Source organism: Clostridium formicaceticum (assembly GCF_001854185.1).
Classification (GTDB): Bacteria; Bacillota; Clostridia; order Peptostreptococcales; family Natronincolaceae; genus Andreesenella; species Andreesenella formicacetica.
Map to the genome: position 1 here is coordinate 4,148,946 of NZ_CP017603.1, position 57,671 is coordinate 4,206,616.

Genomic DNA, 57,671 nt, shown 5'->3' on the forward strand with positions numbered 1-57,671 from the left:
GCTTATGAGTATTTGTGTCATTGGTACTGTGATCAATATGATTTGGAAACCGGCATTTATCAATACCCAAACCTTCACTAAAAATCTATTTAGTGTTTCACCTTTATGGATTGGATTGAGAATTCTAGGGTTAGTTTTTACCATTGCTTCTCTTTTTCAGCTGGGCCCTGAGTGGATATGGTCTGAAGATACAGGTGGATTGCTACTATATGATTTGCTACCCATCCTATTCTCTGTATTTTTATTTGCAGGTATGTTTTTACCATTATTATTGGATTTTGGCTTGCTGGAGTTTGTAGGTACCTTATTAAGTAAGGTTATGCGTCCTATCTTTACATTGCCGGGACGTTCCTCAATTGATTGTATTGCTTCTTGGTTAGGTGATGGCACCATAGGCGTCCTTCTAACAAGTAAGCAATATGAAGAAGGCTATTATACAAAACGAGAAGCTGCTGTGATAGGGACTACCTTTTCTGCTGTTTCCATCACCTTCAGCCTTGTTGTAATATCCCAAGTTAATCTTGGACATCTTTTTGTGCCATTTTATCTAACAGTAACACTTGCTGGAATTGTAGCTGCTATCATTGTTCCTAGGATTCCACCTTTATCTAATAAAGCCAATAGTTACTTTGAGGTTAGTGGTTGTAATCATGTTGAAGAAATTCCTAGTAACTATACCCCCCTTCAATGGGGCTTAGAACAAGCTATGGTAAGGGCTAGTAAAAATACATCTTCTTCACAATTCTTTAAAAGTGGTATTGAAAATGTACTAGATATGTGGTTGGGTGTTACCCCTATTGTTATGGCTATGGGAACGCTAGCTTTAATTATTGCTGAGTTCACTTCTATTTTTCAATGGTTGGGAATACCTTTTGTCCCACTTTTAAAGCTATTACAGGTTCCTGAAGCCAGTTTTGCTTCTCAGACGTTGGTGGTAGGATTTGCAGATATGTTTCTTCCTTCAGTTATTGGCAGTAGAATCGAAAGTGAATTAACTCGATTTGTTATTGCATGTGTCTCAGTGACACAATTAATCTATATGTCTGAGGTAGGTGGACTTTTATTAGGTTCTAAAATCCCTGTAAGCTTTAAGGAATTAGTGATTATCTTTATTGAGCGTACGCTAATTACGCTGCCAATTATTGTGTTAGTAGCCCATATTCTATTTTAATTTACCCATAGTATTTATGCCATTGATTCCAATAACATCAGAAATATCTTTGTATTGTTTACTGCCAAGTTTTAAAAATCTTAATAAAATATAAAAGCAAAAACGTGCTATATCTTGTCTTTTAAGAGGATATAGTACGTTTATTTTATAGCATAATTATTTCAATACAACAGTTTTAAAATCCTTTGCGTATGTTATAGGTGTGCCTTCTCTTATAAAATAATCATTAGATTCTTGCCAAGTATGATGCTTTTCGTTTCTTCTGATAACAGCGAAGTTATACCGAGACCCTGAATAAACTTTATAACCTAATTCCAAGCAACCTTTAATAAAAAAGTAGTCCTCCCCTCTATTTTCTTTCTGAAATTTCACCTGTTCCCATACCTCCTTTTTAAATACCAAAGTAGCTCCAGCAACCTTGTCTGCATAATCATCTTCAATGAAATCCATATATACTAACTTTTTTTCATCCTCTAAATAAACAAAATAAGCATTTTTGCCGACAATAGCAATATCTTTTTCTCTATCAAATCTCTTCATGGCATCCTTTAAATAATTGGGGCCGTAAAAATCATCATCATCAAACTTAGCAATATAGTCATACTTGGATTTTTCAGTAGCAAAATTCAAACAATCTCCCAACGTAGCTCCCTCTTCTATCTGATATATCGACACATTGTTATAGTTTTCGGCTCTTTCATACCATAAATCAATATTCATATCATCTTTATTTAGCACCACAATTAATTCTTTTTTATTGTATCTCTGCCTATTATAATTTTCAAAGACGTTGTCAATAAAATAATCTCTAATTGTACAGGTTACAACTGAAACCAAACCAACACCTCCTTAACCAATGTTTTTGAAAATATTATTTCGTTCTTGTGATAATTGATGCTCAAATAGTTCAGTTAACTGTCTAAACTTATCTATCTTCTTCATAGACTGAATATCTGAGAAAATTCCCGCTTTCTCATGTTTATTTATACCTGAAGCTTCAAATAAGAATTTATGTCTTATGTCATATCTTAATAAGATAGCTACAGTTTCTAATATCTTAAGAAATCCTTTTTTGAAGTTTTCAAATTCATTAGGATATTTTTCTTCTAAATACTTGTATTCTAATAGTACGCTGTTCATCGATTGTAAATCCATGATTCGTGCCAATTCTAAACCTAGTACCAGTACATCTACATCAGGATGTTTTTTGACGAATAAATAATAATTTACAACAGCTTCATTCCACTTATCTCTTGAAATTGGATGTTCTTGATGATACGTAGTAACTGACTTATTTGTTATAAATTTAGCTCCATTTTTATACAATCTATAACCCAATTCCCAATCTTCATAGCCATATCCAATAAATTCATTGTCAAAACCTCCGACTGCTTCAATAAATTCTTTTTTTACTGAAACATTACCAGTCAAAAATGCCATCCAAGGAAAATAAAAACCTTTAAGCTGATCTCCATAGATTGCCAATACCTCATTGGCAAAGTCATAGTTTTTCGCCACCAATAACTTATATCTTTTCTCTTGTATCTCTGTTTTGTTAAAGAGTATAAAAGGACTACTTTCCTGTAAAGATTTATTCTTCGTGATTTTTCTATAGTAGTTGCATTTTATATATAACTCTTCGTCTACTTTGGCTAGTTTTCTTAAAGTAGCTGCTTGCATCGCATCAAATTTAGGAAAAAAACAAGTATAAACATTTTTCGAATGAAATGCACCTGTTACTACAAGCTTATCATTTCCTTCATGATGTTTGTCATGATTCATTACAAAATCTTCTTCAACAATCATTTCTGCATCTAAGAAAATAATTATTTTCCCTCTAGCCATTTCTATTCCTTTATTTCTTATCTTTGCTCTACCTAAATTCTTCTTGCAGTATATATAGCAAAATGGGAATGATGGTTTGTATTTTTCTACTATTAAATAGCTTTCATCCGTCGATGCATCATCTAAGAAGATCACTTCCATTTTAGTAGTATCATAAGCCTGTTTCTCCAAAGAATAAAGAGAAAATAAATTTAAAGGATATCGATTATGAGAAGGTATAATAATGCTTACTTCTATGTTTGTGTTATTTGTATTCCAAGCATTATTAAAGATTTTCTCATATCCACTATCCACTGAGGAAATCTTATTCTCCTTTTTATTATCGATTGTAGATGTATATTCTTTTCCCATGTTAATCTACTTCCCCCTTTCTAATGCCTGTTTATTGCTTACGCAGTACATTATATAAAGTACAATTTATTTAGTTCCATATTTTCAAACTTTTCTATTGTATCGCTTTTTGGGCATAAAAAATCACCTCCAAATTTATCTCGTCAGATATTTGGAGGTTTCTCAACCACGCAAGCCGTTGCCTTAATTTTTATCCTGACCTGCTTTTATCTACGCTTAAGTATACAATAACCATTAAAAGATTATTTATCAATTTCTTATCCCTACAACAAACTTACTATTTTAATTAGTAGTTTACTAAGCTAAATAACTATGACGCCTTAGCACATACAAGTGTATTAATATTTTGCAATATTGAAGTATCAGACATATTACTAATACTATTATAAAATAGTAGTATACCTTCATTGCTACTACCAAATTAGTAAAAAAGCTTAATAGAATAATAGCATTTAAGAGTATTGCGATAAATTGACAAAACAAAAACCGTTTATTCGTGTTTCTTAAACTTCTAATTAGACATATTAAATAAGCAAAAAAACATATTGCTAGTAGTATTTTATAGAAATTCATAAGTGAAGGCGTAAACCACGTAGCTTCAAAAACATGGTTTTTAAAGACTAGATATCTCACAACACCCATCTTTTTTTTTGATAGCTTCTCCACGATTAATACCACCCCAACCAAAATGATTTGAGTAAATGTTAATAGGTGGACTATAATCCTCCATTTCTTGTTTTTCACCATTTTCATTCTCCTGGTTATTCATTAGAAAGAGACAATACAAAGGAATTATCTCTTTCTAGTAAAATAATTATTTTTTACTTGGTTCTCCTATTTCGATTGAATTTTCAGTGTCAGCATCAGCACTCCACTCATTCCAACCACCATCATACAATGAAATATTCTGTAACCCCATAACATCTGCATAGAATAATACTTCAGCAGCTCTCCATCCAGTACCACAGAAGAAGGATAGTTTTTGTTCTGGACTAATATTCCACTCCTGCCACATTTTTAAGATCTCTGTTGCACTTCTCATTGTGCCATCAATATTTCTATACGCCTCCATATCACGTCCCCAAAGGCTGCCTGCAGGACGACCTTTGCCTGAAATATAAGAATAGCCTGAAGTTTCACCGATATGTTCATCCCAACTTCTAATATCAACTAGAACACTATTTTCTTTATCTAATAAAATTTCTTTAGCATCAGGTAAGTCCACAATATAGTTTGCGTTAACTGGTGCTTTAACCCCGAAGGAAGTAACAGGTGATTTTTCATTGGATTTTATTTCAACTTCGTAGCCTGCGTCTACCCAAGCATTGTAACCACCATTTATAACGCTAATATCTTCTACCCCCATGTACTTTAGAATAACTGCTACTCTAAATGCTGCCATAGAGTCTCCCCCATAAAGAATAACAGTTGTATCTGATGTGATCCCGTTGTTAAGGGCAAACTTTTCTAGCTCTTCTACAGATTTACGATTCCAAACAGGCCCTTCCTCCACTTCATCAGTGTTAATATGAACTGATCCTGGAATATGTCCGCTATTATACTCTTCAGACACTTCTCCCCAGCTAACTTCAAATATTTTATAGGGTGCCCCGTTATTGTTATTTTTTATCAAATCATTAACCCATGATGCTGGTACAAGCATATGATAGTTTTCATAGCTTTCCATGGGTAAACTATCGTCGGCTGCCCACTCCTTTACATCATAAATATAAAGATTTTCAAAGCCTTTTTTAGCTAGATAATCTGCTACCGTTTGTGCATCCTTTCCATTAGCATCATATAAAACAATATTTTTCTCTGCTATAATACCTTTCTCAGCTAAGACTTTTTCGAGCTTTGTTTCTCTATCTTTATCCTCCACCTTTAACCAGTTAGCAGCAAAATCAGTTGCACCTTGAATATGTCCACCTCTTTTTACCCCATCTAACTTCCATCCATTAAAGGCATCATTAATTCTTGTATCTACTATTATCCAATCTTCCTTTAAAAGATTTGTTTTCAATTCTTCGGTACTAATCCTTTTAATTTCTTGGCTTTCCCCTTCAATTTCTTGCGCTATTTCAGGTTCTGTACTTGTGTTTTTGCCACAGGCAGTAAGAATAAGTAAACTAAAGAGTAAAATTAAAATAAATGCTAAATTTTTGCTTTTCATGTTTAGGCCTCCTTGATATGTTATACAGCTTATATAATTATAGCTATGGGTCTTATACAAGTCCAATAGAAATCTTCAATATGCTGTGAAATGATTATTAAATTTATTAATCTAATATCTTTATTAAGTTTTACTTATCACTTATACAATAGCAAATTTTCAAATCATATCATACTTCTTTTATGTATAAAATGTAGATTTTTATTAGGAAATATTAATCCAATAGTCTGGCCTACTGAAAGAACCTCTTGGGCAGAATCTTCTACCAATAAACATGAATCTCCTGTTTTTGCCCTATAGATAATTTCTCTACCAGTTATTTTATAGGACATAATTTTAAAGTTATCTCCCTCGCATATTTTAATTTGCTCTGGTCTTAAAAACAGTTTAGCCTTACCATCTTCTTCAGCCACCCCTTTAAATTCTCCTAATCTACTATAAAAGATATTTCCTTGGATTCTTCCAGGTATAAAGTTACATAGACCCATAAATTTTGCCACCTTATTACTATTTGGTTTATAGTATATGTTTTTAGGAGTATCTATTTGAGCAATGTTACCATCTAACAATATACCTATTTCATGGGATAGGGCTAAACTTTCATTTCTATCATGGGTTACAAATATAATTGTTAAATTAAGCTTTTCTTGAATCTCTTTAATTAACGCTCCCATTTCTTCTCTAAGTTTTGAATCTAGGCTGGAAAAGGGTTCATCCATAAGGAGTATCCTGGGCTCCGGTGCTAGCGCTCTGGCTATGGCAACTCGTTGCTGTTGTCCACCTGAAATCATTGGAGGAAGCCTTTTCTCCAGGCCCTCAATCTGAAGAAGCTTTATAAGTTCAGTTGTTCTTTTTCTAATTCTTTTTGAATCCCATTTTTTTACCTGCAATCCAAAAGCGATGTTTTCTTCCACTGTCATATGGGGAAATAAAAGGGGGGACTGAAATATATAACCTATATTTCTATTTTCAGTTGGATAATTGGATATATCTATTCCGTCTATGAATACGCGTCCTTTATCCTGGCCTACTAAACCAGAAATTATTTTCAATATTGTGGACTTCCCTGCCCCAGAATAACCTAAAATGGAAAGAAACTTACCTTCCTCTACTTGTAAATTTAGATGATCCAGCACTTTTTCTGAGCCATATGTTTTTGTAATGTTTTCCATCACGATCTTCATATTATCACTTTCCTATCCAAAAATTAGTCTATATTGTTTAGTATTTACCTCTTATAATGCTGTTGTCTATTCAAATAAATAGCTATTAATCTTTAACTTTTTCTTAGATACATACTCTGCTACATAGAATATCAACAAGTTGCTTCCTATGAAAATTACTGCTAAAACAGCACCATTACCCACATCAAAGTTATTAATATATGGATACATTAAAATGGCTAAAGTAATCACTCTTCCTCCCCCTATTAAAAAGGTCGAAAAATATTCTGTAAATGAGATTAAGAAACCAATAGAAAAGGATAAAAATATCCCTGGAGCTATTAAGGGAATGATAATTTTGCTATACAAACATAATGGCTTACATCCCAGCACCTTCGCAGCATCCTCTAGTTCAATATTAATTCCTTTAAAAAATGCTATGAATATGCTTATGGCATAGGGTACTGAAATTATCATATGCGCCAATATAATACCTTTATAGCTATTCATCAATCTAAGTCTAATCATAACTGTATGAACCCCTAGAAATAGTGCTATTGCAGGAATAAAAAGGGGAATTGCATAAAGAATTTTGAGAAGTTTTTTCCCTTTAAAATCATGTCTCACCAGTGCTCTTGCAGTCATAACGCCTACAATAGTTGATAAAATTCCGTTGCATATTGCTAAAATTAAGCTATTCAAAATACTTGATATAAATAAAGGATTGTGAAACAAAGCAGTTTTCCAAAACATAGTTGTAAAATGCTGTGGAAGAAGTAATGGAAATCTGTAGTAAGAAAACAATGAAAACAATATTATTAGCACTATTGGTATAATGATAGTTAAAGCTGCTAACAAAAGAAATATTTTCTTCATCGACTTATCCTCCGTAGAAAATGTTTTAGGCCAAACCCATATATACCTACCATACAACCACCAAAAAAAAACAAAATAACATTTAAAGCCATAGTCTGAGGTATAAGTGCAAGATCAGGGTTTATAAACATACTATATAGTCTTGCAGAAATAGGTATAGGGGATATGCTGCTTAACAAGTAATTCACTTCAAAAGAACCCAAGGCATAGGCAAAGATGATACATCCGGTCCAGACGATAGTATTTGCGCAAAGGGGTATATAGATCCTTCTCAATAAAGTAATATTCCTAGAACCCAATGTTCTTCCTACATCTTTATAGATGTTACTAATTCTAGACAAAATATTTATAACAAAGAGTGCAACGAAGGGCGTACCTTTAAAGACAAAAACCCATATGATGCCTATAGCCCTTCTATCAAAAATAAGCTCTGGAAAGCTATGGGGTGCTGTTATCATACCCATGCTATATAATATCCTTGCATAAAAGCCAGTTTGATTCAGTAGCAGCATAGCAATAAAAACAACATATAGGTAAGGAATGATCAAACCTAGCTGCAGGGTTTTTTTTACCAGTTTTTGAATATACTCACCCTGGCAAGTTACAAAGAAGTATGCTATAGCTACACCTAAAACTGAAGTAATTAACGAAGCCGTTAGTGAAATATAAGTAGAATATAAAAGACTTTCAATAAGCTTTTTTTGTGAAAAAACAGAAGTATAGCTATTTATGTTAAATCCCTGAAGTCCAAGAATTGGCACATGTCCAAGACTTTCAATTATAATACTAAATAACCCTCCTCCTATAAAAACACCATATAGAAGAAGGATTGGTAGTATAAGTAAATAAGGTATTATTTTTTTAAAGGTCATTACTACCCTCCTACCTCTTCAGTCCAAAGCTCCTTTATCCAATCTATATATTTCGACTGCACTTCTGGTAATCTTCTATTGGCTAGAAACTCCATACTAATAAAAGCAGGATCTGATTCTACAGTTTCCAAATCACTTAACATTATAGTTTCCAGTTTATTGGTGGAAAAGGCAGGCATATCTCCCCAAACCTCCGGCTTTAACTTCTCTATTTGAGCTTCTGGACTTTGAAGGAAATCTATTACTAAAAGAGCTGCCGCCTTATTGGGACTATTAAAGGGTACAGCTAAATAATGAGAGTTTCCAATGGTTCCTGTATCAAAAACGTAGGTCTGAACTGTTTCGGGATAAACCCCCGCTTTAACTAAACCAGCAGTTTTTCCAATTTCAAAGCCCATAGTCATATAAATCTCACCATTTTTGAATAATTCATCCTGTTGAGCTTGAGATACTGGAAATGCTCTCCCCTCCCTCCAAAGGTAAGGATTCATCTCCTTAAAGTAGTCTATGACCGGCTTCGAAAGCTCTTTGAATTTTTCTTGATTCATATCCTTGAGAAAAGCATCATTATTTCCAACAAGTTCATAATAAGCCGTTCTTATAAATGCCGCTCCTACAAAATCGTCAGGAAGCTTAGGATAGGTAAACTTACCTGGATTTTCCTTTACCCATTCCATTAGCTCTTGAAAGGATTTAGGTGGTTCTTGAACATATTTAGAGTCATAGGTAAAAACAAGCTGTGCCCTTCCCCAGATGGCTTCATATCCTTCGATAGGAATTCCCGTGTCATAATTTAAGTCAGATGCCTGCAAATCATAATATTGATTTAAATTTGGCAATAAATCTGTAAAGGGTCCCCAAAGCAGACCACCATTTTTAGCTGTCCTAAAGTTTTCAGCATTAATCCATACTAAATCTGCACTGCCTGGGTTTAATGCCGCCTTCTTTTCATTTAACAGCTTATTCATAAATTCAGATGCATTCATGGGTATCCTTTTTAAGGTAATACCATATTTTTCTTTAACACTTTTACTAACATATCCATCCATATATTTATTTACACTATCATTGCCACCCCACATGAGGATAGCCACTTCTTTATTTTTCCCATAGTTCAATAGGTCTTCCCATGTGGTTAGTTCTGGATTATCAGTTTGATTTCCCTCACTGCTGCAGCCTGATAAAATTAGCACTATTGTCAGCATAAATATTATCTTCTTAAGTAGGTTCATTTTTACTTCTCCCCCTTTAGCTAGCTTGTTAACATATTGCCATTCTTTGTTGTTAATCAAATAACTTACAATGGTTTAAAACTCTTTTAAAGCGAATAATTCCAGTAATGAAAATAATAACATTGAAGATCATAAGAATTGGGAAAATATAGTAACTAAACAGACCCATTAAAGTAAATATAATAAAGGTTTCTGTTCTTTCTGCAATGCCCACGTCATAGTGAATACTTTTTACTCCCTTATTTTGAAATAAAGTTGCTGCAACGATAAAGGTGGTAAAGTTAAAGATAACTGCTATATAAAAAAGCAAATAAGCATAATTACCTTCGGGAAATTTATATGCAAAGGCCAGTATGTAAAAAGCCTCCACCATTCTATCTAGAATCAAATCCATATAGGCGCCAGCCTTTGTAGATTTTCTTGTTAACCTTGCTACTGTACCATCTAATACATCTAATAGACCCGATAGCCAAAGAAGCGCTATGCTTAAGAGCATCCATCCTTGTATCACAACAATACTTGCTACTACCCCTAATACAAAAGCACCCCAGGTGATGGCTTGGGGTGTTATATTATGAGTAACTAATTTCTTGCCCATTTTGTCAAATAAAGGTTGAAATTTGCTGCGCCATTTACTATCTATCATTTTTTGCTCCTTATGATAAGTTTTCTTCTCTTTTGCTGGAAGCATTATATGGTTTTTTCTATCTTCTTTAAAGGAAACTTTTTCTTTAATATAACTGATGCGATTAATAGAAACACCAATAAGCCTATGGAAAAATAAAACTCCTCCGATGCAATATTTGTTGCTTTATCACCAATGTTAGTAAATACCAGTACTCCTGGTATTATACCAAAAAAAGTTGCCCATAAAAAGTCTTTATACTTCACATTAGACAAGCCTGCACTATAACTTATAACATCATAGGGAAATAGTGGAATTAGTCTAAGGAGCAAAACAATCCAGAAGCCTTTCACCTCTATACTTTTGCTCAGATCTCCCAAATCCTTATTCGCCAATTTTTTCATAAAACACTTTCCTAGAAACCTTGAAATGCAAAAGGACAGCGTTCCACCACATAGAGCTCCTATCATTGTATAGATCGATCCCTTAAGTAATCCAAAACACATTCCTCCAGCTATAGCCAGTATGGAATCCGGGAATAATGTCAAAGGAACAAAAGTAAACAAGATTATATATATTATTGGTGCTAGTACTTCAAAAGAATAGACATATTCTTTAATTTGCTGAGGTGTATAATCCTTAAATAAAAAAATCCTATTTAAGAAATAAATCGCTATTAAAACTATTATAATTATTAATCCATGTATCATCCTTTTATTTTTTCTAGTTTCCATAGTCTTATTGTCCTCACGTCTTTATTTTCTCCACTTTAACTTTAGCAATATACCTATTAGACCATTTTTTATAAGTATTGATGTTTTTTTGAAAAAATTTCTTTGTAAAATACATATCATCATTAAAAAGAAAATCTAATAAATGCACTGACTTTTTGCCACCCTGCTTCATTGATTCTACACATTCTTGACAATAGCTTAATATATACGCTTCATCAGTTTGATTAACTCTTTTTTTCATTTGTTTTAAAGCAAGTTCCTTATTGGTTACACCTATCATACCTCCTGAACCGCAACATAGGGTGCTTTCCCTTGAAAATTCCATTTCTTTTATGTTAAGATCCAGCTTTTGTGTAATCTTTCTAACAGAATCGTGAATTTCACTGTTTTTTCTTGTTGGACAGGGGTCGTGGATTGCAAAGACTGCATCAATGCTACATCCTTTTCCAACTTTATCATCAGGTATTCCAACTTCAGCGATCATCTCCCATAGAGATATTACTTTTTGATTTGGGCTATTTTCACTAATCGTATGATAGCAATTTTGGCAAGCTACAATTACCTCTTCTATAAAAGAGGTATTAAATGTTTTTTGTACAGTAGAATAATATTTTTTGAAGGTATTCATATCTCCCATAGAATAGGTAGGCTTTCCACAACAATTCACCATAATTCCAACATTAGGCACTTTTTTTCTTAGGTAATTATAGGTTCTCATTACTAGCTTTGGGCTATAGGCGGTTAAACTACATCCAGGAAAAAAAACTCTTCTTGCTTGATTATCCTGTAATCCCATAATTTTAGTAGTAAATAGTTTGGAAAAACTGCTCTTTTGATGAAATTTCACTGCTTTATTATTTATAGACTGAGGTATACCATCATTCATTTCAACAATACTCATTCTTAGTTTTAAAAAAACTTTATTTAAATTTACCTCCTCAGGACATACCTGTGTACAGTATCCACATGATGCACAAGAGAAGGGTATAATAGGATCTACCATGCTATCTTCATCGATTTTTGATAGTAACTGCTTTGGTGAAATACAGTATTGTTCCAGCATTGGACAATTTTTCATGCAAATTCTACAGCCCGTACACTTATCCTTTTCTGCCTTTAGTGCTTTTTTTGTTTCCTTATCAAATTTCACATTCATTTGTATTACTCCTTTAAACTGCATAAAAAGGATTCTACCATTCTGACAGCAGTCCCTAGGTTTATTTTCTACTACCTTGATTTTTTCTGTTTTTTCTCTCTCTCAGTCCATATTTGTTTAAATAAGAAAATCATGATACTTAGTGAGAACAAAATCAATAGACCAAATACAAACATTTTAGTTCCCCCTACTAGCATACCCCCTACATAGGAATAAACTATAGTGGCAGGTAATTGTCCTAATCCCGTTGCCAAGAAAAAAGACCAAAAGCTCATTGATGTTAAGCCGGATACATAACTTACAATATCAAAGGATATAAAGGGCAACAGCCTTGCTATAAGTACTGCATGCTTTCCGTACTTGTCAAAAAAAATATCAATATTATTTAGTGCAAATTTACTGGTAAGCTTCTCTACTGTTGTTCTTCCATAGAATCTAGCTATAAAAAAACAAATGGTAGCCCCAGCCATGGCACTGAACCAGGAGAGCATAGCTCCCTTTACCCAGCCAAATATGGCTGCATTGGCAAAGGTTATTAAAAAAGCTGGAAGAGGTGCAACAACAGATTGAAATATCATTAAAAGAAACGATATAATAGGAGCCCAAATTCCAAAGGAAAGAATATATCTCTTTATTGCTTCTACATCCATCGTACTAAAGATGAATATCACTCTTCTAATCGTCCTATTCACGGGAGGGATAAATAGATACATACATACCAGTAGCAAGATTATACCTACTTTTACCCATGTAGATTTTTTTATATTCTTCATAAAATTATCAGCCTTTCTTCCATGATGAAGAAATTTATTGCACATTATATATTAACATATATAATAAACTTAAAAAAATTGTATTTATCTATAGTTGCTTTAATCATTATAGATAATATAAATTAACTAATCAGTCCAAAAAATACAACAATTATGAATAGCATTACAAAAAACTGATTTTTATTCTCTCAACTCTATACCCAATTTCCTTATTTCCTTTTTTATAACATTCTCTAATCAAGTCTTCTTCTGAGAGGTCCATTTCCATATAGCTATCGAAAGTTATCTGTTTTCCATTACCATAGTATTTTTTCAAAAGTCTTTCTTCCATTTCTTCTTGAGAGGCTAATGTATAGTCATCTAATATGTGGTTTACAGTAAACCCATGTTCTCTCAATGCCCTCCCCAACAAAATGCATCTATGACAACTTATTGGATCTTGTTTTGCTCCCATTAAGGCGATTCTGTAGCCTTTGCTACAACCAACTTTTAAACGTTCTATCCCTTTTAAGAAATCCTTGTCACCTATTACTTTTTCAAAATCCGCATAGCCTTCTTCTGTATATAAGCTTTTATCTTCTCTTTGGGCTGCAAATTCTTTACCCATATAAATATATACATATCCTTTGCTGGTTAGTGTCTGGGAAATCGTCTCCTTATTGTATTGAATGTTATATTTAGAATAGGGAGTCCCTCGAATATCTACTACACAGTTTATCTTATAGAAGTTTAGCATATCTAGTAACCTATCTATCGAATAATTTGAATGTCCTACCGTAAATATATCCATAGTTTTCTCTCACCTTTTCTATTTATTGTTCTACCTTTACTTTAGCATAATTTTAGCATATAAGCTGAATTTGTTTTTGTTTGCTTTTCTCAACGCTTACTCATACTTGTATTATTGATGGATGTAATACTTAGTTTAAGTATTTATTCCTTTTTTTCCGTACAACTACCGCAATAGTTATTCCACTAACAAGAAGTGCTATTGCACCTACCACTATAGGGGCAAAATATCCAAAGGTATTCTGCAAGCTTCCTCCAGCCTTATCCAGTAATGTAATTTTCTCCTTCCCATAGAGGGTAAAGGATAAGTCATCCTCTGGTAAACCTGCCAAGGTTGCTGTGTAAACCTTGTGTTCTTCCTTTGTCCATTCAATATTGCTTCTTACTATATAAGGCGCTTCTTCAGGAGCAATAATTTTAATATTTAAGTTTTTAAAATCACTCCAGTTTTTAGCGGCATTGAAGATATAATCAAAGGAGTATAGGGGCTCTACAGTTTCAGTTTTATCCATTGTTCCGGATGTTCTGTAACTTACACTTATTTCTTTTACGCTATTCTGAGGAAACGCAACCGTGTAAACCAGCGTTAATATTCGCTCATAATTCTCCTGTGCCATGAGATCATATTCAGAGCTATAGCCCCTATTTTGTGTGAAGTGTTCATCAAGAGATTTTGCATACAAATTATATAATTGAGTATCTGAGATCATGCTATCACTTTGCCCATTGGTATTGTTTTTTATATACGCCATCAAATAGGATCTCACATCTACCTTTTTTGTAGAGATTTGGTAAGTGAATAAATCAGTTTCTTCTTTAAGTTCTCCATCTGTATAGGCGTTTATTTTTAGATCAATATCTTCACCTAAAACATAAACCTCTAAAACCTCAGGTTTATAGCACCAAGCAGCAATTTTTGTTTTTTTACCATCACGTTCATAACGATTAAATCCATTTGTAAGCACTTTGGTTTTTTCATAATCAAAGTTAAAATCAACCGCAAAGTTTATTCTTTGATCAGTACTTGGTTTTATGTCAATGGTATAGAGCTTGCCTTTTTCATTTTCTGTAAAATGTTTCCCTCTATAAAGACTTTCTGTGATGGTACTTACAATGCTGGCAAAATCAAAGCTCGCCTTTCTATCCTGTTGGAAAGGACTTTTGTAGCTGTTTACCACATCGCCAATATATATAGTATAAGGCAGCACAGTATCATCAGCAGTTATGACGATATCCTCTGATAAAAGCCTGTCAATTCTTCCTACAAAAGGGAATGCCATTTGTACTGCTTGTAGTTCATTCGTTGGATTAAACATTTCATAGGTTGCAGTAACCTTTCCATTAATCGTATGGGAAGCGTTATAACTATCAGAAAAATCAAAAACGAGATTTTCATTTTCTACCCTGATTGGAGAGCTGTTTTCAATAACCATTATAGCTGAAGATGGATATCCCTGCCAAAACACAGGTCCAGAATTAGCAAAAATCATAGTAGAAAAACAAAACATAACAATAGCAAATGTAATACTTTTGAAAAGCATCTTCATAAAATCACCCCTTGTCTTTTAGACGTTACTCTACAAAAAATAGTTACAATCTTCCAGTAGCTTATAATCAGACCTTATTCATATAGACTTAGATAGCATAAATTTACTTTTATCACGCCAAAAGTCAGACTGATGGAGGGATATAAGTTATTGGCACCGAGAAGTGGTTTATACAATGCGTCCTCCCTTACCAACGTCACGAAAACAACATATAGTGGCAGAATTTAACAAGCCCACAGCGAATTTTGATTATCGAGGTATCGTCTAGCTTAAAGCACGTAAAAACCCCTTAAATAGATATCCATTTAAGGGGTAAAATATTTACTAATTATACTTTTTCATTAAATAATAGTAATATTTTCTGCTTGAGGTCCTTTTGGTCCCTGAACTACGTTATAAGAAACCTTTTGACCTTCTTCAAGAGATCTGTAACCACTTGAATTTATTTGAGAAAAATGTGCAAAAACATCTTTTCCATCTTCTCCTGTAATAAATCCAAACCCTTTTTCTGCGTTAAACCATTTTACCGTACCATTCATATAATGTATACCTCCGAAATTTTATTCTTAAATTCATCGTAATAATCCACTAATAAAATCTCGATATAAGCATACTTAAATATCTATTAAGTACTCATTGAAATATATTGGTGTTCCATTATTTACTATTCATTTAAGTTTCTATTAAGAGTAACATAGTTTCTTATATAAAGCAAGTTATTTATTTTATAAGATGCCCGCTTCTACAAGTGGGCGATCAAGCACTACATCATGGAAGTAAATTCGACTATAATCAGTGGACATAAAAACTTCCCCTGAATTAAGTCTCATTTTATAATATCCCCAAAATAGATAAAGCTAAGGGAAGCCAGATGGTTACTACCATAATCATACATATTTGTATTAAGCCTGTGGATTTCGACATTTCACTTATTTTATAATACCCCGTCATATAGGTTAAAAGGGGCACAGTATCCAGCGGAAGTAAATAGCAGTTGGCCACGCATAACCCCAATGTCATAATCATCAAAACTGGACTGATATTAGCGGCTCCTGCTAAGTCAATGAGAGGAGCCACTAACATAGATATTAATGCAGGTGCTACAGGGACAAAAATCAGCATAGAAAATACTACCATAGCTACAATAAAAACCAGCCCATATACAGGAAGATAAATAGCATCAGGCAGTACTGTAGCTGCAATCCAATTGCTCACCCCATTAGCAACCAGAGCATTCCCAACTGATATGATTGTACCAACTAAAAAGAAGGCTGACCAACTGACATTATCTAAAAATTCCTGCCATGTTAATATAGAAATCCTCGGCATAAAAAGAAACGTGAAGCCAATTATCGCTACTAATGTTATATTAAAGGCCGGTATCCAAGAACTTAGAACCCACAATACAAACATGATACTCACTAAAGTCAGTACATATCTTTCACTGAAGCTTAGTTTAGATGGTACATGCAGTGTTTCTATATATTTACGAATATCTTCTGGGGATAATTCCACTGGCGGATACACCCTTATAATAATAAACCAGGCTAAAGGGAGCATGATGACCACTATAGGTATCCCACAAACCATCCATTGCACAAAAGTGATTCTGATGCCAGTTAATTGCTCCAGTAGGTTTATGCTCATTAAGTTTAATGATGACCCAGCAGGTGTGATCATGCCACCGATCATACTTGCAACGGGTAATCCAATCATAAATGATTTTCCTGTATGCTTTTTTTCTGATTCATCCGTATAAATATTTAAAAACTGAAGAATAACAGTAATAAATACCGCTGTAGTTGCTACATTAGACACAATAGATGATATCAGAGCAGCACAAATCATAATGGACAACAAAATCTTTTTGACATCTTTCCCAAAAGAAGACATGATTTTCACCAGCAAACGTTTCGATAATGGAACTTTTGTTATGGCTGCAGAAATACCAAAGGATACTAAGACGAAGAAAACAATAGGATTCGTATAGCCACTTAGTGCTTGAGGAATACCAGCTACAGCCTTAAAGAGAGCTAATAGTCCAATACCAAGTATACAGGTTACACCTATAGGTATGGGTTCTGTTATTAATAATATCAGTACAGCAACGAGAATCCCTAAGGTATTTCTCCCTGCTTCAGTTAATACATTACCAATTGGAATAAAATTCATGCCAGCTAAAATAGTAATTGCTAACAGTAAACCAATCACTTGTATTTTTTTCATATAAGTCCCTCCATTAATATAATAGAAGGCGCATATATACATATAGTATTTATTGCGCCTTCATAATTATGTTAGTATACAAGTTTTAATTATTTACGAGCAGCAATTTCTTCTTGCATCTGCTTTAAGTTTTCTGGTGTAATTTTGTATAATACCAGTATAATAATTAATCCTATGCCAATAAATATAGAAGGAACTAATGCAATACCATTTTTAATTCCTCGTATCAACTCAGGTGTAGCTGCCATATCTGCAACATAACCAGCAGAAGCTAATACAGCTGTTATAACAATACTTCTTACAAAAATTGCTACTTTTATAGGAAAACTGATTAAAGACATGATAAATCCACGGGCATTTTTTCCAGTCTTCCATTCACCATAGTCTACAGTAGCAGAATACATTGCTACCCCTAAAGCATCCGGCATACCATAACCTAAATAGGCTACAAACATAACGATCATGAATGATAAGTAATTCATTGGCAATGCCCAAACAGCCATTAACCCGATGATAAATAAAGCTAGAGATAAAATGTATGTGTTTCTTTCACCGAATTTTTTAGCTAGAGGTGCTGTAAGCATAGCGCCAAAGAAACAAACTACATTTAGTCCTGTCATAAATATGGTTATTATTGCTACATTATTAACAACATATTTAAAGTAGTAGAATGCTAAACCAAAAATAACGAATCTTCCTAAGTATCTTCCTAACTCAGCCAGCATAAGTCCGATCAATGGTGGATTGATAACAATTTGCTTTAACATTTCACCAGTAGACATTTTATCTTCTTTTTTAGCTGATTCTGCAGTCGTTCCAGAATGTGCATAATCTTTTGTTATAGCATACAAGCACCAGTTAGAAAGAATCATAACAGCTCCTGTAAATACTACTGTAAGCGTAAAGCCAACAGCTGGATTACCCATATATGCACCTATAGCAGTAGCCATTTTAAAACCAATTAGTGAGAATCCGATAGCTCCTAGTGAATTAAACATGCCTCGGTTTGATGCCATAGATATTCTTTCTTCTCTTATCGTCGTCATAGAATTATTCATGGCAATATGTGCGCCATAATAAATATTCCAAATCAAATGACTGACAATAAAACCTATACAGATGATAATAGCGTTAATATTTGCTGGGCCTATCTTTATAAATTGGAAAACGAAAAACAATGCAGCCAAGGGAGGACCTACTAATAACCATGATCGATACTTACCACCAAATTTAAAATTGCTCTTTTCTAGGATAACGCCTGCAGTAGGTACCCAAACAATATCGAAGATACTTGTAATCATTAAGATTGTTCCAACTAAAGCTACAGGAATCTTTGCAAAGTCTGTTAAAAATGCAGCAAAATAAAAAACTTCCATGTTTACAAACAATTGAAAACCAAAAGATGGTAATCCATATAAATTGATGATGGATTTTTTTAAAGATGTGCTTGAAGACTTACTTATATTTTCCATAATATCCCCCTTTAAATATTTATTTATAACATATCATGTTATAGCCTTAAATTGTAACAATAATCTGAAATTAATTCTCGTACCATACTTTGAGCCTATTATAGCAGTTTGCTAAAGTTAGTATTATACAACCCAACTTCGGCATATTTTCACTCCTTCAGCTGCATTGGCAGTGTATGCATCTCCTCCAATATACGCACAAGCTTCTTTTGTTACAGGATTACCACCTAAAATAACTTTTATATCATCCCTTAAGCCCGCTTCTTTTAAGCCATCAACAGTATCCTTCATAGCCTCTAAGGCTACTGTCAAAACACCACTCATACCAACAATATCTGGCTGCACTTCCCTTACTTTATTTACAAAAGCACTTACTGGTTGATCTATACCTATATCATATACTTCAAATCCAGCAGCATCTACCATACTCTTAAAAATGTTTTTGCCAATATCATGCAAATCCCCTTGAACAGTACCTATAACAATTTTTCCTTTTTTGATTGAAGAAGAGTTTCCTAAAAATGGCTTTACTATAGCGATAACTTTAGCAAGCAATTCTCCAGAAAAAATTAAATCTCCCACAAAATAATCACCTTTTTCAAAACAATCTCCTACTATGATCATTCCTGCCTGACATGCTTTGATGACTTTCTGCACTTCTTCATAGGATGGATTCGTGTTTATAAATTTATGGAGTATTTCTATTACTTTTTTTTCTTCTAATTCTCCTACTGCTTTCGTTAATTGATCCCATTTAGACATATTCACGATTTCCTCCTTATCATTTCATAAGCATTTAATATAGGCATTTTATTATTAAATACTTAAGTTTTTTATAAATAGCTAAGCTATATCTTAGAAAATCATAGAAACTCAATTGAAGAAATTTGGGATCTAACACTTCTATGGGATTTATTCAATAGCTCAGCGTCACTTATCTCCTATTAGAGAAATGGAAGTCTTAGCAACGTTTGGCTATTGAATAAAGCAACCATACACTTTCTCAGAGAAACAAATCCTATAGGAAAAGTGAAAATATAAATTTGTACATAAGCTCTTCGTAATTTTGTATCTTGTCAGCCTTTAAACCTTCATCACTGACAATAGGATTCTCTGCCTTATACTCTTCCCAAGTTTGATAATATTCTGACTTTATTTGCATATTTTTCCCTCCCTCCTTAATAGGTTGCGTGATCTCTAATATATTCGGTTACTGCAATCAAGTTATCTATATTAACATCATCCATACTTAAAGCAGACTTATCAAATTCAAACATATATCCACCGCCAGGTGCCAAAATATCTATTAACTCCTTAGCTTTGTCAATACATTGCTCTTTCGTAGCAGTTTTAAGCAATGTTAGTGGATAGAGTCCAGATATGATATGTTTTCCTCCGAGTTTTTCCTTAATGATTTTAGGATCACCATATTCAAATCTCATTCTAATTCTGCCAGGAAGATCCGCAAGATAATCAATATATCTCATCCAGTCGTGTTCTACAAACAGGTCTATGCCTTGACCAGCTTCAACCATAGCCTCAATAACCTTTCTAAAGGTTGGCCAATAGAACTTTTCAAACTGTTTCTGATTTAGATAAGGTGCCATATGTAATGGTATAAAAGCTTTCTTTAAAATAGATGGGTTTGGATTCATGTGCACTAATAACTTAATCATGTGCGGGGTAATGGCTTCACAAGCTGCTATCACTTTTTCAGGCATTCTTCTCACATCCATATTGATTCCTGAGAAGGAACGTAAAAAGTCAGCTAAAAAGTCAAAAGGAGCCTCTCCAAAACCATGAGTAATGATTGTAGCGTAACCATACTTTTCAACAATTTTTCCTACTGTAGCACCATAAAAAGCGCCTTCATCGTTATATGCTTTAAATGCTTTTCCTAAAACAAGAGCTCTTTGCCCTGGGGATACGTCCAATGCCTTATATAACCTTGGCAATAGTTTATCCACCATCATTTTGTAAGGATCTTGAATAAATTCATCATATTCCGATGTTTCTAAGCATGCGATCTCAGGATGCTGCATTTGTCCTGAACTAGACATAATAATGGCTTTAGATCCCAACATCTGATAATGCATAGGGTTTCGAAGTGTCATTGCCACAGGCACTAAATCTCCATAAAGTCTTGAACAGACTTTATCATATACGTCATAAACAACACTATTATCCCACTGTGCTTGTTTTAAATCGTAACCTGCAAGTTGTATCGCTGCTTCCCAACCTATATTGTACATAATAGGTACTCTTTTAGGTATCCTGCCTTCATATAAATCTGTAAATAGCTGTTGTCTGTCCTTTTGGAGTTGCTTGATATCTGTCATGTATTTTCCCCCTTCTTAATTAATTGTAATGGATAACATAAAGTAAATCGTTTGCACTTATCATGAAAACTATTTCCTGAAGTCCTTAAATATTATACGCGTATAATTTTATACCTATATAATATTACATTTTTTTCAATATTGCAATATTTTTTATTGTAAATAGTAAAAATATGTTATACTTTTTTAAGGAAAGGAGTTTTTTTAATGGCACAGTATAGAAAAGGAATGGATACTAAACATAAAATTTTATTTGTTTCAAAAAAGTTATTTGTAGAAAATGGGTACATCGATACTTCCTGTAAAAGAATTTGCGAAGAAGCTGATGTAAATTTAGGACTAATTCATTATCATTATAAGAGCAAGAAAAATATTGCTTCTATTATTTATACTTATTTTCTTATTGAAGTGAAGGATTTCGTGAAGAGAATAATGAGTGAAAAATTTCATAATTATGAATTAAAATATGCAACAGCTGTTGAAAATTGGATTTTTATTAATTTACTTTTAAGTGATGAACGCTATAAAAGATTCTATTATGAACTATGTAAAGAAAACTTTTTAATAGATGAGAATACAAAGATTATTGAATTTTTTTATAAGTTGCATGTCAATACTTATAATTTAAATATCACTACAAATGAGGTAAAATTGATTCGTGTTGCAAATGCAGCACTTACTATGGGGTTAGTGGCAAAATATGTGGAAAATTATTTTGATATGACACTGGATCAACTATGTGAATATAAAATACGAAATATGTATCGTTTTATGAAATTAAAAGAGGATCAAATTGATGATATCGTTAACGTTTCATACGATACCTATAAAAAAATTAATGTTAAATTGACAGATTACTTTAAATTAACTGAGGAAGTTTAAAAGTGAAAAACCTTAGTATTCCTTTCAGAGGTATACTAGTTTACCATAATATAGCCTGTAGTTATCAAAATTGATATCTACAGGCTATATTAACAAAAAACACATGATTAAAGCTATTTTATAGGATATAGACATTATTGATGGGTTCATTTATACAGATATACAACCCCTTGGTCCTATTTTCTCCTCACATCTGTCTTAGGGTTTTTCCTACTTATTGATGTTTTTTTGCTATGTATAATTTCTTCAACGGCTGTAATCTTTCCGTTCAATATACCGACAGGTGTGACATCTATATTTAAAACCTTCATCATTTTATACATGATGAACTTTTCCCGATCTCTCACAATATTGTAGACTACACCCTCTTTACCCATCCTACCCGTACGACCAGCCCTATGGAGGTAGTCAATTGGATTTAGAGGTAAATCCATATTGAATATATGAGATACATTTCTGAAATCCATTCCCCTAGTAAATATATCTGTTGTAACTAATACCTTAAGCTCACCCTTGTTAAAAGTAGTTAAGATATGTTGACGATCTTGATTTTTCGTCCTTGTTTGTATGCCTCCAACAGATAATCCAAGGGATTTTAATTCCCTTACAAATCTATCCACGTTTTCATTTCTATTGATAAAAACCAAAGATTTAGCTGGTTTTAATACTTGCATAAGCTCTGCCAAAGTCCCCGTTTTTTTTAATGCCTTACTTACTATATATAAATGCTTAATTTTTGATGGGACAGGCTTAGCATTGTCTAAAGATATATATTGGGGCTTTTTCATTAAAGATTGAAGAATACTTAAGGCATCCTTTGAAAGGGTGGCAGAAAAGCTTACCAACTGTCTATCCTTTAACGTAGTATCAATCACTGCATGTACCTTTTCTTGTAGTCCTCGCTCCAGCATTTGATCAACCTCATCTAAGGCGATCATCTTTACACCATGCATTTTTATCTTTTTTAATCCGATAATATGTACTAGCTTTCCAGGAGTGGCTATAATAAGCTGAGGCTTGCTTTTTAATTTGTCCAGCTGTCGATTAATATCCATTCCCTCAACCAACGGCATTGCAGTAATATTTGTATTTTTAACAACATGCTCTGCTTCTCTATGAATTTGAAGGCTAAGCTCTCTACTCGGAGCCAAGACAAGCATTTGAAGCTCTTTCTTCTTAGGGTCGATTTTTTCTATCATTGGTATTAAATAAGCCAGGGTTTTTCCTGTGCCTGTTTTGGCCTTACCTATCACGTCCTTACCCTCTAAAATATGGGGAATAGAATCGGCTTGTATCTCGGTAGGATTCTCAATCCCCTCTGTTTCAAGATTTTCTAATATAAATTGTTTAAGATTAAATTCTTCAAATTTTTTATTCACAATTAAAATTCTCCTTTTAATAGGTCCGCTAAACCATTACTTTTTTGTATTATCTCTTAGCTGAAGCTTGAAGCTCTGTAGGATCAAAGTTGGCAGATTCTTATATACTGTTCAAATTCTTTGACCTACTTATATATATTACCACAAATTATCTTAAATAAGCCTATTGCTATATAATAATCTCAATAATTGGTTAATAATAGCATAAGGCTCCTTTTAAGCTCTCTTTAATTTTAATCTTTGCACGATGAAATGTGACTATTGCCCAGCTTTCTGTTTTTCCAAAAAGTTCAGAGATTTGTAAAAATGATGATTCTCCAAATACTCTTAAAGAGAGAACCTCTTTATATGGCTCATCTAAAAAATGTATAAAAGGGCATCGAAAGTATATTTGGCAATACAAAAGAAAAGAGGGGACCCCTCCCCTCCATCTACACTCTAAGTACCTTTCCTAATAATACAATAACTTTTTTATCTTCTTTCTTTGTTTGTTTTGTTTCCTTATGCATTATTTATTTTCAATCGGAATATAAATCTCACTAATAGAGTTTTCATTATACGGTCCCAAATGCTCATCACCATAATACTCAAAATTAAAATGCCCTGGTAACTTATAGTCAGTTGCTGGTAACCACTCTTCATATATATATCGATAAGTATGTCCAACTTGATTGGCTAATCCTTTATGTCTAAACTTAAAGTAGGTTTGGGCTGGAATGGTCTTAGCTGTCAATTGAATTGGGATTAATTCAAGTTTATCAACTGCCACTGCTACATAAAAATATATGTTGTCATTATCTTGATCTGGAAACCAAAATTGTAACTGATAAAATTCTAAGGGTTTTTTCACATTTGGAATAACGGAAAGATTTTGTGTTAACAGTGACCACTGTTCCGTCAGATCATTTCCTATTGATAAATCATAGTAAAATGGGATTCCCACCAACTTTATTTCGTCCAAGGACACAACTTCTGGTTCTTTATCTAAGGCATGCTCAAATTTTTTCAATTCATTATCAGTTATCGGCTGAAGTAACAATTGTCTATTAATAGTACCCTTTCTACGAATTTCTGAGGGATTTTTATTAATAATTTTGTAAAAAGCTCTTGTATAAGCTTCTGAACTTCCAAAACCGAATTCAAGAGCTAAATCAATAATTCGTATATCCGTTTCAATAAGTTCCGCAATCGACTCAGTAATTTTTCTAGCCAATATATATGATTTTGGTGAGTAACCCGTGATAGATTTGAACAACCTACAATAGTAATAGAAAGAAAACCCTAGTTCTTTAGATATGTCTATAACAGATATTTTTGATCTGAGGTTATTTTCAATTATTTGGATAGATAATAAAATAAGCTCTCTATTATTCATACTAGGTTTCCTCTTAGAAATTAAAATAATTACTCCAATCAAAATTAGCTGAATCTTCAATACAACTTGGTAAGCCTGCACACCACTCTGGTAATTTTGTCTCTCTTACTACATCAGAACATGGGTAATATGGCTTGATATCAAGGACTGGTGTTCCATCCTCTGCATCTATATACGAAGTATATATGATTCCGCGGTTATAATCAATACCTTTAACATCAATAACGCTTATACAAATTGGATTGGGCCTAAATGATGATCTGGTTGCAAATATTCCTATGGTATCTGGTCCTGCCTTATATGGTTTTTCTGTGGCCATAATTTTACGCATATCTGGATTATCCATCTGATTTGCCCACCAAAGGACAATCAAATGCCCAAATCCATCCATTGCTGTTAGTGCTTCTTTGTAGGCTTCATCAATATCAATTTTGAAACCATGAGTATTATTAATTTTACCTATTAATTTTAATTCCATCATAACTGCCTCCTTATAATTAATAAATTAGTACAGTTATATTATAGAATATTACTAAAAAGTACTCTTGATTAAATTTGTTTAAAACAAACCATAGATTGATATTATTTGCTTAATTGATAAAACAGCAGATCTTGAATAAAATAAAAGGTTTGTTTTGATAGAAAGATGATACTCATAAGAATAACTCTGCAAACCTAGATGGGTTGAAAAAGCAAGTCAATTATTATGCATTGGAGGACTAGTAATTTTTTAATCTTTAGGTTCTTTGGCAAAAAACTTTTCATAAATTTATTTAAAAACAAAGTTCAGAATAATAGTAAAATGAATAATGCATTAAATGCTATAGAAAAGGTATTTACCTATCTTTAGTATTTTTTATTAACAGATACTATTCAACTAAATCATAAATTTAAATAGGAGACTTCTTGCTTAGAAAAGCTAAAACCCTTGTTCTGTCCTATCGATGATTTCATCTTGAAGTACCTTACTTAAATTATGGAAGTGATCACTATATCCAGCAACTCTTACAATAAGATCTTTATATTCGCTTGGATTGTTTTGTGCATTTATTAGGGTTTGCCTATCTATTACGTTAAATTGAATATGGTGACCATCCATATTAAAATACGCCTTAACAAGAGAAGCCATATTTTCTATTCCTTCATCACCTGCAACGACAGATGGCGTAAATTTCTGATTTAAAAGGGTTCCTCCTGTTCTTAAATGATCCATCTTTGTTGCTGATTTTATTACTGCCGTAGGGCCATATTGATCTGCCCCTTTTTCAGGAGAAATTCCTTCAGAAAGAGGTTTTCCTCGAAGTCTTCCGTTTGGGCTAGCTTCCATTACTTCACCAAAATAAACATGGCATGTTGTAGGAAGCATATCTATTTTATATTTCCCACCTTTCATATTGCCTCTTCCATTTAATTCATGATAAAAAGCATTAAATACCTCCAGCATGATGCCATCAGCATAATCATCGTCGTTTCCATATTTAGGAGTTTTATTTAGCACAATATTATGAATGGCTGCATATCCTTCAAAATTATCATTCATGGCTTTTATAAGTTCATTCATAGTAAACTTTTTCTTATCAAATACATTATATTTTATAGAGGATAAGCTATCAGTTACAGTAGCTATTCCAACGCCTTGAATATAATTTGTATTGTACCTTGCCCCTCCAGCATTATAATCCATTCCCTTCAGTATACAATCATCGGTTACAACTGATAAAAAAGGAACTGGCATATGCTTTGCGTATATATTTTCAATAACATTGTTTCCTTTGACCTTTATATCGATAAAATATTTTAACTGCTTTTTGAATGCTTTAAATAGTGCTTCATAGGTAGTAAAATCCGACGCTTCTCCAGTGGTAAGTCCAAGCTGCTTTCCAGATATTCTATCAAAGCCGTTATATAATGTCAGCTCTAGTATTTTGGGAATATTGAAGTATCCAGTTAATATATAGGCTTCTTTTCCAAATGCTCCTGTTTCAACGCAGCCACTGGCACCTCCTTGTCTTGCGTCTTCAATGGTTTTTCCTGCTCCAAGAAGTTCTTGAATAATTGCATCAGTATTATAAAATGCAGGCTGTCCCCAGCCTTTTCTTGAAATTTCGCAGGCTTTCTTCAAAAAATGGTGAGGTGTTTTTTTGCTGATCTGAACATTTGAACTTGGTTGTAAAATTTTCAGTTCATCCATAACCTCTAAAATTAAGTAACTTATATCATTCACACCATCTGCGCCATCTTCTGTCACGCCCCCAGTATTTATATTAGCAAAATCAGTATAAGTTCCACTTTCTTTTAAGGTTATTCCAACTTTAGGCGGAGCTGGTTGATTGTTGAATTTAATCCAAAAACATTCCAAAAGCTCCTTTGCCTTTTCTTCAGTTAGATTTCCTTCTGCAACTTCCTTTTTATAAAAGGGATAAAGATGTTGGTCAAGTCTTCCTGGACTATAAGCATCCCATGTATTAATCTCCGTAGTAACTCCTACGTGAACAAACCAATACATTTGAAGTGCCTGATAAAAAGTCCTAGGGGCATTGGCTGGAACAACGTCACAATTTTCAGCTATTAATAAAAGTTCTTTTTGTCTTCTTTCATCCTTTTCAATCCTTGAAAGTTTTCTTGCATAGTCAGCGTATCTTTTTCCATAAATTATTATCGCATCACAACATATATCCATAGCCTCAAGCTGGGCTTTTTTATCAAATGCTCTTGCATCATTATGGAAATCCAGCTTTTCTAATGCTCTTTTTATGTCTTCTTTAAAATCCAAAAATCCTTTTTTATATATTTTTCCATCGGCAACCGTATGTCCAGGCCCCCGTTGTTCCATAAATTCTGTAAAAATACCACTTTCATAACAATCTCGCCACTCAGACGTCATATGATCAAAGATCTTTTTTCTAATAGACCTTTTCTCCCAATAGGGAATTATTTTTTCAGCCTGAATCTGCTTAACTTCATTGCTTACCTTAAAGAATATTTTTTCTCTTGCATCCATTATTTTAAAATCTTCTAGCGTATGACAACAAATTTCTGGATAAGTAGGGGCACCTTGAGGATTTTCCCCCTTTTCTCCAACGATTAATTCATCTTCATTAATACATAAAGTCCTATTTTCCATAAAGTGTTTAAAGGCAAGAGCTCTAAGTACAGGGGTTTCAACGCTTCCCTCATATTTTTCATAAGCTTCACTTATTAACACAGCTCTTTCAATAGAAATATGCGGCTGAGTATTTACGCTGTTCTTTTTAAGTCTTCTTATTCTTTCATTCATTCCTCTTTCCATAAAATCATCCCCCTATTTTAACTTTAAAGTTGTTTTTTTCAAATAACCTTTTTATTTCTTGAAGCCTTTCATCGCTAGGTTTTTTCATTAAATCATATTCATATTTCATATTTAGCCTTTTATATTTATCACTGCCAATTTCATGATATGGCAATAAATTTATATGTATTATATTAAGGTTTTTAATAAAATCCACTATAGCATTTACATTTTCATTGTCTGTATTTACACCTTCTATTAGTGGAAGCCTTAAATGAATCTTTGCACCTTTTTCAGAAAGTTTTTTTAGATTTTCAAGAATCATCTCATTAGGTACACCTGTATATTTTTCATGTTTTTGCGAATTCATTAACTTTAGATCATATAAAAATACATCTACATACTCTAATACTTTTTCAAAATGATGAAAGCTTATATACCCACATGTATCAATAGCAACAAAAATTCCTTTGGCCTTGCACTGTCTTGCAATTTCATGAACAAAATCTATTTGGTGCATAACTTCTCCTCCCGAAAGCGTTAGTCCACCACCTGACTGTTCATAAAAAATTTTATCCTTTTCAATTTCCTTCATAAGTTCACTTGTTGTATATTCTTGTCCCACTATTTCACGTGCATTGTTTATACAAAACTCTACACAGTTTTCACAAAAATTACACTTTTTAAACTCTACATTAATTTTTTCTGCTTCTATATGAATAGCACCATTACTGCATCTCCTTTTACACTCTCCACATAAATTGCATTTTTCTTTATTGTACATCATCTGCTTATAATAGGATTGACTTTCTGGATTATGACACCACATGCATTTTAAAGGGCAACCTTTAAAAAATACTGTTGTTCTTATCCCTGGACCATCATGAACAGAATATTTTTGTATGTTTGTAATTAAGGCTCTATTCACCGCCATCCCCCTTAGTCTTAAAATCAATAATTAGACGTACTATAACACGCCTTTAAATTTAAATTTTAATATATCCTTATATTATATCGTACTCCTGCCTAAGCAGCACTTGTGTTTTTACAAGTTTGCTATAATTTATTACATTCTATCATCTACAACCATATTAATACCAATTTATTCATAACCTAAAAACACGTTATATACCCGCTTCCAAAAACATGAGTAAAGTAGTGTCCTTATTTAAGAAAACATATAGACAATAACCCAATAACACCACTAAATAGCATACACGTCCCTGATCTGCTCTCATCCTCATGACAAAACTAAAAAACTCTACGGAGCGTTTATTGAAAATTTCCCTATCAACAGTTATATTTGATATATAGATAGGAGGAAATAACTATGGATTGTAGTAAAATAGGAGCATTGATTATAAGTTTACGTAAAGAAAAGAACATGACCCAGAAAGACATTGCTGAGAAGTTGAATATAAGCGACAAGACCATTTCCAAATGGGAGCGTGGTATAGGCTGCCCTGATGTGGCATTACTCGGTGACCTTTCCAAAATATTAGGTGTTAACATCGAAAAGATTTTATTAGGTGATTTAGAAGAAAAAGATACGGATGGTGGTAATATGAAACGAATTAAATTCTACGTATGCAAAAACTGTAGTAATGTTATAACCAGTACAAGTGAGGCTGAAATCTCCTGTTGTGGCAGAAAGTTAGTACCTTTGATTGCAAAGCCCGAAGATGAATCTCATAAAGTAAATGTCACCGATATAGAAAATGACTACTATATTGAAATGTATCATGAAATGAGTAAAACTCATTACATTTCATTTGTTGCATTTGTCTCTTTTGACAAGGTACTACTTATAAAACTATATCCTGAACAAAATGCTGAATTACGAATTCCCAAAATTCAACGAGGAAAGCTCTACACTTATTGCAGCCAGCATGGCTTATGGGTGAAAGGAGTATGATTATGGATGATAAATTCAATCCGCGTCATGCTTATTATGCCTTAACCACTGATCATAGTTTACTTCAAAGTCAGGATACTGCTCTAATAAACTAACTATCTCCTTCATAAATCGAAAATAATGTTTGTGCTGCATCAACATACCACTTTAAACAAATATTTAGCTTCAGATGTAACAGTAAATTGCCGCTTACGTTCAGAATAACAAAAACAACGAATGTAGTTTCTAAACTTCATAAAAGTAAAGTAATTAATTAGGTTAAAAATCAAATAAAAGAACCAGTTCAAACTGGTTCTTTTACTCGATTCTCTTTTCGATATTACCCTATAGACTGCTTTATAGTAGCTTATAGAGCTTACAAGTTATTGCCTTATGTCAAGCTTGTGCCATTCTATTGGCGCATAGTTATTTATGCCAATTTCAAAGCCTTCTATTTTATTCGTATTTACCATGAAGGAAGTTATTGAATAGTAAATTGGAATTGTAAGGGCTTCTTCGCTGATATATTTAAGTACTGCATCGTAATTTTTTTGTCTTTCTGCTTCATCGATGGTATTTAAAGTTGTTATTATATTGTTATATAGACTTTCATCATACCATTATCCCTACAGATGAAAGTTCAGATTGAACAAACTCTGCCAGTGACTTCCGTTCAGGAAACTCTGCTGTTGTCAGCACAAAGTTAAACTCAAGATTTTTTCCATTTTTTTCTGGAATGCCATCCCCGTTTGTGTCAATATATCCCGCAGCCTCAAGTAATTTTTGGGCTTTTTCCTTATCGTTTGAAAATCCATAATTGTTTTCAATCGTCGTATAAGGAACACCGTTTTGATATAAACCATTGGCTTCTAGTCCTATGTTATCAAAAATATCTTCTGCAATGCTTTTTTTGTTGATAGCGTAGTTCATGGCTAAACGAACATTTTTATCTTGAAATGCTTCTACCTCTTGATTGAATGCAATAAAGTGGGAACACATTGTTCCTACTAGCGAAATCTCGAAGTTACCAGAGTTTTTTAACTCTAAAAGACTCTCCATCGGAATTTTTCCAATAAGGTCACCTCCAAGTATATCTATCTCTCCACTTTGAAGAGCTAAAGCCCTAGCTTGTCCATCTGGTATTACCTTAAATTTGAGTCTATCTATTTTAGGTTTTTCACCCCAGTAGTATGGGTTGGGAACAAAGGTAAATTCTTGATCTTTTTCATAGGATTCTAGCATCCATTGGCCTGTACCTACTGGTTTTGTAAATGTACCCATTGGATTTCCTGGATCTTCAGTGATTGAAGAAGGGCTTAAGAATCTCACAGGTCTTGGATAGGTCAACTCTGTCAAAATAGGATAAGCTCCATTTTCAAATACAATTTTCACCGTATAGTTATCAACAGCTTCCATGCTTTCTACGTTAACCGATGTCAGACTTGCATGTCGGGGATTCTTGACCCATCTTTTTAGATTGAAGATTACAGCTTCTGCATTAAAGTCTGTTCCATCTGAGAACTTTACCCCTTCTCCCAGCATATTAAAGGCAAATACCGCAAGCATAATGGCAAGGCCAGGCCAAACCAACATTAAAGGCTGTGAGGTTAAATACTGTCTACTATCACTCAGCATAACACCCCAATCTGCCGTTAACGGTTGTGAACCTAGTCCGATAAAGGAAAAACCAGCAACGTGCATAATAACAGCAGCAATCCGAAGTGTAGCAAGTACAATAATTGGAGAAATCACATTTAAGATTATGTGTTTTAGAATTATAGAAACTCTACTGCTTCCAGAAGCAACCGCCGCCAATACAAATTCTTTTTCCTTAAGCTTTATTACGGTACTTCGTACAATTCTTGCAAAAGGTGCCCACCACAACAGAACAAAAACAAGCATGATATTTACAGTACTTGACCCTAACACACCTACAATCCCTAAGGCACAAAGACCCGATGGAAAAGTTGATGCAATATCCACAAGACGCATAATAAGATTATCAATCCACCCTCCTGTATAGCCGGCAACAATTCCAAGTGGGACTCCGATTGCCAACATAAGAATTGTGGCTATAATTGCAGTGCTGAGGCTTGTCCTGATTCCATAAATCAACCTTGACAGCATACATCTGCCCAGATGATCTGTTCCTAGAGGAAACTCAGTGCAAGGCTTAGGTAATTTTTGTGTAATATCAACCGTGTAAGGATCATTTGCGGAAACAATCGGTACAAAAATACCAGCAAATATAAAGAGCAGTATAATAATCAATCCTATTACTGCTAGTTTTTCCTTTAACAATTTAGTAAATATATTGTTTTTTTCACGATGATGACTCCTCCTCTAGTAGGACAAAATATGAAAAAATTGTATATAGTAATCTTAAGGAAGAAATATAGAATATATAAATAAAAATAATAGAGCGTTATTTTTATAAATTTTCTATTCCACTTGTATCTTAGGATCTATATAGAGGTATACAATACCAAGTAAAAGATTCATGGCACTATAGGTTATAGCAACAATCATGATATATCCTTGAATAACAGGTAAATCTTTAAGTTTAATGCTCTCAACTGCAAATTTTCCTATTCCATTCCAAGAAAAAATAGTTTCGCAAGCAAACTAACCCGCTAAAAGCTTTCCAAAATTTATGCCTACCAGAGTTATACAAGGGATCACTGCATTTTTTAATCCGTGCCTTATCAATACGACATTTTGACTAAGGCCTCTTGCTCTTGCTGCTTCTATAAAAGGAGAATTATTTATTTCTATGAGATTATTTCTCAACATTCTTATATATGTTGCCGTGTAGTTTACACTAAGTGTGAATGCTGGCAAAAATATGTTTTCGAATTTATTTCCAGAAACAACTGGAACAACTTTTAGCTGAACAGCAAAAATATATAAAAGCATTAGTCCAAGCCAAAAATCTGGCATTGTAGCCCCATAGTGGTTATTACTCTAAAAAAGTGGTCAAGCGGCGAATCCTTATATCGGGCTGAAATGAGGGCAATTGGTATAGCGAATAAAACTTGATTGCTTTCGTTAACCAGTTAATATACTGAATATGTAAAGGTGCATCTATGCCTAATTCTTGTTTTACTGCTACAATATTTTTTTCAGTAACCTCTATTCCTTGACTACGAATGGTTATCTCTGCCACATCAGCCGATGAAATATTATTTAAGAAGAATGCTAAAATCGTTACAATAATCAACATGGGTATAATTTGAATGATGCGTCTTAAAATAAATTTATATTTTTTCATGCTCTCCTCACTTTCATGAATGACTATGTCTTTACTAAAATAGATTCTAAGTCCAAAAAAATGAAGGTGCATATCGATCACACGCACTGTGATTGGTATTCACCTTCATGGCTAATTATTGTTTTCATAATAATACCATTCTATTTAGAACAAGACTATCTCTATAATATTTATTTTCATCTTAAACATGCAATAATTTTGAAATTTTGTAAATAGTATACAATTGTGCCAATTATATAAGTAATTCTGAACAGCCCTTTCTTACCAATCCAAAATAGGAAATTCATTAAGCTAGGGGGTAACCAACCTAATGAACTGGGGAGTAAAAAACTATGAATTTGTTTAAAATGAAAAGCCACGAAAGGTAGTTTTGTAACCTTCATGGCTTTGTATTTTCTCTGCTGTCTTCATGACAATTATCGTTATTTTTTTAACATTTCTTAAGAAAAGTATAACTTATCCTAGTAGATTTGTCAATATTTTTTATAAATATTTTAAATATTGACACAAACACTATCAACTTGACTCGACTTGTTCAGTCTTTCTTTTTATGAGTATACCTTAGGGCCTTTATCCTCTAGTCTTCTTGCTTTAATTGTGGCAATCAAAACGTCTCCTTGGCTTCTTTTAACATACCCCTTATCATTGCTCAATGATTCTAAAAACCATGACAAAATCTCTTTAAATATTCCAATTCTCAATAATAGAGGACTTAATGCTACCAATATCGCTAAAAAAGAAATGTCATGAAAGTTAGAAAATAAATATCATATTCCCTTACTATCTTCAGATTTACTTCTCACCCCTTGATCATGAAGTATCTCTATAAAAATGATTGCATATACTAAGATCAATCAATACTTTTGTTTAATAAGGAAATTCTCTAAATAATAGCAAAATCCTCTAACTTTCATTAGAATATTTTTTATGAAGTTAGAAATTTAGTGAATCTATTACAGTTAGGCAAAAAACCGCCGTTACTTATGATAAGGTTCACCGTATCGCTGAAGTGGCGGTTTTTTCTACTACAATACACATTGTTTTAGATTGATCAGAGTATAATTTACCTGTCACATCTGAATATATATCAACTTTATTAAAGCCAGCCTTTTTTACTTCTGCAATAATAGTGTCCTTGGTATATGATTTAAACCAATTTCTAATTACACCGACTTTTTCATCTTTATCAATTATTACATATTGATCTAACCTCACATCTCCTCCATAAATAAAATGAGATTCAAAACATATATGTTTGTCTGGTTTCCAAAAACCACCTTTCTCACTTACATACCATGTACTGCTCTCTTTCTTTTTTTCAAATTCTTTTAAAGTAAAAACATCAAATATAAACTTGCCACCTGGTTTTAAAGAGTCATAGACTTTCTTTAATAAAACCTGTCGACTAATATCTGATAATACACCAAAATCACAATAGATTAAAATCACTAGTTCAAATTCATTCTTATAATTAATATCCATATAGTTTTTATAAATGTAGTTTATATCTTGATTTTTTTCACTTGCCTTCTTCCTAGCATAGTTAATTGATCTCTTAGAAAAATCAATTCCAGTAATTTCATATCCTTTTTTATATAATCTCTCTGCATACAAGCCAGGACCACAACCCAAATCTAAGACATTTTTATAGGTTGATGACGGTGCAATTTTAGCAATCCACTCTACTGATTTGTCTATAAAATCATGACATCTACTGGCTGCTTCCCTTTTAGGATTCAAATGAGCTTCTAGCATACCCTTAGAAATATGTTCATCATCCCAAAATTTACTTGTGCTTTGTACATATAAATCTGGTTTCTTTAAATATTTGAATAATTGATTTAACATTTTTTCTCACTTTCCCTTCATAAATATTTTTTTATAACAATATGATTCTGTAAAGTTTGAATAAAAAAGAGCCTTAGACTTTAATCTACGGCTCCTAAAAAAACAGGTATAACTATGCCGAGAGATAAAAGACTAAAATCCAAATTGAAATTAGGTACAACAAATAACTGTTAGTTAATAACAGTATTGTTCGCCTATTAAATTCAACTTAAGATTTTATTCTTCATCTCCGGGCTTCACTTATGTTATTTGATTTGTTAACATCAAGTGTTGCCGGATAGCATTCCACCCTTCATAATCATATTGTCATAGGTTTATATTACAGTAAATAGATAATTATGTAAATATTGATTTTAAATTTATATTATATTATTTAGAGCCAAGGGGACGTCAGACTGCGACAAAACGGTTAAAAGTACCATTGGCTTTTTAAAAAGTGGAGCCAAGCTATACCAAATTGAACGAAATTTGAGGTTGAATCCCTGAATAAATTCAAAATACACCCAAAAATCAAAAATGGGTATGGAAAAACCATCCAATAACATTTTTGCGCAGTCTGACGTCCCCTTAGTCTGTTTTTATTAACGCATTTCATGATCATTTGCTACAACTTTTAAAGGAATAAACATATCGTACATCAATAAGGTGCTCCCCCATAATTTCTAAAACATATTCATCATTGTTACATTGCATCCCTTTCTTTTCGTAGAAGCGCCTTGCACGTCCATTATCCTTTAATACCCATAAGTAGATGCTTTCATAACCAGATTCTTTTAGATCTGATAATGCAGAATCTAACAGTTTATTACCATATCCTTTACCGAAATATTTCGGCAACAAATATAGAGAAACAATTTCTCCACAATCTGGGAGTGACTTATCTCTGGATTTTCCATATGCAACACAGCCAATTGGCTTACTATTTTCAAATATAATCTGTGCAGTTAGAACATCATCTTTTATCCAGTCTATAAATGCTGATTCCCAATGATCCTCCTTTAGTTCATCTAAGTAAGCTTGAGGAATTATCCCTTTATATGCAAATTTCCAGCTTAAAGCATAAATACGACTAATATCTTTAACATCGTCAATCGTTGCTTTTCTGATTTCCATCTTTATTCCTCCATAATACATCTCCAAGCATTATCTGCGCCAGGACGGCGTGGCCTTTGCACGATATGCCGTAGTCACGGTAGACACGCCGGTTACCCGACGCACCCCGCCCAGATCCCGGCATGCGGAACTACCGCACCGGACTCTTCAGAAATATTCAGTTCCGTAATCCGGCAATTTAATATTGTAATTCTAACTGGTTATTTGGGCTCTCTAAAATCTTTGGTTTTAATATCCCATACCATTTCATCAGTCTAGTGAATTCGTTCCAGTTGAAACTCTTTCTCTGACTTCGTCTATTTAGCCACTTATATAAGATTTCCATAGCGATGGTATAGAATTTCCATAGACTTTTGTAGTTTCCAATCAATCCGTAGTAATTGTAATATCCTCTAAATTTCTGATTCAGCATATCAGTTATTTTCCTCATTCTGTTATCTCTATTTTCCTTGCACCATACTTTGAAATTCAGTAAAGATGATCTTAATTTCTTCTTAGAAGTACTTCTCTTGATGATATCTTTTCCCTTGCGGGACACCCCCACCGAAACTCAAACCCTAGAAAATCAAAATGAGTATTTTCTTCCTTGCGAAATCTCGAAAATCTGATAATATTGGTCTTTTCCTTAGATAATTCCAATCCAAACTTGCCTAATCTATATCCTAGTGTTTCATAGAACTTTTCTGCATCCTTCTTATATCGAAAGGCGCATACAAAGTCATCAGCATATCTACATAAGTAAGCCTCACCTTTACACCTGGGCTTAACGATTTTCTCAAACCAAAGATCTAAAGCAAAGTGTAAATATATATTCGCTAGAATCGGACTAATGATACCACCTTGAGGTGTTCCAATAGCTGGATGTATCACTAAATGACTGCCGTCGATCACTCCTGCCTTTAGCCATTTTGTAATCAATCTGATAAGAGCACTGTCATGAACTCTTTCTTCAATCATTTTGATCAACCATTCATGATTGATATTGTCGAAGAATCCTTTGATATCAGCTTCTACTATATAGCTATACTTATTAAACTGTAGCTCTTTAGTTAGATCTTTGATCGCTTGTTGAGCTCCTATGTTAGGGCGATACCCATAACTACAATTGAGGAAATCCTCTTCATAGATCGCTTCTAATATCTGGGCAACAGCCCTCTGAACTAGTTTATCTGATATTGTTGGAATACCAAGTGGACGCGTTTTATCATTTCCCTTCGGGATATTAACTCTACGAACCAGTTTTGCCCGATATCTTTTATCCTTCAGACTACTTGTGATTTCTTGAATATTTTCTCTTAGATTTAGCTTGAATTCCTTAGCTGTTATCTTATCGATTCCTGCTGAGGCATTTTTATTTATTTTCCTCCACGCTTCTATCAGAGTCTCTTCGTTTAGTAGCCTGTAGAGATTTTGAAATCGGTGATTTTTATTTTGTTTTGCCTTCTGCCTTATTCCTCGCAGTGAGGTTTGCATTAGTTTGTCCAGCCCGACATGTCCGGCTAATGTTTCCTTTGCGAAGTACATATTTCTGTCAACCCCTTCCCCATGTAGTTGGCTCTCCCAACCTCAAAGTACTATGAGTTGATCCGAATCCTGTAGCGTCATAGACCGTCCTATTTTTCGGTTGGATGGGTCTACCAGCTGGTTGCTGGAACCTACAGGTCCTCCCAAGTTCCTGACATTTCTCTTCATACATGCCACGTTCTCTGATCCCGACAGACCCTTAAGAATCTCACCATTAAACGATTCTCTTGTATTGACTTCCGTGACGTTAAACACGTCGTCATCTGCATTTTGTCTATTTCTAGACCCACAGTTTACGAGGCTGAATATGCTTCAGGGATTACGGTCTCCCCTATGGCCTATATAATTCTCTGTGTACGCTTCACCTTTGCTGTCGCCAGCATCGGCGAAACACTCGATACAGGTGGCTGGTTAGACCTTACCTGACAGGGACTTGCACCCTGTAAGAAATACCAAGTTTTGCTTGGCGCACTAACATTCTATGGGTTCACGACGTCGATCTTTTCCCAAAAGATGTACTTAACCGATGTTGTAAACCCCCTGTTAGGAGATGTTGCCCTTAGACTATTCTTAAATATTCAAATATTTAATGTCCTTTATGTTTAGCTTTCTTTTTTTGCTGTTTTAATTCAAATTTTCTTCTTTTTTCCTCTTCTTGCTTTTTCTTCAACTCATGCTTTCCTTTTGTTTTATTTTTTTCTATTTGAAGCTTTATTGCTTGTTGAGCTTTTGTGCCTATTCCTTCGTTCTGAAGTTCATTTCTTATCTTTCTTTGTAATCTTTTAGGATTTACTTTTTTCTCTTCATATTTATCGTTACATAACATAGGCTCGCTAAATTTTAAACTATAGTAATTTTTCAATATGAAATCATATACATCGTAATTCTTTGGTTCACAACCGAATATAATCTTTGAAACTTCATATTTCCCATTATTAAATCTTTCAAAAACTCCTTTCCAATAAGGCTCCTCAAAAAAAATCGTCAACTTTGTTTTTAATTCATAACTTTTCACTTTTCTTTCCTCCTGTTTTATAACTAACCATGAAGAAGGGACAACCCCAGGAGGGCAGGTTACTGCTATCTACACAATGCATAATGGATAGGTTCGGACTACCAACCGAACTGTGTTTTTATCTTCATAACAATACCAAACTACTATTATTTTATACTTATTTCCATAAAACGTAAATATTTCTATTGAATTACACCTTATTAAACTCACAAATATTGTCATCTGAACCATATAGAATCGTAGTCGATTTGTCCCAAGTGTCAATAGGATGAGATTTTACATAACAGTAGTAATCCCAATAAAGTGTCTGCCCAACTGGCGTTTTAATTTCTTTCTCTTCTTTTAGTCTTTCCTCACTTATATTGAACCATCTCATCATATTATCTATGATACGCTCCATGTTCAACACAGGAGAAAGGAATAAACATTGTTCAAGTGACACATCTCGGTATGCAAGTAAGCTGAAATAACAACCCATACTACAAGCAAATACACTTATATTACTTGAAATAGTTTTTGCATACTCAACAATAGCTGTAAGGTCACTAACACAGTTTTCAACCTTTGAATCTCCCCACAAAATTGCAGGAATACCTTCAATCATCAAATTAATCTTTATCATAATTCTTTCCTCTTTTCTAAATATAACTAAACCTAATTATTCATCATAATTTATCTGACCGTGTTTCACACCGCATAGTTACTGTATTAACCTGTTGAATTGCCTTCACCTAAAAAGTGAAGCTGAAAAATAGAAAAAGGGATTCAACTTTGTTAAAATGAAGTTACCACACTATCACAATAACAAAAGGAGAAACCCTTATGTCTAGTTTAAGTGTACTTCTCTCTATTCGCCTACTCTTTTTCTTTCACCAAAGAATACATCTTCATATCCATTACCTTCCCGTTTTTAACTGCGTTTTTCTTCAAAACACCTTCACAAACAAAACCGGACTTTTCAAGGATACGGCAGGAAGCAATATTATCAGCAAAAGGCTCTGCATAAATCCGGATAATATCTGTATGGTCAAAAATGTGACGACATACTTGTTTAACAGCACTCGTTCCAAGCCCCTGCCCCCAGTATGGCTCAGCGATATAATAGCCTATTTCTGCGGTTCTCTGGTGTATGTTATCCTTGCGAAAAACGCCGATACTTCCGACTGCTTTATCATCGATGGTTATAGCAAATGCATAGGTTTTATCTTTATCAGAGTTCAACATAGCCGTGATAAATTCTTCAGCACTCCTAACCGTATATGGAAACGGTAATCCGTCACGTAAATTATCATGGATTTTTTTGTTATTTAGAGCTTCAGAAAGACATGGTGCATCATCAATTCTCCAAGGACGTATTTTGCAATCCATCTTCATACCTCCGCAATATATGAAATTCTTTATATACCATTATCCCATTAATGAACTTTACAACTCAAAAACTGATTTTCAAAACTCACCCTAGAGCAGCAATACAGCAATAGGGACGCAGTAATAGGGATGGTTCTTATTGTTACGCCTTTTTAGCTGCAGTACTATTCACTTCTATTCCTCTTAAAATCTGTAAAATAGAAATTCCTTCTATTTCTAAGTTCAATCCCTAGCATATCACTATTGTATCAGTTGGATGACCCTAACACCGCCTAAATTTGCTTCCTTTAAGCTCTTTATAAAATCTTTTTCTTTTAGCACCTTTCTATCTGAGACTAAATAGAGTGTATAATTCATGTTTTTATTTAATTTCATTAACCTTACCTCTTTCTTGAATGTCTTCTATAGAAAATTTACTGATTGCATCCATTAAGTAAACCTTAAAGCTTCCTAAACCTTCATACTCTTTTAGACGGGATTGTGCCTTTTCGCCTGCAATTCCCATTATCATCATACCGGCGATTGCCCCATGCAGGCTTCCTTTCCCAGTTCCACAGCAAAGTCCTATCAATGAGGAACTCATGCAACCTGTACCTGTTATATTTGTTAGCATTTCATGTCCATTATTAATATAATAAACCGTTCCTCCATCTGAGATAATATCCACTGCACCTGTTATTACAACAGTACACTGAAGCCTTTTTGCAAGCTCCAAAGCTATTTCCTTACCTCCGTCTAGCGGATTATCTATGGAGTCAACTCCCTTCGTAGAGGCTGCTATTCCATAGATATTTTTAATCTCTGACATATTACCTCTTAATACCGATAACTTTACATTCTTTAATATTCTCCTAACGATTTCATTTCTTAGATTTGTGGCACCTACTCCTACAGGATCTAATATCACTGGAACACCTATTTCATTTGCTTTTTTACCTGCTATTAAAAATGATTCCATAGATCTTTTGTTTAAAGTGCCAATATTTAGTACCAGTGCAGATGCGATAGATACCATTTCCTCAACTTCATCTTGGTCATCCGCCATTACAGGGCTTCCTCCTAGAGCTAATACAATGTTTGCGCAATCGTTAACTGTAACATAATTTGTAATATGATGAACAAGGGGCTTTTGCCTTTTTATTTCCTGCAAAATTGTAATCAACTGATTATTTATCTCCATAAATGTACCTCCAAGTTACTTTTATTATAAAACTCATAAAAATGATGAGCAGGACCTATGCCTTTTCCTATATCCCTGGCCCTCCACTGCTATCAGAGCCCGCTATTATTAGTAATTTTTCACTACATTCCATTTCTATTGTGATTGTAAAGGTTGATTACTACAGATTTTAAAAGAACATTAAAAATAGAATAACCAATAATTGCGCCTACTAATGAGCTTAAAACAAAAGGGCCTACAAAGAAGAATATAGCCAATTCTCTTCCCATTAAAAATTTTGCTACTGGATAAGATGCTATTGCACCAATAATACCAGTGCCAAAGACCTCCCCCAGTAAAGCGTATTGAGGTTTTCTTGTTTTCTTAAACAATACACCAGCTAAAAATGCACCTATCATACTTCCTGGAAAAGCAATTAGTGATCCTGTCCCCAGTAAATTCCTTAAGAGTGAAATTGAAAATGCGACTGCCACTGCATATTTAGGCCCAAAGATTAACGCTGCTAGAATATTAATGCCGTGTTGAACTGGAAAAACCTTCGATACTCCTACAGGAATATAAAACATATGGGCACTTACAGTACCAATTGCTGTTAATAAAGCTGTGGTAGTTAGCTTTTTCAAATGCATTTTATCCATCTCCTTTTTTCAAAAAATAGAAAAACACAAACCCAATTGCAGGGTCTGTGCTTAATTACGCATATACTTAAATGTCTAATGTAAATACACTTCCCTCCGCTGGTATAATCCAGATCAGGTTATAGGGATTAAAGACTAATAGGCCTTTTTCTCAGCCGGCCTCACCGGCACTCCCAGTGTTGATCTTTTTATTGAATTTTATTTAGCATGAATATAATATCATACTGAATTTTATTAAGCAATCATAAGTGTTAATCTAGACTATGTTTTAGAAATTATTTTCTAGAAAAAGTACTATTGAGATTTAATAACAAGCCAATTCAGTAATGTTTTAACTAATATTTACTTTGTAATATTCCCCCTTGTTTTAGTTTCCATTACTTTAATATTGTGATATCGAAAAAGTCAATAATATCATATCATGAGTTTCAAATTTTAAAATTAATCTCAAAATAAAAAAGCACATTAAGTCAATTGACCTAAACTGTAAAATGCTATTAAGCCTAGTAATACCAATAAAAAAGACATGATGATTTGTGTTTAATTATCATGGGAAAGTATTCGTTTTCCAATAGAAAAAGCCTTTCCAGCAATCTTTCCTACTGTGTTGTATCTTATAGCAGCTGGATCAAACAATAGCGGTTTGATTTTTTCTATATCTGGTAGATCATTTTTATCTATACAATCTGCATCAACTTTAATGTCTATTATTTGACCTACGAATAGTGTATGTTCCCCAATCTGTAAGGTTTCTATTAGTTCACATTCCGCGTTGAAGGGAAATTCTTCAATATATGACGCATCTACCTTGTCACTTTGAATTGGGGTAAGACCTGTATCACTAAATTTGTCTGTTTTATTTCCTGATACTAAGTCAAAATAATCTGCCTCTTTTATATAAATTTCAGAAGGAATATTGATTGTAAAAGCTTTTCTATTCATAATGTTTTTGTAAGTACATCGTTGTTCTCGTATGGCTATCCCAATACTTGGAGGACTTGAACCACAAATTCCCGCCCAAGCTACATTCATTGCATTAGGTTTGCCCTCTTCACCATAAGTTCCAACAATAAATACTGGTGTTGGAAATATAATATTTTTTGCTCCTATACTCGTTTTCATTTTTCGCTCCTCTTTTCAGGGTTATTAATAACAATTTATCCCAGAACTAATTTGGTATTTTAAATTTAAATCCAACCTGAGTATGGTCTTTGAGTTGTTCCATTGTGCAGCCATTTAATAAGAGTAATGAAATCAAAAACTGGCAATTGTGTAGCTTCTTGTATTGCAGCTGCATAAGGAGGCATATCACTACACTCAAGCAATATTGCTCCAATGTCATCATCTCCTTCAAGCAGTTCAAGAGCTGCTTGAACCACCTCTTCTCTTGCTTTTCCATTGTCAAAGTAACCTCTCATATCGACTACGGCTGAAAAATTTTCAGAATGCATCATATCTTTAATCACAATGTTCCTAAAATCTTCAACACAACAGTTTTTAAATAATTCAGGGGTTATAGCTGATGCATTAGCAGTTAAAATGCCAACTTTTTGACCTGGCTTGATTATGCTTTTTATCCAAGGAAGCTGCACTAAGCTAGAAAGAGCTACTGGAACATCAAGTGCCTCTGCTACCCTTCGATGAAAATTTCCAAAGAAACCACATGCTGAACATATTGCCCTAACTCCCTCTTTTTCCACCATATGCTTAGCAGTAGCAATAATATCGTTTGCAATTGTAGGATCCGCAGCAAACAATCTTTCATTCGTAAGATTAGGAACAGCCCTCATTCGTACTGGAAAATCGTAAGTATACGCATTAACAACATTTCCAGGCATCATAGGATAGTTCACATTTTCTATATATACAATGCCTACTGAGTATCCTGCCACCTGCTGATGATTAATTGCACGAACAAATCTGCTGTCATTATTCGATGTAAGATATCCATATTGCCTTCCATTCAATCTTTTATCCATTTTAATCTTTTCCTCTCCTAATGAAGTTATATTTAATAGCTTGCAAAATCTTTAAGATATTTAGTATTCAAGGACTTTCAAATTTTGTAAATAACATTCCCCTATCTCTTACTCCTATTAACCACCCCCTAGGATTCGAATAACCTTTATAATATCATTTTCTTTTAATACATGATTTTCATATTCTTTTTGTAAAAGTTGTTTACCATTTATAAAAATAGCAATCATATCATTGTATCCCTTTTCATGTAATAATTCTAATATTGTTGTATTTTCAGCAATACTAACTTTGTCCTTGTTCAAAGTAACTTCCATACCATCTCCGCCTTACATATAATTAAGTATTTAATAACCAACCAAGAGATAGTTTTCTCAAAGTAGCATCTGTAGGATTTCCTGTTTCTTTGTCCCACCCTGCATATTCATAATATAATTCCTTTGCTTTTTCAAATTCTATTTTATTTAAACAAATATCTTTAGAAGGTCCATCATTAAAAGGTTCAAATATTCTTTCTGGTAAAACATCATCCTCCTTCGTAAATCCCTCCATTTTATTAAAATACCTCATCATATTTATTCGTCTTTCCCCTATTCTCATCAACTCTAAAATGGATGTTTCCCAGCCAATACCAGCCATGCATAATTCTATAAATTCACTTGGACCATATAGCTGCCAAGACGGGCCCCAAGCAAATTGACATAGGCATAGAGTATCCAGCATAGAGTAGAAACATTGCGTGTCAAATGCAAACCTTACCTTTTCATCATCAAGAGAAAAAGAATCTTCATATCCCTTCCATATTCCCATCTTTGATAACCTTTCTCTTACAAAACTATCCTTCGGTATCACCAACCATGTATCATGTTCACTAGATTGATGATCAGCACCAAAAGGATTTACTGCATATACCAAGCCTAATGAAGGTTTAAATTGTGGCATATGTGCTGGCAATTCTTGACCCTTAACAGTCATACTCAGTTTTATTGCATCTTTACCAATAACTTCTGCAGCCTTTTTACTACCTTTGCTCAATAATTCTCCAATACCTTGCCTATACACAATTTTTTCTATAATCATAGGAATTACATCCTTATTTCCAAAACGCAATTCAATTCCATCAACGTCTTCAGTACTTAACAAACCCTTTTCATAACATTCCATTGCAAATGCAATTGTTGCGCCGCATGAAATTGTATCAAGACCATACATATTACACATTTGATTTGCTAATGAAATAGTAGTAAGATCATTTATTCCACAATATGATCCAAATGTACTGCATGTTTCATATTCAGGGCCACCATATAATGGTTCAACTTGTGAAGTCATATTGCTTAATAGCAAATATACTCCTAAAGCAGATCCACCAGGGTAAAGACGATAAGTATCACTATCCAAAATAATTGTTTCAATTTCTCTATTAGTAAGATTAACTTTTAAGATTTTTGCTTCTGGAAAAGACATATTGCATACCTCCCTAAGTTATATTCTTTCAAATTATCTACTTACATGTGTAGTTTCTGGTTCTACATTTTCTATTTCTTCAATTTCATGTTTTGGACTTTTAAATGCTGATCTAAACATATTAGCAGAAGTATAAATTACAACAGCTACTACTAACTTTTTAAGAATTTCAACGGGCAAGGTTTTTACTATATAAGCTGCAACTAAAACACCTACCACACCAACTGTAGAATAAATCATACTAACTTGCCTATTATATTGTCCTTCTTGTACAAACTTCGTTCCGCAAATTGTCTGAAAAAATGCACATGATCCCATCATTATAGGAAATATAACTATTGGCGACATGCCTAATGAAAGCAGTAATGCCATCATTGGAGCATACACTCCTATTCCTATGCAATTTGTAATTCCTAATATAAAGGCTCCAACCCATGCAATACCTAACTTAATACCTGAAAGATATGTAACATTTCCTCCTGGAGGCATAATGTTTAATATTTGAAGCACCATTGTTATGGCTACTGCAAATAATCCAAACCCCATTCCTATTTGTATTTTTCTTTCTGGTAATTTTGAAACAATACTTGCACCTATATAAGAACCTATCATAGTGCATACTATTATTGTAATCATTGTAAAAATGTCTACTTGTATTATGGTAATAAATATCAATGCTTGGAATAAAACTGGCATCATAGTAGCTACATTTAATGTACCTGGAATCTGTTTATCTTTAACCATACCAGTAAACTTAAATACTGCTGTAGACGACGCATAACTTCCTATACCTAATGCATCAAGAAAGTTTACTATAAAAGCAAGAATTGAAGTAAATATAATGTTAACTTTTTCTAATTTTCCTTCTCTATAAAACCTTACATAGTCTTTAATAAATATAACAAGGAAACGTGATGACAAAAGAATCAATATCCCTAATATAATTTTAACAGGCGTCATAATATCCTCCTCATTTTTAATAATTAAATATCGAAATCTTACAGATATATAAATCTGGGTGCAATTACTTAATAATAAAATTTCGTATTATTGTTGAATTTCATTATTTGCACCCAGTAAATCATAGATTTATATAATTATTTAACTTCATATCCTAACTTTATTAGTTGCTCTTTAAGCTTTGATTTTAACTCGGCAGTAGTTTGTGTTAAAGGCTTTCTGACTTTTCCGCCTTTAAGTCCAATCATATCTACACCTGCTTTTACCGGACCTGGATATGGATTACCTTCAGCCTCCATTAAGTCATAAAAACCTGATAATTTACTGTTTAAATCACGAGCAGCTTTTATATCTTTTTCCTCAACTGCTAGTTCATAAAGCTTAACAACTTCCTTTGGAAGCAAATTAACAAGAATGCCAAAGGCACCCTGTCCCCCAATGGAGAAGGTTGGAAGCATAAAATGTTCTTCACCAGTAAATACAGAAAAGTTATCTATATCCCTTGTTAAAGTAAGAACCTTACATAGATGACCAAAATCTGCAGATTCCTTAACAGATACAATATTTTCTTCCTGACTCAATTCATAAATCATTTCAGGTGAAAGACAAACGTTAGTTGCTTCAGGGTAATTATAAATTACAATTCCGACTTTTGATTTTGCAGCTATTTCCTTGAAAAATTCAAGAATTCCGTCTTCACTTGTATGATGATAATAAGGAGGTAAAACCAGCCCCCATTTAGCGCCACATTCTGCAGCATAATTAGCAAGTTCGATTGTCTCCTTAGCAGTAAAACATCCAACACCTGCCATAACTGGTACCCTTCCAGCAGCGTATTCACAGCCAGCTTTGATTAAACTTTTACGTTCCTCTAATGACATAACATGGTATTCTCCTGTTGTGCCTCCAACTAGAAGACCATGCACGCCACTTTCAATTTGAAAATCTATTACCTTCTTATAAGCCTGAAAATCAATTGTTTCGTCATCATTAAATGGTGTTATTAACGGTACAATAATACCTTTTGGTGCATTAATCATAATTTATTCCTCCTAATAATTTGAAATATTTAATCAGCAAATACAACTTTTTTATTTTTATATCTTGAAAATTTCAACTTTTCTATATCAAAATCTGTTTTTTCTCCAGAAATAATCTGCGTCATCATTCTACCTGTTATTCCGGATAAGCTGATGCCATCACCTTCATGTCCTGCTGCTATATAATAACCTGGTACTTCATCAACTTCTGATACTATTGGCAAGTGATCGGCACAATAAGGCCTTACTCCGCTATATGCTCTGATACAGTTTATTTCTTTTAAGATTGGGAAAAATCGCATTCCTCTTTCAGCAACAGCCATCATAACTTCAAGTTCTGTACTAATGTCAAATCCCTTGTTCTCACGATTACCTCCAAGTAAAAAATTGTTATCTCTTGTAGGCTCTATATTAAAGGCAACATTGTGTCTTTCAACTAGCTTACTTACATTTCTTTTAAAATTAATATCTTCAAACTTAGAAAGCATATATCCAAATTCATGGACTTTTTGATTTACAACTTTAAATGATTTTTCTGAAATCAATACGATTCCTTTTCTTGGTGTAATCGGAATATCTATTCCTACCATATTCCCAAGTTCAGATGCCCATGCACCACCACAATTTACAACTCTTTTTGTTTTAAATTCACCTTTGTCTGTAACAACGTTTTCAACAGCACCTTTTTCATCTAATTTAATATCCATAACCGTATGATGATGGAAAACTTTTAGTCCAAGTTTTTTTCCTTCTTCAACAAATGCGTAGCATAGTTTATACGGAGACATTGACGAATCAGGTGTAGTCCATATACCTCCCAGTAAGTCTTTTGCTAGATAAGGTTCCATCTCTTGCATTTCATAATTATCAACCATTCTCATATCATAGCCATCTGCTTGCTGCTGAGCTACATACTCTTTAGCTACTTCTAATTCTTGTTCAGTTTCACAAACGTATAAGCTACCAGGTTGCTTAAATTCAAAATCATATGAAAAGGTTTTTGCCAATTCCTTAAATACTTGAATGCTTTCATAACCCATTTTAGTGTCAATACCTGGTTTTTTATCGCAGATCAGTGCAACTGCATCACATCTACTTGAAGTACCATTTGCAATATCTCCTCTTTCAACTAATGCAACGTCGTATCCCTTTTTAGTCAGATGGTAGGCTATACTTGAGCCAATTGCTCCTGCCCCAATTACAACTACATCAAAACTATTCATTTGACTCCACCTCCTCCTAAAGCTCCAAAAGCAACTGGTCTTACGGGAGGACGTGGTGTTGATGCACTTATTTCTTCAGGAGAACTTCCTAATTCTTGCCTTAAAATTTGCTGTACTAATTTCTCACAAGTACGTCCTTGGCATAATCCCATTCCAGCTCTTGTTCTTCTCTTAATTCCTGTGATATCACATGCTCCTTGTCTGATTGCTTCTTTTATCTCTCCTACAGTAACTTCTTCACATCTGCATACCAGCATATCATCATTATTAAAATTACTCACAGCTATTCCTCCTTTCACATGGATAAACTATCATTTAATCTAATATTTAAAGGATTATTTCTGCCACATCTTATTACAATCTTTTTATACTTCGTACTTCTTCTACCTTATCCATAGGTACTGCAACTGTTACAACAGGTGTTCTGTCATAACTCTCAGGATTTTGAATTTTGATTACTGTTCCTTTGCATAATATCTGACCCCTTCTGTTAACAGCTTCTACTACTTGACCTTTTTCAGGTAAAGGGTAATATTCATATGGAAATGATACTGTACCTTCTGTATCAGAGTAATTCTTATTAACTATAAAAATAGCTAATCCTGAACAGTTTGCTACACAAACACCACAGCCTATGCATTTCTCCTCAACGAGTCTCGGCAAATTTGTAATAGGCTCTCCTATGTTTATAGCTCCAAACTTGCATGAATTTTCGCATGGATTGCATGGGATCTCATGGATGCACTCAATAATTGCAATAAGTCCTTCGCTAAAGCGTTTTTCAGAAGGATAGTGTCCTTTAGCCTTCAATTCCTCTATTGTTAAAAAGCCGTTTTGTTCTAATGACATTATCATTCACCTCCTTACGTTATGTATTTCTATACGTTTACAAGCTCTTTGAAACTTTCCATCTGCCTTGACTTAGCCTTCATCCTCACTTCTCCATCAGGACCTGATCTTAGACCATCAAGCCTTTCCCAAATTTCACCCTTAAGTTTTTCTGCTTCTATCGGTTCAATCTTTCCAAGTGCTTCTGCAATTGCAACGCCAGCTAATCGACCTTCTTCCAATGCAGTATTTGCTTCTTCTATGCCAGTAATATCACCAACTACATAGATTCCAGGATATGTAGATTCCATATTTGTATTATGCAGTGGAATCCATCCTCCTAAAACAGTATCAAACTTAGTTTGGCAGTCATGCATTATAGCTAATTCTGCTAATGGCTTGAGACCTGCTGCAATCGCAATGGTATCAACCTTCACTACTTTTTCTGTCCCCTCAATTGGCTGCCATTTATCATCAACCTCACAGATTACTGCCTCTGTTACACGATCTTTCCCTTTAGCCTCAAGAATGGTATGTCTTGTATATATTGGTACACCTGCTCTTGTAATTTTTGAAGCATGTACGGCATATCCACCGATATTAGGAGCTGCCTCTACTAATGCAACCACATCTACACCACCTTGCAAAAGTTGATAAGATACAATAAGCCCAACATTTCCTGATCCAATCATCACAACTTTTTTACCTGGCTTTACACGGTTGCTATTTATCATTGTCTGAGCTGCACCTGCACCCATTACTCCAGGTAACGTCCAACCCTTAAATCGAACAACATTCTCAGAACCACCAGTTGCAATGACAATTTTTTCAGCTTCAATAAGCTTTACTTTTTTATCAATGTCATCCGTTCCAGTTTCTACCGCCATAGTCTTTTCTTTAGACAATCCTATTACTACACTGTTAAGCCATATCTCTACTCCATAATCTTTCGCTTCCTGAAGAAGTTGACTTCCAATATCCATGCCCCTAATACCTGCGCGATGAGCACTTGATCCAAAGAATTTATGAATCTGCTTAATCAACTGACCACCGGCTTCTGCATTAGCGTCTATCACTAATACTTGAACCCCCCTTTTAGCTGCTTCAATTGCTGCAGCTAGTCCTGCTGGTCCCCCACCAATCACTACTACTTCTTTCTTAATCACTGAAATTCGCACTCCTTTCTACGCCATGCTGTGTCTCAATAATCATTCCTTCCTTTACTGAAGTTACGCATGTTCGAACATTTGGTTTTCCATTAACTATCATAGCGCAATCAGTACATTGTCCTATACCGCAAAACAACCCTCGTGGCTCTTTTCTTTTTACGGTATATCTATTAACTATAATTCCATTAGCAAGAAGGGTTGCTAAGATTTTCTCTCCCTCCTTCGCTTTTATCTTCTTACCGTCTACTGTAATCTCCACAATCTTTCCAGGATCATTCTTCCCAAGAATAACGTGATCATCAACTCTCAAACACATTATCATTTCCTCCTTTCTTGCGTGTTTCACTAATAACGTGATCATCAACGCTTAAACACATTATCACTTCCTCCTTTCTTGCGTGCTTCACTAATGTATAAAGCAACTAGTGTGCCAATTCTTTAATCTTAGTTTAATAAAACCTAAACAACCTCCAGAGTTATTGAATTTATTATGTTTTAAATAATAAAAAAAGAAATAAACGAATACTTTTAAAATCAAAGTATTCGTTTATTTCTTTTTTAAGTTTATGCAAACTTGCATAAATTTTTATTTTCTTCACCTTATTTATTTAACATAAACCTTGATATTACATGTTTTTATGCACATTGTGCAAACTTGCATAACATATCTTTTGAATTATTCAGCCTTCTAGAAATGTGTCTTAATATTATATTTTTGAAGTTTTCTAATAATAGTACTTCTATCTATCTTTAGCAACTGAGCCATTTCCTCAGTACTTTTCGACTTTTGCATTGTTTCTATTAATAATTTTTTTTCTACCAAACTGACAGCTTCTTTAAGAGGTAAAATACTATTAACAGATAACACTTCCTGACTTTTATTATCTACTATAATTTCAGAAAGATCTTCTTTTGTAATCGTCTCTGAGTTCGTGGTTACTATTAAATATTCAATTATATTGTTTAGTTCTCTTATATTGCCTGGCCAATTATAATCTATAAGTTTTCGTAATGCCTTAGGTTCAATTTGCTTATTCAATTTATATTTTTTATTAAAGTTTTGTAAGCACTTTTCAATTAAGGGCTTTATGTCCTCTTTTCTTTCTTGTAGTGGAGGTATTTTTATCGGCACAACATTTAATCTATAGTATAAATCTTCTCTAAATTTTTTATTTTCAACCATTTTTTTTAAGTCTCTATTGGTTGCGGCAATAATTCTAATATCTACATGTATCGGTTTAATTCCACCTACTCGAAAAATTTCCCTATCCTGGATTACACTCAACAACTTTGTTTGCAAATTTAAAGGAAGTTCTCCTATTTCATCTAAAAAAAGTGTTCCGCCATTAGCTAATTCAACTAAACCTATTTTTCCTCCTTTTTCAGCGCCAGTAAAAGAGCCTGGCTCATATCCAAACAACTCTGATTCTAATAATTGTTCTGGTATAGATCCACAATCTATTTTAATAAATGGACCATCTTTACGATGACTATTATTGTGGATTAATTTACTTAATACGCCTTTTCCAACACCTGATTGCCCATGAATAAAGACTGTTGAATCTACTTTAGCAATTCTAATAGCTAGATTAATTATCTTTTTCATTTCATAGCTTTTTGCAATGATTTCTTCTGGTTGTGATTGCTTCCATCGCAAGAACTCTAGTTCATTATGATATTTTTCAGCAAGCTTTTGTGCCTCTGCAAGTTCATTTTTTAGTTTTTGAAAATTTTCTATATTATTAATCACTCTAATAATTCCACCATCTGAAATAATATGGCTTGACATACTTACTTCATTTCTGTTTTGAACGTTCTGAATAATATTCACTTTCTTATCTATTACTGTATTATCATCTGTCATTAATCCTTTTGTATAGATACATTTATTGTTAATACTTAAGGTTTTACCTTTATTTACTGTAATATAAATGCCATCATAATTTAATTCGAAGATTGCATCAAAGGTTCTATCTAACTTATCATAGTCAACTTCCTTGGTATCACAATCTATAGCATCCCCAATTTCTTTTTCAAGTATTTGCATATACTCTTTACTTGGTAAATAACATTTTTGGAAAAGTCTATTTATAAAACCCAAGTAATTTCCATTTTCATCAACAAAAGGTAGTATATGCTGCTTTGAGTTTTTAAAACTGAACACACTTCTGCTATCTCCAGCAACTATAATGTCTTTTTCCATAAGTTCAACTATGTTAGTATTTTTATTCATGTTATTCAAAAACACAAATAAATCTAATATACCTACGACTTTTCTATCATCAACAACAGGTAATTGGACAGCTTTAGCTAATTCAAAGAATTCCATAATTTTTTTGCACCTTTTTTCTTTAACATCTATACACAATTCTTTTTCCAATGCCTCTAACAATTGTTGAACCCCCTTCTTATGAATAGTCTATATATACTACAAAACTAATATATATGAGCTATTCTACAATTTATATTTTTTTCCTCTATTGTTTTAAATTTTTGTATAAGTGGCAACTAAAGTCTCTAAAAAAGTTATATTTTTTCAAGCCTTTACTCCTATCTATAACAAAGGAATTTATAACGATTTCCTTACATCCTTTAGAAATGATTTAAGAAATGGGCAAGTTCAATAACAATAGGGACGGCAGACCAACCTCATGTGGTCAATGAGAACCGTCCCTACGTCCCTATTCGTCCCTATTGATTTTATACAACACTTTCCTAAAAAAGGACAGACTTCCCTCCTCCCCCAACTAAATAGATTTATTTCGCAAATTTAATTAGTTGAAGCGGAGGAAGTCGAACCCTTACTGTCGGTCGGCCTCTTTACCTTCAGCTTCTCCGAGCACAGTTACTGTTTTGAATCTCGTCTCCCCCATCCTCCAGTAACATAGTATGAATTTGACCAGCCCTAATTATACAACTTAAGGTCAAGATACCCATTAAGACGTTATCCCTAATAAACTTTTCATCCTATTTTTATCAACAGTTTGATAGCATGATTGGTTATATTGATTTTAGAATCTTCACTCGATTTTAACTTTAATTATATATACTGCATTATATCCATATCCTTTTCGATTCCATTCTGCTTCTAATGGTTGTATATTACCATAACTATCCTTTGCTCTACACATAATGGTATGTTCTCCTTTTTCCTCAACAGTCCATGCATACTTCCAAAAAGTCCATAAATGTTGTTGATTTTTATCTTGATACAATTCTACATTTTTCCAAGTTAACCCCTGATCAAAACTTAATTCTACTTCCTTAATTGTTCCATGTCCCGACCATGCAATTCCATTGATACTATGGCTTCCTGTATCTAAAACACTATAGTTCATAGGTTGTTGAATGATTGAGTTAACCTTTATTTCTGTAACAGGTTTTTTTCCAAAGTCATCTTCCTTATTTGGATAATACACATAATCAATGGCTTGAAAAGGTCCCGTAAATTTATGATCAATCACTCTTATTTCTTTTAACCACTTTACAGATGCCATTCCATACCATTGGGGTACAACTAATCTTAAAGGATAACCATGGTCATATGGTATTGGTTGGCTGTTTAACTCATAGGCAATAATTGTGTCTGGATGTAATGCTTTTTCTAGTGGAAGACTTCTTGCATAGGGGAATACTCTATCTATGTCTTTTCTAGTGCCATAATCGTATCCTTCAAATGCCACTTCAATAGCTGTACTCCGTATACCGGTAAAATATAATAGGTCTTTTAAAGAGACCCCCTTCCATGCCACTTGACTAATAGCACCATCCTTCCATTGTTCACCATACGTCTTAGGATCAAAATATGCTCGCTTGTTTCCAGCACATTCAAGTACCATTTTTATTGTCTTAGAGGGTAAGGATTTTATATAGTTGTATGGAAACACCATTGGTCTCTCAACTTCTCCTACTACAGGAAGAAAAAATGCTGCTGAATCTAATGCTGGGTATAGAAAGTGATTTCTTTTATAGATGTATTCTATTGGGGTAGTCCGCTCATTTAGAAAGTGGATAGGTGTTTCTTGGTTCTCCGGCATGAGTTCACGTGTATGAAGATAAGGCTTATATAAGTATGAAATATCAGACTTCATTATTCCTCTCCTTTTCCTTTTACCTTAGGATCCCATTATAAAATCTATAGCTACTTATTTTATATTCTCAATTCATCCGGAAGGTGATATCTTTTCAATAAAATTGTAATAGCATTTTAAATGCCGCTTTTATAACATACATTTTTTAACAAAACTAATAATTAGATCATAGGATTACTCATTTATATTTAACTTTATTGAAAACATGTCATTTCCTATGATGAAACAGTAAGTTTCATCATAGGAAATGATTCTATAGAATAATAATTAAAGGCTTTATAATTTGAAGTGCTTCTCGAATGTCAGACAAAAACCTAGCATTTAAGGTGTACTTTGAATATGTCAAAGAACCGTCCTTGTTACACTTGTATTCCTATTCTTCATAACAAATAATAGGAGTTCCTTTTTCTATATTATCAAAAATTATTTTAGCTAAATATAATGGAGTATTTACACATCCGTGGCTTCCATTTCTCTTATATATTTCTCCTCCAAAAGAATATCTCCAACTCGCATCGTGTATTCCTATATCTCCGTTAAAAGGCATCCAATAAGTTACTTGAACTTCATAATTTGCTCCGCTTAAAGTTGACTCTTTTTCTTTATAGTTGAGCATATAGACTCCTACCTTAGTAGCATTTCCTCTATTGGGATTTCCAGTTACTATAGCACCATGAGTTATAAGCTTTCCATCTTTATAAAACCATAAATGTTGCCATGTTATATTGATTTCTACATAAGTATCACCTATATCATCGTTGCCTCTAGATAAAGCCTTTTGAGTATATATAGGTTCTTTTTTTATTACTTCACCAAGTTTTATACTTTCTAATAATGCTCTTACTTCAGCAGCACGATTAATTTTCCATCCATAAAATCCACCCTTCACTTCTACTACTTTATTTGTGGATGTTTTAAATTTTCTTGCTGCACCAACTGTATCATATTTCTTGCTCAGTCTTCGTACATATTCTAAAACTCCTTTTTCATTTATTACCACTTCTAAATCCTCGTCAACGCTAAGCCATTGATTTATTATATCCCCATCTAGTATTTCATTTTCACTTCCTATTATATAAGTAATTTTTGTTGATACATACTTATTTAGTAAATTCCTAATTTTAAAAGTCTTACCAGAACTTAAAGTATACCTTGGATTTTCGTAACAAAGATTTTCATTTAAGTCTAATTTTGTTTCTCCCTTCAATATACTTATTTCAATAGTTTCCCTCAATTTATCTTTATTTATTTTATTTCCATATACTTCTTCAATTATTTCATATGAACCATTTGAATACTTAAAACTTACATTTTGCGGCTCTATAAGGTCTTTATTTAAACAATTTAATTCATTTATTCTATTTTGTAAGTTATCTTTACTATAAATAAATAAATCATCTACATAATGCTTTTGATTCCTTAATAACGAACTTATCCATTTAAATGAACTCTGTAAATAATAAATTTCAGAAATACTATTTTTTCCATTGTATTGCATTCCTATATCCTGGGCTGTTATTTCTTCTGCTTCCTTGCTTCGTTCAATTAACTGCAACTTATAATCTTGAATATAACTCCTCATTATATCTTCTAGATCATCATGTGCCTTTAATGAGACATCTACTCCATTTATTACTGTATTGAAAAAGAAATGATTAGTAAAGTATAATGCAATAAGTAAATAAACTAGTAAAATTGAAACTATTAAAATAATAATATTTCCTGTAACCTCACAATTAAAAAGGTTTTTTATATTAATATTCTTCATAGCGATTTTTACCTTTCATCAAATATACATTTTATCTAAATATAATAATTAATTTATAATATGTTTGTATTTTTGACTTTAAGACTTAACTATAAGATTGTAACCTTAAAGCTTGCTATTAGACTTTAACTGTCTACTACAGGGGGAGCATATCACTTTAATGTGAATTCTTAATTAGATATACACTATATAAAAAAAGCTATAGAAGCATAAGTGCATAAAATATTAAAAGCAGCATTTGTCTGTCCCTTTGTTACTAGTGTAAAAAGGTACCAATAAGGAACTGATTTATTCCCTCCTGAATATTATGCTATAGAAAGGTGGAATAGAAATGATTTATATTGTTAGACCTGGCGATAGCCTTTATTTGATAGCTCGACGTTTCGGAGTAACTGTTCAGACTTTATTAGATTCAAATGTTATATGTAATCCTAACTTAATTTATCCTGGTCAGGTATTAGTAATACCTCAAGCTAGCTTGGAAATTCCTAAAGCCGGAGGCACCCCTTACTATGTTATACTACCAGGTGATACCTTGTTTTGTCTAGCAAGGCAATTTAATACATCGACACAAATACTTGCGCAAGCCAACCGCATACCAGATCCCAATTTAATTTTTGCCGGCAGTGAACTCCTCATTGCCTATGATATACCAGACCCTAGGGAATTACAGATTTTGTGGGAGCAAACTGCCTTAAACTGTGATATCTTAACCTCCCTGCAAATCTATGGAATCTATTATCTAGGAACATTTCAGTGGGAGGCCATTGGACAGAAAGCTATTCCTTATCTAGGTATTTTAGCCGTTAATCCATGTTCTATTGTACGTTATTATGCTATCATAAGCTTGGGTAGAATCGCTTTAAATGGAGAAAGCAGGCGCATACTTACTAATGCACTTCAGGATCCAGACCCTATAGTAGTGCAACTGACCAGACTTGCTTTATCCAGACTTGACTACGTAAGGACAAACAGAAGAATTCATGTTACCATCTCTGATACACAACTATATAGCCAACCTTTTCTAGACACCCCCTATATTACCCTAC

General features: G+C 33.5%; 54 protein-coding genes, 1 pseudogene and 1 riboswitch (2 of these 56 cut by a window edge). Of the genes and pseudogenes, 4 read left to right on the plus strand and 51 right to left on the minus strand.

The features are described 5' to 3' along the window. On the plus strand, window positions 1-1,171 hold the 3' portion of the coding sequence (locus tag BJL90_RS19330; protein WP_070972038.1) for a YjiH family protein. It extends 185 nt beyond the left edge of the window; the window shows 1,171 of its 1,356 coding nt (coding positions 186-1,356); its start codon lies beyond the left edge, outside the window; it ends in the stop codon at window positions 1,169-1,171. Window positions 1,172-1,327: 156 nt separating this feature from the next. Here BJL90_RS19330 and BJL90_RS19335 read toward each other — a convergent pair whose 3' ends face one another. The 20 genes from BJL90_RS19335 to BJL90_RS19425 form a co-directional block, all read right to left on the minus strand. Then, window positions 1,328-2,008: a glycosyltransferase family 2 protein gene (locus BJL90_RS19335; RefSeq protein WP_070972041.1), complete on the minus strand. Its 681-nt coding sequence runs from the start codon at window positions 2,006-2,008 to the stop codon at window positions 1,328-1,330. 12 nt (window positions 2,009-2,020) lie between these two features. After that, a complete protein-coding gene (locus BJL90_RS19340) occupies window positions 2,021-3,367 on the minus strand; it encodes a glycosyltransferase family 2 protein (protein WP_070972044.1) in 1,347 nt (448 codons plus the stop codon). A 613-nt stretch (window positions 3,368-3,980) separates the two neighbouring features. Further along, window positions 3,981-4,136, minus strand: a complete 156-nt coding sequence (locus BJL90_RS22215) for a hypothetical protein (RefSeq protein ID WP_156778860.1) — start codon at window positions 4,134-4,136, stop codon at window positions 3,981-3,983. A gap of 45 nt (window positions 4,137-4,181) precedes the next feature. Continuing rightward, on the minus strand, window positions 4,182-5,540 hold the full coding sequence (locus BJL90_RS19350) for a sulfurtransferase (protein ID WP_070972050.1): 1,359 nt from the start codon (window positions 5,538-5,540) through the stop codon (window positions 4,182-4,184). A gap of 164 nt (window positions 5,541-5,704) precedes the next feature. After that, on the minus strand, window positions 5,705-6,724 hold the full coding sequence (locus BJL90_RS19355; protein ID WP_070972053.1) for an ABC transporter ATP-binding protein: 1,020 nt from the start codon (window positions 6,722-6,724) through the stop codon (window positions 5,705-5,707). A 66-nt stretch (window positions 6,725-6,790) separates the two neighbouring features. Beyond that, window positions 6,791-7,579 carry an ABC transporter permease gene (locus BJL90_RS19360; protein ID WP_070972056.1) on the minus strand — a complete coding sequence of 263 codons (789 nt, stop codon included), beginning with the start codon at window positions 7,577-7,579 and terminating at the stop codon, window positions 6,791-6,793. Further along, window positions 7,576-8,451 (minus strand): ABC transporter permease family protein, encoded by an 876-nt coding sequence (locus BJL90_RS19365; RefSeq protein WP_070972059.1) that lies wholly within the window; start codon window positions 8,449-8,451, stop codon window positions 7,576-7,578. Before BJL90_RS19365 ends, BJL90_RS19360 begins: the two co-directional genes overlap by 4 nt. A 2-nt stretch (window positions 8,452-8,453) precedes the next feature. Next, on the minus strand, window positions 8,454-9,683 hold the full coding sequence (locus tag BJL90_RS19370; RefSeq protein WP_070972062.1) for an ABC transporter substrate-binding protein: 1,230 nt from the start codon (window positions 9,681-9,683) through the stop codon (window positions 8,454-8,456). A 52-nt stretch (window positions 9,684-9,735) separates the two neighbouring features. Continuing rightward, window positions 9,736-10,329: a CDP-alcohol phosphatidyltransferase family protein gene (locus BJL90_RS19375; protein ID WP_070973428.1), complete on the minus strand. Its 594-nt coding sequence runs from the start codon at window positions 10,327-10,329 to the stop codon at window positions 9,736-9,738. 44 nt (window positions 10,330-10,373) lie between these two features. Continuing rightward, window positions 10,374-11,042 carry a TVP38/TMEM64 family protein gene (locus tag BJL90_RS19380; RefSeq protein WP_070972065.1) on the minus strand — a complete coding sequence of 223 codons (669 nt, stop codon included), beginning with the start codon at window positions 11,040-11,042 and terminating at the stop codon, window positions 10,374-10,376. Window positions 11,043-11,055: 13 nt separating this feature from the next. Next, entirely contained in the window at window positions 11,056-12,222 is a 1,167-nt protein-coding gene (locus tag BJL90_RS19385) for a (Fe-S)-binding protein (RefSeq protein WP_081562120.1), read from the minus strand. 47 nt (window positions 12,223-12,269) lie between these two features. Beyond that, window positions 12,270-12,971 carry a TVP38/TMEM64 family protein gene (locus BJL90_RS19390; RefSeq protein WP_070972070.1) on the minus strand — a complete coding sequence of 234 codons (702 nt, stop codon included), beginning with the start codon at window positions 12,969-12,971 and terminating at the stop codon, window positions 12,270-12,272. Between the two features lie 163 nt (window positions 12,972-13,134). Then, window positions 13,135-13,761 carry a DUF488 domain-containing protein gene (locus BJL90_RS19395; RefSeq protein ID WP_070972072.1) on the minus strand — a complete coding sequence of 209 codons (627 nt, stop codon included), beginning with the start codon at window positions 13,759-13,761 and terminating at the stop codon, window positions 13,135-13,137. A gap of 130 nt (window positions 13,762-13,891) precedes the next feature. Then, on the minus strand, window positions 13,892-15,307 hold the full coding sequence (locus BJL90_RS19400) for a hypothetical protein (protein WP_070972075.1): 1,416 nt from the start codon (window positions 15,305-15,307) through the stop codon (window positions 13,892-13,894). A 341-nt stretch (window positions 15,308-15,648) separates the two neighbouring features. Continuing rightward, complete coding sequence (locus BJL90_RS19405) at window positions 15,649-15,846, minus strand: cold-shock protein (protein ID WP_070972079.1); 198 nt, start codon at window positions 15,844-15,846, stop codon at window positions 15,649-15,651. 292 nt (window positions 15,847-16,138) lie between these two features. Beyond that, window positions 16,139-17,533 carry an SLC13 family permease gene (locus BJL90_RS19410; protein ID WP_070972082.1) on the minus strand — a complete coding sequence of 465 codons (1,395 nt, stop codon included), beginning with the start codon at window positions 17,531-17,533 and terminating at the stop codon, window positions 16,139-16,141. Between the two features lie 89 nt (window positions 17,534-17,622). Next, window positions 17,623-19,005, minus strand: a complete 1,383-nt coding sequence (locus BJL90_RS19415; protein WP_070972084.1) for an MFS transporter — start codon at window positions 19,003-19,005, stop codon at window positions 17,623-17,625. A gap of 123 nt (window positions 19,006-19,128) precedes the next feature. Continuing rightward, window positions 19,129-19,767, minus strand: a complete 639-nt coding sequence (locus BJL90_RS19420) for a cobalamin B12-binding domain-containing protein (RefSeq protein WP_070972087.1) — start codon at window positions 19,765-19,767, stop codon at window positions 19,129-19,131. Between the two features lie 256 nt (window positions 19,768-20,023). Beyond that, on the minus strand, window positions 20,024-20,167 hold the full coding sequence (locus BJL90_RS22220; protein WP_156778861.1) for a hypothetical protein: 144 nt from the start codon (window positions 20,165-20,167) through the stop codon (window positions 20,024-20,026). 16 nt (window positions 20,168-20,183) lie between these two features. Next, window positions 20,184-21,344 carry a uroporphyrinogen decarboxylase family protein gene (locus BJL90_RS19425; RefSeq protein WP_070972090.1) on the minus strand — a complete coding sequence of 387 codons (1,161 nt, stop codon included), beginning with the start codon at window positions 21,342-21,344 and terminating at the stop codon, window positions 20,184-20,186. Between the two features lie 207 nt (window positions 21,345-21,551). Here BJL90_RS19425 and BJL90_RS19430 point away from each other — a divergent pair, with 207 nt between their 5' ends. After that, a complete protein-coding gene (locus BJL90_RS19430; protein WP_070972093.1) occupies window positions 21,552-22,226 on the plus strand; it encodes a TetR/AcrR family transcriptional regulator in 675 nt (224 codons plus the stop codon). 176 nt (window positions 22,227-22,402) lie between these two features. Here the strand turns inward: BJL90_RS19430 and BJL90_RS19435 are convergent, their stop codons facing one another. The 5 genes from BJL90_RS19435 to BJL90_RS19460 form a co-directional block, all read right to left on the minus strand. Further along, window positions 22,403-23,605, minus strand: coding sequence for a DEAD/DEAH box helicase (locus BJL90_RS19435; RefSeq protein ID WP_070972096.1), 1,203 nt, complete (start codon window positions 23,603-23,605; stop codon window positions 22,403-22,405). A gap of 508 nt (window positions 23,606-24,113) precedes the next feature. After that, window positions 24,114-24,980, minus strand: coding sequence for an AraC family transcriptional regulator (locus tag BJL90_RS19445; RefSeq protein WP_070972103.1), 867 nt, complete (start codon window positions 24,978-24,980; stop codon window positions 24,114-24,116). A gap of 13 nt (window positions 24,981-24,993) precedes the next feature. Continuing rightward, a complete protein-coding gene (locus BJL90_RS19450; RefSeq protein ID WP_205684252.1) occupies window positions 24,994-25,458 on the minus strand; it encodes an SAM-dependent methyltransferase in 465 nt (154 codons plus the stop codon). 441 nt (window positions 25,459-25,899) lie between these two features. Then, window positions 25,900-28,269 carry a trans-4-hydroxy-L-proline dehydratase gene (hypD, locus tag BJL90_RS19455; RefSeq protein ID WP_070972109.1) on the minus strand — a complete coding sequence of 790 codons (2,370 nt, stop codon included), beginning with the start codon at window positions 28,267-28,269 and terminating at the stop codon, window positions 25,900-25,902. A gap of 4 nt (window positions 28,270-28,273) precedes the next feature. Then, window positions 28,274-29,176: a trans-4-hydroxy-L-proline dehydratase activase gene (locus BJL90_RS19460; protein ID WP_070972112.1), complete on the minus strand. Its 903-nt coding sequence runs from the start codon at window positions 29,174-29,176 to the stop codon at window positions 28,274-28,276. Between the two features lie 402 nt (window positions 29,177-29,578). On the opposite strand from BJL90_RS19460, the gene BJL90_RS19465 reads away from it, so the two are divergent. Further along, entirely contained in the window at window positions 29,579-30,163 is a 585-nt protein-coding gene (locus BJL90_RS19465; protein ID WP_070972115.1) for a helix-turn-helix domain-containing protein, read from the plus strand. A 591-nt stretch (window positions 30,164-30,754) separates the two neighbouring features. Here BJL90_RS19465 and BJL90_RS22895 read toward each other — a convergent pair. From BJL90_RS22895 to BJL90_RS19585, 26 genes and pseudogenes are all read right to left on the minus strand, one after another. Continuing rightward, window positions 30,755-32,443 carry an ABC transporter substrate-binding protein gene (locus BJL90_RS22895; protein ID WP_236904961.1) on the minus strand — a complete coding sequence of 563 codons (1,689 nt, stop codon included), beginning with the start codon at window positions 32,441-32,443 and terminating at the stop codon, window positions 30,755-30,757. 141 nt (window positions 32,444-32,584) lie between these two features. Then, window positions 32,585-33,082 (minus strand): annotated as a pseudogene (locus tag BJL90_RS22900) (ABC transporter permease). A 19-nt stretch (window positions 33,083-33,101) separates the two neighbouring features. Then, on the minus strand, window positions 33,102-33,500 hold the full coding sequence (locus tag BJL90_RS22905; protein ID WP_236904962.1) for an ABC transporter permease family protein: 399 nt from the start codon (window positions 33,498-33,500) through the stop codon (window positions 33,102-33,104). A 906-nt stretch (window positions 33,501-34,406) separates the two neighbouring features. After that, on the minus strand, window positions 34,407-35,261 hold the full coding sequence (locus tag BJL90_RS19480) for a class I SAM-dependent methyltransferase (protein WP_070972118.1): 855 nt from the start codon (window positions 35,259-35,261) through the stop codon (window positions 34,407-34,409). 597 nt (window positions 35,262-35,858) lie between these two features. Beyond that, the gene (locus BJL90_RS19485; protein WP_070972121.1) at window positions 35,859-36,374 is read right to left on the minus strand and encodes a GNAT family N-acetyltransferase; all 516 of its coding nucleotides are present in this window, start codon (window positions 36,372-36,374) and stop codon (window positions 35,859-35,861) included. Between the two features lie 178 nt (window positions 36,375-36,552). After that, the gene (locus BJL90_RS22910) at window positions 36,553-36,804 is read right to left on the minus strand and encodes a group II intron maturase-specific domain-containing protein (RefSeq protein ID WP_236904963.1); all 252 of its coding nucleotides are present in this window, start codon (window positions 36,802-36,804) and stop codon (window positions 36,553-36,555) included. A 53-nt stretch (window positions 36,805-36,857) separates the two neighbouring features. Further along, on the minus strand, window positions 36,858-37,898 hold the full coding sequence (gene ltrA, locus BJL90_RS19490) for a group II intron reverse transcriptase/maturase (RefSeq protein ID WP_236904956.1): 1,041 nt from the start codon (window positions 37,896-37,898) through the stop codon (window positions 36,858-36,860). Window positions 37,899-38,484: 586 nt separating this feature from the next. Next, window positions 38,485-38,913, minus strand: coding sequence for a YjdF family protein (locus BJL90_RS19495; protein WP_070972124.1), 429 nt, complete (start codon window positions 38,911-38,913; stop codon window positions 38,485-38,487). Window positions 38,914-39,103: 190 nt separating this feature from the next. Continuing rightward, entirely contained in the window at window positions 39,104-39,535 is a 432-nt protein-coding gene (locus BJL90_RS19500; protein WP_070972127.1) for a hypothetical protein, read from the minus strand. Window positions 39,536-39,768: 233 nt separating this feature from the next. Continuing rightward, window positions 39,769-40,281 (minus strand): GNAT family N-acetyltransferase, encoded by a 513-nt coding sequence (locus BJL90_RS19505; protein ID WP_070972130.1) that lies wholly within the window; start codon window positions 40,279-40,281, stop codon window positions 39,769-39,771. A gap of 361 nt (window positions 40,282-40,642) precedes the next feature. Next, window positions 40,643-41,461 (minus strand): hydroxyethylthiazole kinase, encoded by an 819-nt coding sequence (gene thiM / locus BJL90_RS19510; RefSeq protein ID WP_070972133.1) that lies wholly within the window; start codon window positions 41,459-41,461, stop codon window positions 40,643-40,645. Window positions 41,462-41,583: 122 nt separating this feature from the next. Further along, window positions 41,584-42,090 (minus strand): energy coupling factor transporter S component ThiW, encoded by a 507-nt coding sequence (gene thiW / locus BJL90_RS19515; protein WP_070972136.1) that lies wholly within the window; start codon window positions 42,088-42,090, stop codon window positions 41,584-41,586. A gap of 83 nt (window positions 42,091-42,173) precedes the next feature. Beyond that, a riboswitch (TPP riboswitch) is annotated at window positions 42,174-42,284 on the minus strand. A 355-nt stretch (window positions 42,285-42,639) separates the two neighbouring features. Beyond that, on the minus strand, window positions 42,640-43,221 hold the full coding sequence (locus BJL90_RS19520) for a flavin reductase family protein (protein ID WP_070972140.1): 582 nt from the start codon (window positions 43,219-43,221) through the stop codon (window positions 42,640-42,642). Window positions 43,222-43,286: 65 nt separating this feature from the next. Next, entirely contained in the window at window positions 43,287-44,078 is a 792-nt protein-coding gene (locus BJL90_RS19525) for an aspartate/glutamate racemase family protein (RefSeq protein WP_070972143.1), read from the minus strand. 117 nt (window positions 44,079-44,195) lie between these two features. Further along, window positions 44,196-44,393: a sulfur carrier protein ThiS gene (gene thiS / locus BJL90_RS19530; RefSeq protein WP_070972146.1), complete on the minus strand. Its 198-nt coding sequence runs from the start codon at window positions 44,391-44,393 to the stop codon at window positions 44,196-44,198. A 22-nt stretch (window positions 44,394-44,415) separates the two neighbouring features. Beyond that, complete coding sequence (locus tag BJL90_RS19535; RefSeq protein ID WP_070972149.1) at window positions 44,416-45,543, minus strand: aldehyde ferredoxin oxidoreductase C-terminal domain-containing protein; 1,128 nt, start codon at window positions 45,541-45,543, stop codon at window positions 44,416-44,418. Window positions 45,544-45,576: 33 nt separating this feature from the next. Next, window positions 45,577-46,503 (minus strand): sulfite exporter TauE/SafE family protein, encoded by a 927-nt coding sequence (locus BJL90_RS19540; protein ID WP_070972152.1) that lies wholly within the window; start codon window positions 46,501-46,503, stop codon window positions 45,577-45,579. Between the two features lie 137 nt (window positions 46,504-46,640). Continuing rightward, window positions 46,641-47,543 carry a 4-hydroxy-tetrahydrodipicolinate synthase gene (gene dapA, locus BJL90_RS19545; RefSeq protein WP_070972155.1) on the minus strand — a complete coding sequence of 301 codons (903 nt, stop codon included), beginning with the start codon at window positions 47,541-47,543 and terminating at the stop codon, window positions 46,641-46,643. A 29-nt stretch (window positions 47,544-47,572) separates the two neighbouring features. Next, window positions 47,573-48,766, minus strand: a complete 1,194-nt coding sequence (locus BJL90_RS19550) for an NAD(P)/FAD-dependent oxidoreductase (RefSeq protein WP_070972158.1) — start codon at window positions 48,764-48,766, stop codon at window positions 47,573-47,575. Next, window positions 48,763-49,047, minus strand: a complete 285-nt coding sequence (locus BJL90_RS19555; protein WP_472234879.1) for a (2Fe-2S)-binding protein — start codon at window positions 49,045-49,047, stop codon at window positions 48,763-48,765. The genes BJL90_RS19550 and BJL90_RS19555 overlap by 4 nt, the downstream gene beginning before the upstream one ends. 73 nt (window positions 49,048-49,120) lie before the next feature. Continuing rightward, window positions 49,121-49,615: a 4Fe-4S binding protein gene (locus BJL90_RS19560; protein WP_070972161.1), complete on the minus strand. Its 495-nt coding sequence runs from the start codon at window positions 49,613-49,615 to the stop codon at window positions 49,121-49,123. A gap of 29 nt (window positions 49,616-49,644) precedes the next feature. After that, entirely contained in the window at window positions 49,645-50,760 is a 1,116-nt protein-coding gene (locus BJL90_RS19565) for an NAD(P)/FAD-dependent oxidoreductase (protein ID WP_070972164.1), read from the minus strand. Further along, window positions 50,753-51,079 carry a (2Fe-2S)-binding protein gene (locus BJL90_RS19570; RefSeq protein WP_070972167.1) on the minus strand — a complete coding sequence of 109 codons (327 nt, stop codon included), beginning with the start codon at window positions 51,077-51,079 and terminating at the stop codon, window positions 50,753-50,755. Before BJL90_RS19570 ends, BJL90_RS19565 begins: the two co-directional genes overlap by 8 nt. Window positions 51,080-51,451: 372 nt before the next feature. Beyond that, a complete protein-coding gene (locus BJL90_RS19575) occupies window positions 51,452-53,155 on the minus strand; it encodes a sigma 54-interacting transcriptional regulator (protein ID WP_070972170.1) in 1,704 nt (567 codons plus the stop codon). Between the two features lie 628 nt (window positions 53,156-53,783). Then, the gene (locus BJL90_RS19580) at window positions 53,784-54,854 is read right to left on the minus strand and encodes a sulfite oxidase (RefSeq protein ID WP_070972173.1); all 1,071 of its coding nucleotides are present in this window, start codon (window positions 54,852-54,854) and stop codon (window positions 53,784-53,786) included. A 373-nt stretch (window positions 54,855-55,227) separates the two neighbouring features. Beyond that, window positions 55,228-56,622, minus strand: coding sequence for a L,D-transpeptidase family protein (locus BJL90_RS19585; RefSeq protein WP_070972175.1), 1,395 nt, complete (start codon window positions 56,620-56,622; stop codon window positions 55,228-55,230). A gap of 331 nt (window positions 56,623-56,953) precedes the next feature. Between BJL90_RS19585 and BJL90_RS19590 the strand changes: the two genes are divergently transcribed. After that, window positions 56,954-57,671, plus strand: the 5' portion of a protein-coding gene (locus BJL90_RS19590; protein WP_070972178.1) for a LysM peptidoglycan-binding domain-containing protein. It continues 164 nt past the right edge of the window; 718 of the gene's 882 nt are visible here — the first part of the coding sequence; the start codon lies at window positions 56,954-56,956; its stop codon lies beyond the right edge, outside the window.

Excerpts from the sequence above, each read along its gene's own strand:
- BJL90_RS19340 (WP_070972044.1), bottom strand. The coding sequence starts at position 3,367 with ATGGGAAAAGAATATACATCTACAATCGATAATAAAAAGGAGAATAAG.
- BJL90_RS22215 (WP_156778860.1), bottom strand. The coding sequence starts at position 4,136 with ATGAATAACCAGGAGAATGAAAATGGTGAAAAACAAGAAATGGAGGAT.
- BJL90_RS19350 (WP_070972050.1), bottom strand. The coding sequence starts at position 5,540 with ATGAAAAGCAAAAATTTAGCATTTATTTTAATTTTACTCTTTAGTTTA.
- BJL90_RS19355 (WP_070972053.1), bottom strand. The coding sequence starts at position 6,724 with ATGAAGATCGTGATGGAAAACATTACAAAAACATATGGCTCAGAAAAA.
- BJL90_RS19360 (WP_070972056.1), bottom strand. The coding sequence starts at position 7,579 with ATGAAGAAAATATTTCTTTTGTTAGCAGCTTTAACTATCATTATACCA.
- BJL90_RS19365 (WP_070972059.1), bottom strand. The coding sequence starts at position 8,451 with ATGACCTTTAAAAAAATAATACCTTATTTACTTATACTACCAATCCTT.
- BJL90_RS19370 (WP_070972062.1), bottom strand. The coding sequence starts at position 9,683 with ATGAACCTACTTAAGAAGATAATATTTATGCTGACAATAGTGCTAATT.
- BJL90_RS19375 (WP_070973428.1), bottom strand. The coding sequence starts at position 10,329 with ATGATAGATAGTAAATGGCGCAGCAAATTTCAACCTTTATTTGACAAA.
- BJL90_RS19380 (WP_070972065.1), bottom strand. The coding sequence starts at position 11,042 with ATGGAAACTAGAAAAAATAAAAGGATGATACATGGATTAATAATTATA.
- BJL90_RS19385 (WP_081562120.1), bottom strand. The coding sequence starts at position 12,222 with ATGCAGTTTAAAGGAGTAATACAAATGAATGTGAAATTTGATAAGGAA.
- BJL90_RS19390 (WP_070972070.1), bottom strand. The coding sequence starts at position 12,971 with ATGAAGAATATAAAAAAATCTACATGGGTAAAAGTAGGTATAATCTTG.
- BJL90_RS19395 (WP_070972072.1), bottom strand. The coding sequence starts at position 13,761 with ATGGATATATTTACGGTAGGACATTCAAATTATTCGATAGATAGGTTA.
- BJL90_RS19400 (WP_070972075.1), bottom strand. The coding sequence starts at position 15,307 with ATGAAGATGCTTTTCAAAAGTATTACATTTGCTATTGTTATGTTTTGT.
- BJL90_RS19405 (WP_070972079.1), bottom strand. The coding sequence starts at position 15,846 with ATGAATGGTACGGTAAAATGGTTTAACGCAGAAAAAGGGTTTGGATTT.
- BJL90_RS19410 (WP_070972082.1), bottom strand. The coding sequence starts at position 17,533 with ATGAAAAAAATACAAGTGATTGGTTTACTGTTAGCAATTACTATTTTA.
- BJL90_RS19415 (WP_070972084.1), bottom strand. The coding sequence starts at position 19,005 with ATGGAAAATATAAGTAAGTCTTCAAGCACATCTTTAAAAAAATCCATC.
- BJL90_RS19420 (WP_070972087.1), bottom strand. The coding sequence starts at position 19,767 with ATGTCTAAATGGGATCAATTAACGAAAGCAGTAGGAGAATTAGAAGAA.
- BJL90_RS22220 (WP_156778861.1), bottom strand. The coding sequence starts at position 20,167 with ATGCAAATAAAGTCAGAATATTATCAAACTTGGGAAGAGTATAAGGCA.
- BJL90_RS19425 (WP_070972090.1), bottom strand. The coding sequence starts at position 21,344 with ATGACAGATATCAAGCAACTCCAAAAGGACAGACAACAGCTATTTACA.
- BJL90_RS19430 (WP_070972093.1), top strand. The coding sequence starts at position 21,552 with ATGGCACAGTATAGAAAAGGAATGGATACTAAACATAAAATTTTATTT.
- BJL90_RS19445 (WP_070972103.1), bottom strand. The coding sequence starts at position 24,980 with ATGAATAATAGAGAGCTTATTTTATTATCTATCCAAATAATTGAAAAT.
- BJL90_RS19450 (WP_205684252.1), bottom strand. The coding sequence starts at position 25,458 with ATGGAATTAAAATTAATAGGTAAAATTAATAATACTCATGGTTTCAAA.
- hypD (WP_070972109.1), bottom strand. The coding sequence starts at position 28,269 with ATGGAAAGAGGAATGAATGAAAGAATAAGAAGACTTAAAAAGAACAGC.
- BJL90_RS19465 (WP_070972115.1), top strand. The coding sequence starts at position 29,579 with ATGGATTGTAGTAAAATAGGAGCATTGATTATAAGTTTACGTAAAGAA.
- BJL90_RS19480 (WP_070972118.1), bottom strand. The coding sequence starts at position 35,261 with ATGTTAAATCAATTATTCAAATATTTAAAGAAACCAGATTTATATGTA.
- BJL90_RS19485 (WP_070972121.1), bottom strand. The coding sequence starts at position 36,374 with ATGGAAATCAGAAAAGCAACGATTGACGATGTTAAAGATATTAGTCGT.
- BJL90_RS22910 (WP_236904963.1), bottom strand. The coding sequence starts at position 36,804 with ATGAGGAAAATAACTGATATGCTGAATCAGAAATTTAGAGGATATTAC.
- ltrA (WP_236904956.1), bottom strand. The coding sequence starts at position 37,898 with ATGTACTTCGCAAAGGAAACATTAGCCGGACATGTCGGGCTGGACAAA.
- BJL90_RS19500 (WP_070972127.1), bottom strand. The coding sequence starts at position 39,535 with ATGATAAAGATTAATTTGATGATTGAAGGTATTCCTGCAATTTTGTGG.
- BJL90_RS19505 (WP_070972130.1), bottom strand. The coding sequence starts at position 40,281 with ATGGATTGCAAAATACGTCCTTGGAGAATTGATGATGCACCATGTCTT.
- thiM (WP_070972133.1), bottom strand. The coding sequence starts at position 41,461 with ATGGAGATAAATAATCAGTTGATTACAATTTTGCAGGAAATAAAAAGG.
- thiW (WP_070972136.1), bottom strand. The coding sequence starts at position 42,090 with ATGCATTTGAAAAAGCTAACTACCACAGCTTTATTAACAGCAATTGGT.
- BJL90_RS19520 (WP_070972140.1), bottom strand. The coding sequence starts at position 43,221 with ATGAAAACGAGTATAGGAGCAAAAAATATTATATTTCCAACACCAGTA.
- BJL90_RS19525 (WP_070972143.1), bottom strand. The coding sequence starts at position 44,078 with ATGGATAAAAGATTGAATGGAAGGCAATATGGATATCTTACATCGAAT.
- thiS (WP_070972146.1), bottom strand. The coding sequence starts at position 44,393 with ATGGAAGTTACTTTGAACAAGGACAAAGTTAGTATTGCTGAAAATACA.
- BJL90_RS19535 (WP_070972149.1), bottom strand. The coding sequence starts at position 45,543 with ATGTCTTTTCCAGAAGCAAAAATCTTAAAAGTTAATCTTACTAATAGA.
- BJL90_RS19540 (WP_070972152.1), bottom strand. The coding sequence starts at position 46,503 with ATGACGCCTGTTAAAATTATATTAGGGATATTGATTCTTTTGTCATCA.
- dapA (WP_070972155.1), bottom strand. The coding sequence starts at position 47,543 with ATGATTAATGCACCAAAAGGTATTATTGTACCGTTAATAACACCATTT.
- BJL90_RS19550 (WP_070972158.1), bottom strand. The coding sequence starts at position 48,766 with ATGAATAGTTTTGATGTAGTTGTAATTGGGGCAGGAGCAATTGGCTCA.
- BJL90_RS19560 (WP_070972161.1), bottom strand. The coding sequence starts at position 49,615 with ATGTCATTAGAACAAAACGGCTTTTTAACAATAGAGGAATTGAAGGCT.
- BJL90_RS19570 (WP_070972167.1), bottom strand. The coding sequence starts at position 51,079 with ATGTGTTTGAGAGTTGATGATCACGTTATTCTTGGGAAGAATGATCCT.
- BJL90_RS19580 (WP_070972173.1), bottom strand. The coding sequence starts at position 54,854 with ATGAAGTCTGATATTTCATACTTATATAAGCCTTATCTTCATACACGT.
- BJL90_RS19585 (WP_070972175.1), bottom strand. The coding sequence starts at position 56,622 with ATGAAGAATATTAATATAAAAAACCTTTTTAATTGTGAGGTTACAGGA.